This is a genomic window from Methylobacterium sp. Leaf108 (assembly GCF_001423265.1).
GTDB lineage: Bacteria > Pseudomonadota > Alphaproteobacteria > Rhizobiales > Beijerinckiaceae > Methylobacterium.
Genome location: NZ_LMND01000034.1, coordinates 111,628 through 167,509, shown reverse-complemented (window position 1 = coordinate 167,509; position 55,882 = coordinate 111,628). Strand labels below are relative to the sequence as shown.

Annotated in this window: 50 protein-coding genes (1 of these 50 cut by a window edge); 26 read left to right on the top strand and 24 right to left on the bottom strand. The window is 69.1% G+C overall.

What is annotated here, in order from left to right; genetic code table 11:
* Window positions 1-332 precede the first annotated feature (332 nt).
* From ASF39_RS18790 to ettA, 4 genes are all read left to right on the top strand, one after another.
* On the top strand, window positions 333-668 hold the full coding sequence (locus ASF39_RS18790; protein WP_210168684.1) for a hypothetical protein: 336 nt from the start codon (window positions 333-335) through the stop codon (window positions 666-668).
* Window positions 669-700: 32 nt separating this feature from the next.
* Entirely contained in the window at window positions 701-1,567 is an 867-nt protein-coding gene (locus ASF39_RS18785; protein WP_056286721.1) for a DNA/RNA non-specific endonuclease, read from the top strand.
* Between the two features lie 64 nt (window positions 1,568-1,631).
* Entirely contained in the window at window positions 1,632-1,910 is a 279-nt protein-coding gene (locus ASF39_RS18780) for a hypothetical protein (RefSeq protein WP_055889876.1), read from the top strand.
* 205 nt (window positions 1,911-2,115) lie between these two features.
* Window positions 2,116-3,768: an energy-dependent translational throttle protein EttA gene (gene ettA / locus ASF39_RS18775; protein WP_056286719.1), complete on the top strand. Its 1,653-nt coding sequence runs from the start codon at window positions 2,116-2,118 to the stop codon at window positions 3,766-3,768.
* A 46-nt stretch (window positions 3,769-3,814) separates the two neighbouring features.
* Here ettA and purQ read toward each other — a convergent pair whose 3' ends face one another.
* From purQ to ASF39_RS18750, 5 genes are all read right to left on the bottom strand, one after another.
* A complete protein-coding gene (purQ, locus tag ASF39_RS18770) occupies window positions 3,815-4,495 on the bottom strand; it encodes a phosphoribosylformylglycinamidine synthase subunit PurQ (protein WP_055889870.1) in 681 nt (226 codons plus the stop codon).
* Entirely contained in the window at window positions 4,495-4,734 is a 240-nt protein-coding gene (gene purS / locus ASF39_RS18765) for a phosphoribosylformylglycinamidine synthase subunit PurS (protein WP_055889866.1), read from the bottom strand. Before purS ends, purQ begins: the two co-directional genes overlap by 1 nt.
* A gap of 107 nt (window positions 4,735-4,841) precedes the next feature.
* Window positions 4,842-5,075, bottom strand: coding sequence for a hypothetical protein (locus tag ASF39_RS18760; protein ID WP_055889862.1), 234 nt, complete (start codon window positions 5,073-5,075; stop codon window positions 4,842-4,844).
* 113 nt (window positions 5,076-5,188) lie between these two features.
* Entirely contained in the window at window positions 5,189-5,785 is a 597-nt protein-coding gene (locus tag ASF39_RS18755; protein ID WP_055889860.1) for an ActR/PrrA/RegA family redox response regulator transcription factor, read from the bottom strand.
* A gap of 37 nt (window positions 5,786-5,822) precedes the next feature.
* Entirely contained in the window at window positions 5,823-7,223 is a 1,401-nt protein-coding gene (locus ASF39_RS18750; protein WP_055889857.1) for an ActS/PrrB/RegB family redox-sensitive histidine kinase, read from the bottom strand.
* Between the two features lie 244 nt (window positions 7,224-7,467).
* Between ASF39_RS18750 and ASF39_RS18745 the strand changes: the two genes are divergently transcribed.
* A complete protein-coding gene (locus tag ASF39_RS18745) occupies window positions 7,468-8,208 on the top strand; it encodes a SprT family zinc-dependent metalloprotease (RefSeq protein ID WP_056286716.1) in 741 nt (246 codons plus the stop codon).
* On the opposite strand, the gene ASF39_RS18740 is transcribed toward ASF39_RS18745, so the two are convergent.
* From ASF39_RS18740 to ASF39_RS18710, 7 genes are all read right to left on the bottom strand, one after another.
* Window positions 8,199-9,293, bottom strand: a complete 1,095-nt coding sequence (locus ASF39_RS18740; protein ID WP_056286713.1) for an SAM-dependent methyltransferase — start codon at window positions 9,291-9,293, stop codon at window positions 8,199-8,201. The two genes, ASF39_RS18745 and ASF39_RS18740, sit on opposite strands and share 10 nt — an antisense overlap.
* Entirely contained in the window at window positions 9,290-10,183 is an 894-nt protein-coding gene (gene lgt / locus ASF39_RS18735) for a prolipoprotein diacylglyceryl transferase (protein WP_056286711.1), read from the bottom strand. The genes ASF39_RS18740 and lgt overlap by 4 nt, the downstream gene beginning before the upstream one ends.
* Window positions 10,184-10,275: 92 nt before the next feature.
* Entirely contained in the window at window positions 10,276-12,426 is a 2,151-nt protein-coding gene (locus tag ASF39_RS18730) for a methyl-accepting chemotaxis protein (RefSeq protein WP_056286707.1), read from the bottom strand.
* Between the two features lie 212 nt (window positions 12,427-12,638).
* Complete coding sequence (ilvA, locus tag ASF39_RS18725) at window positions 12,639-14,210, bottom strand: threonine ammonia-lyase, biosynthetic (protein ID WP_082494673.1); 1,572 nt, start codon at window positions 14,208-14,210, stop codon at window positions 12,639-12,641.
* 69 nt (window positions 14,211-14,279) lie between these two features.
* Entirely contained in the window at window positions 14,280-14,627 is a 348-nt protein-coding gene (locus ASF39_RS18720; protein WP_055889841.1) for a diacylglycerol kinase, read from the bottom strand.
* Window positions 14,628-14,633: 6 nt separating this feature from the next.
* Entirely contained in the window at window positions 14,634-15,698 is a 1,065-nt protein-coding gene (locus tag ASF39_RS18715; protein ID WP_056286784.1) for an AbrB family transcriptional regulator, read from the bottom strand.
* Between the two features lie 51 nt (window positions 15,699-15,749).
* Entirely contained in the window at window positions 15,750-16,724 is a 975-nt protein-coding gene (locus tag ASF39_RS18710; protein WP_055889839.1) for a LysR substrate-binding domain-containing protein, read from the bottom strand.
* A gap of 339 nt (window positions 16,725-17,063) precedes the next feature.
* Here ASF39_RS18710 and katG point away from each other — a divergent pair, with 339 nt between their 5' ends.
* The 4 genes from katG (at window position 17,064) to ASF39_RS18690 (ending at window position 23,686) form a co-directional block, all read left to right on the top strand.
* Window positions 17,064-19,316: a catalase/peroxidase HPI gene (gene katG / locus ASF39_RS18705; RefSeq protein WP_156648551.1), complete on the top strand. Its 2,253-nt coding sequence runs from the start codon at window positions 17,064-17,066 to the stop codon at window positions 19,314-19,316.
* A gap of 394 nt (window positions 19,317-19,710) precedes the next feature.
* Window positions 19,711-20,172, top strand: coding sequence for a DUF4112 domain-containing protein (locus ASF39_RS18700; protein ID WP_244472473.1), 462 nt, complete (start codon window positions 19,711-19,713; stop codon window positions 20,170-20,172).
* A gap of 25 nt (window positions 20,173-20,197) precedes the next feature.
* Window positions 20,198-21,343: an ABC transporter permease gene (locus ASF39_RS18695; protein WP_056286782.1), complete on the top strand. Its 1,146-nt coding sequence runs from the start codon at window positions 20,198-20,200 to the stop codon at window positions 21,341-21,343.
* Between the two features lie 150 nt (window positions 21,344-21,493).
* Window positions 21,494-23,686: an EAL domain-containing protein gene (locus ASF39_RS18690; protein WP_082494672.1), complete on the top strand. Its 2,193-nt coding sequence runs from the start codon at window positions 21,494-21,496 to the stop codon at window positions 23,684-23,686.
* Window positions 23,687-23,732: 46 nt separating this feature from the next.
* Here ASF39_RS18690 and ASF39_RS18685 read toward each other — a convergent pair whose 3' ends face one another.
* Window positions 23,733-24,059, bottom strand: a complete 327-nt coding sequence (locus ASF39_RS18685) for a hypothetical protein (protein ID WP_055889955.1) — start codon at window positions 24,057-24,059, stop codon at window positions 23,733-23,735.
* Between the two features lie 216 nt (window positions 24,060-24,275).
* Window positions 24,276-24,950 carry a transglutaminase-like cysteine peptidase gene (locus tag ASF39_RS18680; protein ID WP_056286698.1) on the bottom strand — a complete coding sequence of 225 codons (675 nt, stop codon included), beginning with the start codon at window positions 24,948-24,950 and terminating at the stop codon, window positions 24,276-24,278.
* A gap of 226 nt (window positions 24,951-25,176) precedes the next feature.
* On the opposite strand from ASF39_RS18680, the gene ASF39_RS18675 reads away from it, so the two are divergent.
* The 3 genes from ASF39_RS18675 to ASF39_RS18665 all read left to right on the top strand — a co-directional run bounded on the left by ASF39_RS18675 (window position 25,177) and on the right by ASF39_RS18665 (window position 26,841).
* Entirely contained in the window at window positions 25,177-25,524 is a 348-nt protein-coding gene (locus ASF39_RS18675) for a hypothetical protein (protein WP_244472468.1), read from the top strand.
* Between the two features lie 77 nt (window positions 25,525-25,601).
* Window positions 25,602-26,111, top strand: a complete 510-nt coding sequence (locus ASF39_RS18670; RefSeq protein WP_056286695.1) for an NUDIX domain-containing protein — start codon at window positions 25,602-25,604, stop codon at window positions 26,109-26,111.
* Window positions 26,112-26,169: 58 nt separating this feature from the next.
* Complete coding sequence (locus tag ASF39_RS18665; RefSeq protein ID WP_055889828.1) at window positions 26,170-26,841, top strand: carbonic anhydrase; 672 nt, start codon at window positions 26,170-26,172, stop codon at window positions 26,839-26,841.
* Window positions 26,842-26,927: 86 nt separating this feature from the next.
* On the opposite strand, the gene ASF39_RS18660 is transcribed toward ASF39_RS18665, so the two are convergent.
* Complete coding sequence (locus ASF39_RS18660; RefSeq protein WP_055889949.1) at window positions 26,928-27,635, bottom strand: DUF4142 domain-containing protein; 708 nt, start codon at window positions 27,633-27,635, stop codon at window positions 26,928-26,930.
* Window positions 27,636-27,826: 191 nt separating this feature from the next.
* Here ASF39_RS18660 and ASF39_RS18655 point away from each other — a divergent pair, with 191 nt between their 5' ends.
* From ASF39_RS18655 to ASF39_RS18645, 3 genes are all read left to right on the top strand, one after another.
* On the top strand, window positions 27,827-28,915 hold the full coding sequence (locus ASF39_RS18655) for an acyltransferase (RefSeq protein WP_244472467.1): 1,089 nt from the start codon (window positions 27,827-27,829) through the stop codon (window positions 28,913-28,915).
* 126 nt (window positions 28,916-29,041) lie between these two features.
* A complete protein-coding gene (locus ASF39_RS18650) occupies window positions 29,042-29,902 on the top strand; it encodes a universal stress protein (RefSeq protein WP_055889824.1) in 861 nt (286 codons plus the stop codon).
* A gap of 120 nt (window positions 29,903-30,022) precedes the next feature.
* Complete coding sequence (locus ASF39_RS18645) at window positions 30,023-30,649, top strand: hypothetical protein (RefSeq protein WP_244472466.1); 627 nt, start codon at window positions 30,023-30,025, stop codon at window positions 30,647-30,649.
* Between the two features lie 19 nt (window positions 30,650-30,668).
* Here ASF39_RS18645 and ASF39_RS18640 read toward each other — a convergent pair whose 3' ends face one another.
* Entirely contained in the window at window positions 30,669-31,823 is a 1,155-nt protein-coding gene (locus ASF39_RS18640) for an aminotransferase (protein WP_055889820.1), read from the bottom strand.
* A 323-nt stretch (window positions 31,824-32,146) separates the two neighbouring features.
* Between ASF39_RS18640 and ASF39_RS21780 the strand changes: the two genes are divergently transcribed.
* From ASF39_RS21780 to zwf, 6 genes are all read left to right on the top strand, one after another.
* Window positions 32,147-32,293: a hypothetical protein gene (locus ASF39_RS21780; protein ID WP_165700243.1), complete on the top strand. Its 147-nt coding sequence runs from the start codon at window positions 32,147-32,149 to the stop codon at window positions 32,291-32,293.
* Between the two features lie 260 nt (window positions 32,294-32,553).
* Window positions 32,554-33,978, top strand: coding sequence for an MdtA/MuxA family multidrug efflux RND transporter periplasmic adaptor subunit (locus ASF39_RS18635; RefSeq protein ID WP_056286692.1), 1,425 nt, complete (start codon window positions 32,554-32,556; stop codon window positions 33,976-33,978).
* An 88-nt stretch (window positions 33,979-34,066) separates the two neighbouring features.
* Window positions 34,067-37,189: an MdtB/MuxB family multidrug efflux RND transporter permease subunit gene (locus ASF39_RS18630; RefSeq protein WP_055889813.1), complete on the top strand. Its 3,123-nt coding sequence runs from the start codon at window positions 34,067-34,069 to the stop codon at window positions 37,187-37,189.
* 85 nt (window positions 37,190-37,274) lie between these two features.
* Window positions 37,275-40,598, top strand: a complete 3,324-nt coding sequence (locus tag ASF39_RS18625; protein WP_055889810.1) for an efflux RND transporter permease subunit — start codon at window positions 37,275-37,277, stop codon at window positions 40,596-40,598.
* A 182-nt stretch (window positions 40,599-40,780) separates the two neighbouring features.
* Window positions 40,781-42,259 carry an efflux transporter outer membrane subunit gene (locus ASF39_RS18620; protein ID WP_056286689.1) on the top strand — a complete coding sequence of 493 codons (1,479 nt, stop codon included), beginning with the start codon at window positions 40,781-40,783 and terminating at the stop codon, window positions 42,257-42,259.
* 91 nt (window positions 42,260-42,350) lie between these two features.
* Entirely contained in the window at window positions 42,351-43,844 is a 1,494-nt protein-coding gene (gene zwf, locus ASF39_RS18615) for a glucose-6-phosphate dehydrogenase (protein WP_056286768.1), read from the top strand.
* On the opposite strand, the gene ASF39_RS18610 is transcribed toward zwf, so the two are convergent.
* From ASF39_RS18610 to ASF39_RS18600, 3 genes are all read right to left on the bottom strand, one after another.
* The gene (locus ASF39_RS18610) at window positions 43,845-44,621 is read right to left on the bottom strand and encodes a restriction endonuclease (protein ID WP_056286686.1); all 777 of its coding nucleotides are present in this window, start codon (window positions 44,619-44,621) and stop codon (window positions 43,845-43,847) included. It abuts the gene before it with no gap.
* A gap of 353 nt (window positions 44,622-44,974) precedes the next feature.
* Window positions 44,975-45,475, bottom strand: a complete 501-nt coding sequence (locus tag ASF39_RS18605; protein ID WP_056286683.1) for a MucR family transcriptional regulator — start codon at window positions 45,473-45,475, stop codon at window positions 44,975-44,977.
* 544 nt (window positions 45,476-46,019) lie between these two features.
* A complete protein-coding gene (locus ASF39_RS18600; RefSeq protein WP_055889800.1) occupies window positions 46,020-46,664 on the bottom strand; it encodes a class II aldolase/adducin family protein in 645 nt (214 codons plus the stop codon).
* 95 nt (window positions 46,665-46,759) lie between these two features.
* Here ASF39_RS18600 and ASF39_RS22155 point away from each other — a divergent pair, with 95 nt between their 5' ends.
* From ASF39_RS22155 to ASF39_RS18580, 5 genes are all read left to right on the top strand, one after another.
* On the top strand, window positions 46,760-46,909 hold the full coding sequence (locus ASF39_RS22155; protein WP_210168683.1) for a hypothetical protein: 150 nt from the start codon (window positions 46,760-46,762) through the stop codon (window positions 46,907-46,909).
* A 78-nt stretch (window positions 46,910-46,987) separates the two neighbouring features.
* Window positions 46,988-49,663 carry a bifunctional acetate--CoA ligase family protein/GNAT family N-acetyltransferase gene (locus ASF39_RS18595; protein ID WP_056286680.1) on the top strand — a complete coding sequence of 892 codons (2,676 nt, stop codon included), beginning with the start codon at window positions 46,988-46,990 and terminating at the stop codon, window positions 49,661-49,663.
* A 185-nt stretch (window positions 49,664-49,848) separates the two neighbouring features.
* Entirely contained in the window at window positions 49,849-50,058 is a 210-nt protein-coding gene (locus ASF39_RS18590; RefSeq protein WP_055889794.1) for a cold-shock protein, read from the top strand.
* A gap of 82 nt (window positions 50,059-50,140) precedes the next feature.
* Entirely contained in the window at window positions 50,141-50,542 is a 402-nt protein-coding gene (locus ASF39_RS18585; RefSeq protein WP_280137228.1) for a DUF6481 family protein, read from the top strand.
* A 182-nt stretch (window positions 50,543-50,724) separates the two neighbouring features.
* Window positions 50,725-50,922, top strand: a complete 198-nt coding sequence (locus ASF39_RS18580; protein ID WP_055889782.1) for a hypothetical protein — start codon at window positions 50,725-50,727, stop codon at window positions 50,920-50,922.
* Between the two features lie 99 nt (window positions 50,923-51,021).
* Here the strand turns inward: ASF39_RS18580 and ASF39_RS18575 are convergent, their stop codons facing one another.
* From ASF39_RS18575 to ASF39_RS18555, 5 genes are all read right to left on the bottom strand, one after another.
* Window positions 51,022-51,558, bottom strand: a complete 537-nt coding sequence (locus tag ASF39_RS18575; RefSeq protein WP_056286767.1) for a DNA starvation/stationary phase protection protein — start codon at window positions 51,556-51,558, stop codon at window positions 51,022-51,024.
* Between the two features lie 137 nt (window positions 51,559-51,695).
* Window positions 51,696-52,586: a L,D-transpeptidase gene (locus ASF39_RS18570; protein WP_056286679.1), complete on the bottom strand. Its 891-nt coding sequence runs from the start codon at window positions 52,584-52,586 to the stop codon at window positions 51,696-51,698.
* Window positions 52,587-52,818: 232 nt separating this feature from the next.
* Complete coding sequence (locus ASF39_RS18565) at window positions 52,819-53,301, bottom strand: response regulator (RefSeq protein ID WP_055889776.1); 483 nt, start codon at window positions 53,299-53,301, stop codon at window positions 52,819-52,821.
* Window positions 53,298-54,419: a histidine kinase dimerization/phosphoacceptor domain -containing protein gene (locus ASF39_RS18560; RefSeq protein ID WP_056286676.1), complete on the bottom strand. Its 1,122-nt coding sequence runs from the start codon at window positions 54,417-54,419 to the stop codon at window positions 53,298-53,300. Before ASF39_RS18560 ends, ASF39_RS18565 begins: the two co-directional genes overlap by 4 nt.
* 569 nt (window positions 54,420-54,988) lie before the next feature.
* On the bottom strand, window positions 54,989-55,882 hold the 3' portion of the coding sequence (locus ASF39_RS18555) for an MFS transporter (RefSeq protein WP_056286674.1). The gene runs 444 nt beyond the window's last position; 894 of the gene's 1,338 nt are visible here — the last part of the coding sequence; its start codon lies beyond the right edge, outside the window; the stop codon is at window positions 54,989-54,991.

Below are 55,882 nucleotides of genomic sequence, written 5' to 3'. Positions count from 1 at the left end.
GATCATCTCCCGCCGCACCGCATCGGCCACAGCCTGCAACTCGCCCTCGGGCAGGGCCCGCAGCGACGACGTCTCGACAAGACCGTCCAGAATCGAGGTATCCATCGCCACCAATGCTCTATCCGCTCGTTCGCTTGTCCCTCGCTCGTTCGCGAGGGGTCCAAGCCATAAAAACCATACCGCGCAAGCGTCGCCGCAGGGCACGATCGACTTTGCTTTGCGATATCCATACCGATATCGCCAGTGTTTGGCACGCGGGGCCCGCCACGGGCTCCCGCCGTACCCCATGCATCTGCCGTAACCCATGCATCCGGCGACGAAACGCGACCGACGTGGCCACTCTACCCGATCGCACGTCGAGGCGGCAGTTAAGGATGTGTGACGCGCCGATCAACGTCGACATGCACTTTTCCGCAACCTGTGCTTTCCGCACCGCGACGGGGCAGGCCATGATCCGCACGCTCGCCTTGGTCCTCCTCGCCGGCGCCTGGCTCGTCCCTTCGCCCGGCCGCGCCGCTTCTGACATCGTCATTCCGGCCATCCGCCTGACGCCGCCCCCGCCCGTCGATCGGCAGGTCGCCCCGTTCGAGGGATCGCTCGGGCGGCCCTGCGGCTATCGCTGGCGCGCCACGCCGTCGGGCACGCGCAAGGTGCGGGTCTGCTTCTGACGCCCCCGTCCTTCCCGAGCCGATGGGCCACGATGCTCAGGGCCGGCGTGGTGGCGGCGCTGCTCGCCTGCAGTCTGCCCGCCACGGCGGCCGAGACCTGCCCGGTATTCTTCCTCGACGGAACGCAGCCCGTCCTCTCAAACCCGAAACTGCGCGGCGAGACGGTCCCGTTGTGCTTCTCGGCTTTTGCCGTCCTGCATTCCGGCATCGCGCGGACGCCGCTCTACGCCGCCCAGAGCCTCACCCGCGCGAGCGTGGCCGCGGCCCGCACGATCGACCGGGTCGATGCCTTCCACGACGAGGACCGCCTCCCCGCGACCATGCGGGCGCGCCTCGACGACTACGTCCGCAGCGGCTTCGACCGCGGTCACCTGGCGCCGGCCGGCGACATGCCGACCGGGGCGGCACAGGCCGAATCCTTCAGCCTCGCCAATATCGTGCCCCAGGACCGCAGCGTGAACCGCAACCTGTGGGCGGGCATCGAGGAAGCCGTGCGGCGCCTGGCCACCGAGCGCGGCACCCTCTTCGTCGTCACCGGCCCGGTGTTCTCGGGCGCCACGGTGACGAGCATCAACGGCCGGGTGCTGGTTCCGACCGACCTGTTCAAGGCGGTCTACGATCCCCGGCGCCGGGAGGGGGCGGCCTATCTCGTTCCCAATCGCGCCGACGGCGAATGGCGCCAGGTCCCGCTCGTCGAGCTCGCCGCCCTGACCGGTGTCGATCCGTTTCCGAGCCTGTCGCCTACGGCCAAGGCGCAGGTCATGACGTTGCCCGAGCCACGGACCTACGACCGGTCGCGCGAGCGTCGCGGCGAGGATCCGCTCACCGCCTGGTTGGAGCGGCAGATCGAACGCCTGCTCAGGTCCCTGTGGCGGGAGTTGATGCGGGCGATCTTTTGACTTCGACGGCCTGGTCGCGGCCGTCGACATGGAAGCCGGTTTTGCTCGAGACAGGACAGCCCCGATGCAGGAACCCGATGGACACGACGCCTTCGTTCCCTTCGCCGACGATGCGACGGTCCGCCAGATCGCGGCGTTCTCCATCGAGAACGGCACGACAGCGATCGCCCTTCACGGTGGGCTCGACATCACCCGGGACCGCCACGGTCTCGCCCGGGCCAGGGAGCTGAAGGCGATCCTCGACGCGATCGTGGCGCATCTGTCCGAGCAGGATCTCCCCGAGGCCGTCGTCGAGGAGCGCCCGGCGAGCCGGACGGTTCCGAACCCCTTCGCGGGGACCTGACCGGGCGCGCACCCATGCCCTCGCCCCTGTGCCGTAGGCCCGCCTTGCCGCGGGCGGGGCGCCCTGATACTCGCTGGACCATATCATCAGCGCGAGCGGTGCGGGCACGGCGGGCACCGGTTTTGCGGACCGCCGATCGCGCCGCGCATCGCCGGATGTCGCATAAGCCTGCGACCGACGGCGAGCAACCGACAAGGACAGCCTCATGGCCCGCGAATTCATCTACCACATGAAGGGCCTGACCAAGTCCTACCTTGGTGGCAAGAAGGTCCTCGACAACGTCAACCTGTCCTTCTACCCGGATGCCAAGATCGGCGTGCTCGGGATCAACGGATCGGGCAAGTCGACGCTGCTCAAGATCATGGCCGGCCTCGACAAGGACTGGACCGGCGAGGGCTTCGTCGCGCAGGGCGCGCGCGTCGGCTACCTGCCGCAGGAGCCCCACCTCGACCCCGACAAGAGCGTGCGCGAGAACGTGATGGAGGGCGTCGCCGAGAAGCAGGCGCTGCTCGACCGCTACAACGATCTCGCGATGAACTACTCCGAGGAGACGGCGGACGAGATGACCGCCCTCCAGGACAAGATCGAGGCGGCCAACCTGTGGGAGCTCGACTCCAAGGTCGATCAGGCCATGGAGGCGCTGGGCTGTCCCGGCGACGAGCAGCCCGTGGCCACGCTCTCGGGTGGCGAGCGCCGCCGCGTCGCCCTGTGCAAGCTCCTGCTGTGGGAGCCCGAACTGCTGCTGCTGGACGAGCCCACCAACCACCTCGACGCCGAGACGGTGAATTGGCTGGAAGGGCACCTCAAGCAGTATCCCGGCGCGATCCTGATCGTGACCCACGATCGCTACTTCCTCGACAACGTCACCGGCTGGATCCTCGAGCTCGACCGGGCCCGCGGCTATCCCTACGAGGGCAACTACTCGGCCTGGCTGGTGCAGAAGCAGAAGCGCCTCGCCCAGGAGGGCCGCGAGGACATGGCCCGCCAGCGCGCGATCAACCGCGAGCAGGAGTGGATCTCGGCCTCGCCGAAGGCCCGCCAGTCGAAGTCCAAGGCCCGTATCACCCGCTACGACGAGCTGGTGGCCAAGCAGAACGACAAGATCGACGCCTCGGCCCAGATCGTGATCCCGATCGACGAGCGGCTGGGCAACAACGTCATCGAGTTCACCAACCTCAACAAGGCGTTCGGCGACCGGCTGCTGATCGAGGACCTGTCGTTCAAGCTGCCGCCCGGCGGCATCGTCGGGGTGATCGGCCCCAACGGCGCCGGCAAGACGACCCTGTTCAAGATGATCACCGGCCAGGAGAAGCCCGACGGCGGCACGATCTCGGTGGGTGAGACGGTCCACCTCGGCTACGTCGACCAGTCGCGCGATGCCCTCGATCCCAATGCCACCGTCTGGCAGGAGGTCTCGGGCGGCAACGACATCATTTATTTCAACAAGCGCGAGATCAATTCCCGCGCGTATTGCGCGGCCTTCGCCTTCAAGGGCGGCGATCAGCAGAAGAAGGTCGGCACGCTCTCGGGCGGCGAGCGCAACCGGGTGCACCTCGCCCGCACCCTCAAGGGTGGCGCCAACGTGCTGCTGCTGGACGAGCCCACCAACGACCTCGACATGGAGACCCTTCGGGCGCTCGAAGAGGCGCTGGAGGATTACGCGGGCTGCGCCGTCATCATCAGCCACGATCGCTGGTTCCTGAACCGCATCGCGACCCACATCCTCGCCTTCGAGGGCGACAGCCACGTCGAGTGGTTCGAGGGTAACTTCTCGGATTACGAGGAGGACAAGAAGCGCCGCCTCGGGCTCGATTCGATCATGCCGAAGAAGCTGAAGTACAAGAAGTTCTCGCGTTAGGGACAGTCGCGAGGCCTGGGCTCGACCCGGGCCTCGCGGTCGCCGGTCAGGCGGCGAGGCTCGCGAACAGGCCGCGCCCGTCGGTGCCGCCGACGAGATCCTCGACGAAGTTCTCCGGGTGCGGCATCAGCCCGAGCACGTTGAAATTCTCCGAGTAGATGCCGGCGATGGAGTTGAGCGAGCCGTTGCGGTTGGCATCGACGCTGAGCGCGCCCGTGGCGTCGCAATAGCGGAACGCAACCCGCCCCTCGCCCTCCACCCGCGCGATCGTCTCGGGGTCGGCGAAGTAGTTGCCTTCGCCGTGCGCGACGCAGACGTCGATCACCTGATCCTTGGCATAGGCCGAGGTGAAGCGGGTATCGGCCCGCTCGACGCGCAGCAGCTGGCGATGGCAGATGAAGCGCCGGTCGACGTTGCGCATCAGCACTCCCGGCAGCAGGCCGGATTCGCACAGGATCTGGAAGCCGTTGCAGATGCCGAGGACGAGGCCGCCGCGTGCCGCATGGTCGCGCACCGCGTCCATCGCCGCCGCGCGGCCGGCGATGGCGCCGCAACGCAGGTAGTCTCCATAGGAGAACCCGCCCGGGAGCACGGCGAGGTCGGTTCCTGGCGGAAGCGTCGTCTCGGTGTGCCAGACGGTGACGACATCGGCTCCGGCGAGGCGCAGGGCCCGCGCCACGTCCGCCTCGCGATTGGAGCCGGGAAAGACGACGATCGCGGCGCGCATCAAACGATCTCGATCGCGTAGTCTTCGACCACGGTGTTGGCCAAAAGCTTCTCGCACGCCTGCCGCAGGGTCGCCTCGGCGGCGGCGCGATCCGTCCCCGCGAGCTCGATATCGAAGACCTTGCCCTGGCGTACCCCGCCGATGCCTTCGAGTCCGAACGACGACAGGGCCGCCTCGATCGCCTTGCCCTGCGGATCGAGGACGCCGGTCTTCAGGGTGACGACGATGCGGGCTTTCATGGGCGGGCTTTCATGGGCAGGGGGTCGAGCCCCGTGAGGGAAGCTGCCCTGCCGATAGTCAAGAACCCTGCGCCTGGCAACGCGAGTGCCGCACCGGGGCGGCAGCGTCAGTGGGACGGGCGGGCTGTCCGGATCGGCTCGATCGAGGTGGCGCGGCGCCACAACTGGACCATGATCCAAACGGCCACCAGGCTAAACAGCACCATCAACACATGCCCGACGCGGTCACCGAGATCGAGGAGGCCCGCCAGCGCCCAGCCGGACGCGATCGCCACGGCGAAGACTTCGGTTCCGACCAGCACCATCATGCTGACGATCGTGATCAGATTGCGCGTGTTCACGGCTCAACGTTCCTCGGCAGACACTGACGAAGCCTCCCGAAGGGTTCTTCGCTCCGGGTCGGCTTATCGCACGGCACGGGCCCGGCGCAACGCCGGACCCGGTCGCCCTTGGGTCATCGCGGCGCGCGCTTGGCCAGGATGCGCTGGAGCGTACGCCGGTGCATGTTGAGACGCCGCGCGGTTTCCGACACGTTGCGGCCGCACAATTCGTAGACGCGCTGGATGTGTTCCCAGCGCACCCGGTCGGCCGACATCGGGTTCTCCGGAGGGTCGGCCCGCTCGCCGGGCTGCGCCATGAGCGTCCCATGGATCTCGTCCGCATCGGCCGGTTTGGCGAGATAATCGAACGCACCGAGTTTGACCGCAGTCACGGCGGTGGCGATGTTGCCGTAGCCGGTCAGGATCACGCCGCGTGCGTCGGGCCGTAGGTCCTTCAGCCGCGCGATCACGTCCAGGCCGTTACCGTCGCCGAGGCGCATGTCGATCACGGCGAAGGCCGGCGCCCGCGCGTCGACGGCGGCGACGCCCTCGGCCACGCTTTCGGCGACCTGGACATGGTAACCGCGCAACTCCATCGCCCGAGCGAGCCGGGTCGAGAAAGGCTTGTCGTCGTCTACGATGAGCAGGCTGCGATCGGAAAAAGCAGCCAAAGGATCGTTCTCGGCCAATGTCACCGGATCGGCGCTCGGCATTCCACCTTGCGTCAGCATCTGACGCTCCTCCACATTCCAACTGGTCACGAGACCTTTATATAGGCGCCGCTCCGCGTTCGATCAGGGGTGAATGCTGAACCGCGCCAAATTCATTGTGCGCAACCGTATCGCGCTCGAAGATATGGCGCGCCCAGGAAATCCGCACCATCGCCCCCGTCCTCGGTTGGCCGGCCGCATCGTGGCTCGACAGGTTCGACAGGAGAAGCTGGGCGCCGGATCGCTCGATCAGCGTCTTGGCGATGAACAGCCCGAGGCCGAGCCCGGCACCGGCCTCGCTGCCCTCGCGCGATTTGTCGCGGCTGCGGGTGGTCACGTAGGGTTCGCCCGCCCGGAGCAGGACTTCGCTCGAGAAGCCGGGTCCGTCGTCGCGGATCTCGAGGGAGACCTTGTCGTAGGTCCAGCGAGCCTCGATCGCGACCCGTGTCTGCGCAAAGTCGATGGCGTTGTCGACGATGTTGGCGAGCCCGAACATGATGCCGGGGTTGCGGCGGCAGACCGGCTCCGGCCCCTCGCCTTCGGTGGTCACGTCGAGGGCGATGCCCATGGCGCGCTGGGGTGCCACCAGCTCTTCGACGAGGTGGCGCAGGCTCACGGTCTGGAGGAAGCCGCCCTCGTCGCCGTCGAGGGACGTGAGCTTCGACAGGATGCCACGGCAGCGATCGACCTGATCGCGCAGGAGCGCCAAATCCTCCTGCACCGATGGCGAGGCGGAGGCGCCGAGCTGACGGGTCAGTTCGCGGGTGACGACCATGATGGTCCCCAGCGGCGTGCCGAGTTCGTGGGCCGCCGCCGCCGCCAGTCCGTCGAGCTGCGAGAGGTGCTGCTCGCGGGCGAGGACGAGTTCGGTAGCGGCCAGCGCCTGGGCGAGCTGGCGCGTCTCCTCGGAGACCTTCCAGGCGTAGACCCCGGTGAACGCCGTGCCGAGCAGGATCGCGGTCCAAACCCCCGAGACGTAGAGGAACGGCAGTTCGAGGCGGCCGTCGCTGAACCAGGGCAGGGGACGGTGGACCAGGGCGAGCAGGGTCGCCAGGCCCACCGCCAGCAGCCCGAGGGCCAAAGTGCGCTCGGGCGGCAGGGCGGTGGCCGAGATGAGCACCGGCGCCAGGAACAGCAGGGAGAACGGGTTTTGTAGGCCGCCCGTCAGGAACAGGAGGGCCGCGAGCTGGATGATGTCGAAGGCGAGCAGAAGCGCCGCCGAATCGTCGCTGAGGCGGTAGCTCGCCGGAAAGCGGATGCGCAGGGCGAGGTTGAGCCACGACGAGGCCGCGATGACGAGGAAGCACCACCCGAACGGCAGCGGAAGGCCCAGCCCGAATTGGGCCCCGACGACGGCGGCGCTCTGCCCGGTGATCGCCAGCCACCGCAGGCGCACGAAGGTGTCGAGCCGCAGGTGGCGCGCGTTGCGGGAAAAACCGCTGGAACTCATGTCCGTCATGTCGAAGAAGACGATAGCGCCGGCCGGTGTTCCGTAAAGCCTCGCGGTCGGTGTTTCGGTGAAGCAGGGCCGCGCCGCATGCGCCCCGGCGAGGCGGGAGAATGAGGCTTCCCTGTCGCCGGCGCGATGGAAGCGGCCTTTCCGGACGGTTAAGAGTCTCTCACGAGACTCCGGTCGCACCGTCGTGCACGGGGAGGAACCTCCCGGCGATCGGGAGATCTGTGAGGGACTCCAAGCCGGCCCCATGCGACTCCCGTTCCGACGCCCGCCGGCTCCCGACCCGGACCACATCGAGATCCAGCACGAGGATGCGGCCCTGCGCATCGCCCTGCGCCGGCGCGCCTCCGCTCGCCGGTTGACCCTGCGCGTCAGCCACGCCACCGGCGAGGTGGTGATGACGCTGCCGGCCAGGACCGCCATCGCTACGGCGCAGAAGTTCGCCGCCAGCCACCGCGACTGGATCGCGCTTCGGCTCGCCAAGGTTCCCGAACGCGTCGCCCTGGAGGCCGGTGCCATGCTGCCCCTGCGCGGCGTCCCGCACCGGATCGTGCATCGCGGCACCCGCAGTGCCGCCACCGCGGCCATCCTGATCGAGGACGAGCCGGCCATCGCCGTCTCGTGCGAGGCGCCGCATGTGGGTCGGCGGGTCCGCGACTTCCTCGACCGCGAGGTCCGCAAGGACCTGAACGTGGCGGTCGCGGCCTATGCGGCCGCCCTCGGCCAGGCGCCGCGCCGGCTCACCGTGCGCGACACCCGCAGCCGCTGGGGTTCCTGCACGGCGGCGGGCGACCTCAACTTCTCCTGGCGGCTGATCCTCGCGCCGCCCGTGGTGCTCGATTACCTCGTAGCCCACGAGATGGCGCACCTGCGCGAGATGAACCACTCGTCCCGGTTCTGGGCGCTGCTGAACGACCTCTGCCCTCACGTCGAGGAGGCCGAGGCCTGGCTCAAGCGCCACGGCACGGCGCTGCACCGCTACGGCTGAGCGGAATCCGGCGGAGAGGGAAAGCCAGGCAGGGGCCCGAGGGCCGGATGTCCGAACGCCATGGCCTTGAACAGGCGCCCCATGCCGGTGCGGCCGGCCTCGGTGAGGCGCATGACGGCCGCCTCGATCGCCTCGGCCTGCGCCGGGGTCGCCCGGAGCTTGAGGCGGTCGGCCCTCGCGCGGAGCCCGAGGGCGAAGAGGAAGTCGCGCTGGTCGATCGCCGCATGGACGGCGGCCCCCTCGCCGGCGGCCGCGGCCGCCAGGGCGGCGAAATCGACGTGGGTCGTCAGGTCGGCCTCTCCCGGATCTCGAAGCGGATCGACGAAGCGGTGCCCGGAGACCGCCTGGAACGAGTCGCCGAAGCCGGGGCGGGCATGGCCGTAGTCGATCACGAGCACCGCGCCGCCGCCCCGCACCCGCGCGGCGGACAGGTGCCGGACGACGTCGAGGGCGGCGCCGGGCAGGGTGAGGACGACACCGACGGGCGCGGCCGCGGTCAAGCGAGGGTCTGGCTCGGCGGCGAGCCCGAAGGCGAGCCCGGTGCCGGCCGCATCGAGACCCACGAGCCGCTCGCACCAGCCGCGCTCGGTCCGTTGGAACTGGCGCACCGGCAGGGCATCGAAGAACTCGTTGGCGACGACGATGGCCGGGCCTTCGGGCAGGGTCTCGACGCTCTCGTGCCAGGTCGGTGCATGGGCATGGAGGCATGTCGCCTGGATCGCCCTCAGGGTCGGGCTGGTCTCGACGAGGTGAAGGTCGACCGCCGCGTCGGGGGCGACCCGGCGCAACGCGCGCAGCGCATCGGCCATCAGGGTCCCGCGGCCGGGCCCGAGTTCGACGATCGCGAGGGGGGCGGTGGCCGCCGTCATCGCGCCGACGGACGCGATCCACAGCCCGATGAGCTCGCCGAACATCTGGCTGATCTCGGGCGCGGTGACGAAATCGCCCCGCGCCCCGAGGGGGTCGCGGGTGCGGTAGTAGCCGTGGACGGGGTGGGACAGGCAGAGCGCCATGTAGCGGTCGAGCCCGATCGGCCCGGCGGCGGCGATCTCGTCGCGCAGCTCGGCCAGGAGCGGCGTCGTCACCTGGCCACGCCGTCAGGCCGCATCGACCCCTCGCCGGTCTCGCGCGGGCGGGTGACGCCGCGCAGGGCCATGACGATGGCGACGATGCCGACGAGCGCCATCGGTATGCACAGCACCATGCCCATGGTGATGCCGCCGCCGAGGAACGAGACCTGCGATCCGAACAGATAGCCGAGCTGGCGGTCCGGCTCGCGGAAGAACTCGCACAGGGTGCGCGCCACGGCGTAGCCCAGGACGAAGATCCCGCTCTGGAGACCGGGCCGCCGGAACCCGAAGCGATAGGCGCAAAACGCCATCACGAGGAACAGCAGGGCGCCCTCGGTGGCGGCCTCGTAGAGCTGGCTCGGGTGTCGCGGCAGGGGGCCACCGGAGGGAAACACGACGGCATAGGCGAAATCCGGCGCGATCCGCCCCCACAGCTCCCCGTTCACGAAGTTGGCGATCCGCCCGAAGAACAGCCCGATCGGCACCACCACCGCGGCCAGGTCGAACAGGGCGAAGGCGCGAATGCCGCGGCGTCTGGCGAAGAGAAGCATTGCCAGCACCGCTCCGGCGAAGCCCCCGTGGAACGACATGCCGCCGTTGCGGATGGCGAAGATCTCCATCGGATCGTCGAGGTAGAGGGGCAGATTGTAGAACAGCACGTAGCCGAGGCGTCCGCCGAGAACGACGCCCAGTGCCACCCACACGATGAGGTCGTCGATGTCGGTCAGGCTCGGGCGGCTGAGGCCGCCCCAGAGGCCCCTCTTGGCAACGAGGCGACGGGCATAGAACCAGCCGCCCAGGAGGCCGACGATGTAGGCGAGGGCGTACCACTTGATGGTGATCGGCCCGATCGCCACCGCCACGGGGTCGATGGCCGGGAACGGCATGGCTAGCAACGGCGGCATCACGCGGGGCTCCCCGGGGGAGGGCGCATTGGACGTGGCGGGCGCCCCGCGTCAACCCTGAGGCGTCCTCCCCGTCGTGCCTGTTGCGGTGCTCAGGCGGCGCGGACCGTCGACAGGAACTGCCCGACCTCGGCGCGGAGCCGGTCGGACTGGCGCGAGAGGTCGTCGGAGGCCTGCATCACCTGGGCCGTGGAGGCGCCGGCATCGGCGGCGGCGCGCGCGACCTCCTCGATGTCTGCGCTCATCCCGGCGGTGCCGGAGGAGGCCTGGCCCATGTTGCGCACGATCTCCCGCGTGGTCAGGCCCTGCTCCTCCACCGCGGCGGCGATGCTGGTGGTGACCGCGCTCATGCTCTCGATCCGGGCGACGATACCCTGGATGGCGCCCGCCGCCCCGCCGGTGGCGGCCTGGATCGCATCGACCTGCTGTCCGATCTCGGCGGTGGCACGGGTGGTCTGCTCGGCGAGATTCTTGACCTCGGCGGCCACCACCGCGAAGCCGCGCCCGGCCTCGCCGGCGCGGGCCGCCTCGATGGTGGCGTTGAGGGCGAGCAGGTTGGTCTGCGAGGCGATCTGGGAGACCATGCCGACGACGTCGCCGATCCGGGTCGCCGCGGCCGAGAGGTCGCGCATGGTCTGGGCGGTCTGGTTCGCCTGCCCGACGCTGGTGCGCGACATCTCCGCGGCCTGCTCGACCTGACGGCCGATCTCCTGGACCGTGGCGCCGAGCTCCTCGGCGGCGGCCGCGACCGCATTGACGTTGCCCGCGGTCTCGTGGGCCGTGACCGCCACGGAGTTCGAGCGGCGGGCGGTATCCTCGACGGCGGCGTTCATCGTGCCCGAGGCGGCCTGGAGGCCGCCGGCCGCCTGCGAGACGCTGGTCACGATGGAGCCCACCGAATGCTCGAAGCGGTCGGCGAGGTCGGCCAGCATGGCGCGGCGCTCGCTCTCCTGCCGCATCCGCGAGGCCTCGGTCGTCTGGAGCTGCAGGGCGGCATCCTCCAGGGAGATGTCGCGGATGATGACGACGGAGCGGGCGATGTCGCCGATCTCGTCGGCCCGGCGGCTCCCGGCGACATCGGACAGGGGCTCGCGCCGGGCCAGCGCCTTGAGGGCGTCGTTGAGCGCGCCGAGCGGCCGCACGATGGTCCGGGCGAAGAACAGGCCCGCCAGCGCCGTGAGGAGGAGGACGGGCAGGGCCGACATCGCGAGGGTCTGCGTCAGGTTCGCGACCGCGTGGAGCGCCTCGTCCTCGGACTGCTCGGCGACCAGCGTCCAGGGTGCGCCGAGGAGCGACAGCCTGGAGGAGGCGGCCATGCGGGTCTCGGCCCCGGTCCCGTAGGAGAACGGCACCGGGCTCGCCAGGGCCGCGGTCGGCAAGCCGAGGGTGGCGACGGGCGAACCGGCCAGCCTGGAGGAGGCCAGCGGCGGGTCGCTGCGCAGGAGGCCGTCCTCGCCGACGGCCATGATCTGGCCCGTCCTGCCGAGCCCGGTCCGGTCGGACAGGGCGTCCTTGAACAGGGTGGGGTCGAGGCGCAGGACAAGGAAGCCGATGCGCGTGGCCTCCTGGCCGGTTCCCATGGCGACATTGGCCCGGCGCTGAACGGAGCGGCCGAGGAAGGCGGAAGGGCCCTTGTCGGCCGGGTAGGGTGCGAAGTCCTGGAACAGGGTCGCCTCCGGATCGGCCGTCCTGAGGCGCTCGACCAGCTTGGAAAGGCCCGTTCCCGTCATCTCGGGTTCGGCGAGCGAGCGGGAGAAGTCGGCGCCCTTCGTCGTGGTGTAGACGATGCGCCCGGCCTCATCGACGAAGAGAAGATCGGCGTAGCCCGGCCGTTTGAGCAGGCGCCGCCCGGCCTCCTGCACCTTGGCGTGGCGCCGGCCGTACATGGTGCCGGCGCCCTCCACGGCCATGCGCTCGCCGGCCGTGGCAGGGCCGGTGAAGGCCTTGACCAGTTCGGCATAGCCGGGCTTGCCGGGATCGAGGGCCTCGACGAGGTCCTGGACGTTGCCCGACACCTGCGGGTTCGCGGCCACCGTGGCGAGGTCGCCGACCGCGCGGTTGCCGATGAGTTCCAGGCTCGTCTTCTTCGTCGTGGCCGCGAACTCCAGCCGGTCGTTGGCGGCCGCCACGAGACCGGCCTTGGCCGAATACCAGCTCACCGTGCCCATGGTGGCCGCGCTGAGGAGCGCCAGGCCGACGGTGATGGCGGGAAGGCGGGCGTTGAGGCTGGAGAACATCGGCATCGGCTCGTCGCACAGGTCTGAAGCCAGCCGTGATACGCCGCCAAGGGTTAAGGTTTGGTCAGGGACAGGTCTCAGGTGCCGATCCCCGATCGTGGCCAGTATCGCCCGGCGGCGGGCAAATCGTTCGAGCGACGGTTCGACGCCGGGCGGCGGCGATGACGCCCGGCGGACTCAAGGTCGGAGGCGAGAATCTTGAGCCCCGGAACCGACGACTATGCGTGCGCCGGGGTCGAGGCGGCGGAGTCCAGGAACATGCGGTAGGCGGGGTTGTCGGTCTCGTCGGTGCAGGGATAGCCGAGGTCGGCGATCGCCGCGTCGAAGCGGCCGCGCTCGGCTTCCGGCACCGCGATGCCCGCCAGGACCCGGCCGTAGTCGGCGCCGTGGTTGCGATAGTGGAACAGGGTGATGTCGAACCCCTCGCCGAGACGGTCGAGGAACTTCATCAGGGCGCCCGGCCGCTCGGGGAACTGGAAGCGGTAGATGCGCTCGTCGGCGAGCCCGGTGGCGCGGCCGCCGACCATGTAGCGGATATGGACCTTGGCCATCTCGTTGTCGCTCATGTCGACGACGGGATATCCGGCCTCGCCGAGGGAGGCCACGAGGGCGTGTTTCTCCGCCACCCCGCCGGCGAGGTTGATGCCGACGAAGATCCGCGCTTCCGGGGTGCCGGCGTTGCGGTAGTTGAACTCGGTGATGGCGCGCGGGCCCAGGCTGTGGATGAAGGCCCGGTAGGCGCCGGGGCGCTCGGGGATCGTGACGCCGAGCAGCACCTCGCGCTGCTCGCCGATCTCGGCGCGCTCGGCGATGTGGCGCAGCCGGTCGAAGTTGAGGTTGGCGCCGCTCGAGATCGCGACCAGCGTGCCGGTCCCCTCCGGGTGCTGCTGCGCGTAGCGCTTGGCCCCCGCCAGGGCCAGGGCGCCGGAGGGCTCGGAGACGGCCCGGGTGTCGTCGAACACGTCCTTGACCGCCGCGCACATGGCGTCGGTGTCCACCGTGATGACCCCGTCGAGGTTGTCGCGACAGAGGCGGAAGGTCTCCGCCCCGGCCTGGCGCACGGCGACGCCGTCGGCGAAGAGGCCGACGGTGGGCAGCATCACGAGGTCGCCGGCGTCGAGGGCGGCCTTCATGCAGGCGGCGTCGTCGGGCTCGACGCCGATCACCTTGGTCTGCGGACGCAGGTACTTCACGAAGGTCGCGACCCCGGCGGCGAGACCGCCGCCGCCGACGGGAACGAAGATCGCCTCGATCGGCCCGGAGTGCTGGGTCAGGATCTCCATGCCGATGGTGCCCTGGCCGGCGATCACGTCGGGATCGTCGAAGGGGTGCAGGAAGGTCAGGCCCTCGGCCGCCTCCCGCTCGCGGGCGTGGCCCAGGGCCTCGTCGAAGGCGTCGCCGTGCAGCACGACCTCGGCGCCTCGCGCACGGCAGGCATCGACCTTGATCGCCGGGGTGGTGCGCGGCATCACGATCACCGCGCGCACGCCGAGTTTCTGCGCCGCCAGCGCCACCCCCTGGGCATGGTTGCCGGCCGAGGCGCAGATGACGCCGCGCGCCAGCACGGCGGGATCGAGCCCCGACATCTTGTTGTAGGCGCCGCGCAGCTTGAACGAGAACACCGGCTGCAGGTCCTCGCGCTTGAGGAGCACCGGCCGGCCGAGACGCTTGGACATGCGCGGCATCGGGTCGAGGGGGCTCTCGATCGCCACGTCGTAGACGCGGGCGGTGAGGATCTTGCGGATGTAGTCGGTCAAGGCTCTGGTATTCCGGGACGTGCGGAGGCCGATGCGGTCGCCGCGCCCACCGACATAGGCGCCGGGACGGCGAGAAGCGAGACGGCCGTGAGGTCGCGCTGCTCAGCCGATCCGCGTCGCCACGCCCGCGAGCCAGACCAGGGCGACGACGATCTGAGCGAGGAAGGCACCGGCGGAGGCCAGATCCTTGACCGTCCCGATCGCCGGATGGTGGGACGGATGCAGGTGGTCGCACAGCTTCTCGACGGCCGTGTTGAGGAATTCCGCCGCCAGCATGAGGAGCAGGCTCGCCACCAGGGCGAGCCGGGTCCACCAGGTCTCGCCGACGAGGCAGGCCAGGGGCAGCCCGGCGGCGAGCAGCGCCAGTTCGAGGCGGATCGCCCGTTCGGTACGGGCACCGTGACGCAGGCCGCGCCAGGAATTGAGGAAGGCGAGCCACAGCGCCGGCATCGCCGCTCAGGTCTCCGCGGCGTTGCCGCCGATCCAACGGGCGAGGATCGGCCCGGTGATCAGCACCACGAACAGCCGCAGGGTCTGGACGGCCAGGACGAAGGAGACGTCCACCTTCGAGCCCACCGCGATGATGGCCACGGAGTCGAGCCCGCCCGGGGAGGTGGCGAGGTAGGCGGTGAGGAAATCGATCGGCAGGAGGAAGGTGATCCCGTAGGCCCAGCCGCCGCACAGCAGGATCAGCCCGGTCGTCGCCACGAGGATGCCGGGCAGGGCCGACAGCGACTCGCGCACCGTCTCGCGCGTGAAGCGCAGGCCCACGTACCAGCCGATCGTGGCATAGGCGGCGTCGAGGAGCGTGGCCGGCAGGGACATGCTGGCCACGCCCGTGGCGTGCAGGACGGCCCCGAGGATCATCGGGCCGATCAGCGCCCCGCCGGGGAGCCCCAGCGCGAGGGAGAGCCCCGCCCCCGTCGCGGCGACGGCCAGGGTCGCGAGCACCGCGAGAAGGCGGGGATCCTCGGGCATGACCTCCCCCGCGCCACCGGGCGCGGCGACGTCCGTCAGCAGCCGCGCCACCACCGAGGCCGAGACCACCACGAGGGCGACGCGCACGTATTGCATGAAGGCGACGAGGCGCGGATCGGACCCGTAGTCCTCCGACATCGCCACCATGGCCGCGGCTCCGCCCGGCGACGAGCCCCAGGCCGCGGTCGCGCCCGGCAGGACCTTCAGACGCGTCAGCACCACCCCGACGATGGCGCCGGCCACCACCGTCACCAGGACGACGGCGAGGATCAGCACTCCGTCCCCGAGGATGGTGCCGACAATATCCGCCGTCACCGATTTCGCCACGAGGCAGCCGACGAGGGCTTGGGCCGTCAGGAAGCCGGGCTTAGGCATGCGGATGGACGCGCCCGAGACCCCGAAGGCGATCGCCGCCAGCATCGGCCCGAGCAGCAGGGCCGCCGGAAAATGCGCGAGGGTCAGGCCGTAGGCCAACGTCCCCGAAACGACGAGGAGGCCGGCCCAGAGTGAGACCGCGGTGAGGGGAGATGTGGCCTGGGGCACCGGCGCGCCGATCACGAGGGACGAGGGCGGCTCGCCCCGGTCGGCGCGGCGCTACACCGGATCGGCCACGCTGTCACGGCGCGCCGGCTTCGTCCGCGGCACCGCGTCGTCGCGGCAGGCGGTGGTGCCCGCGGGCGCATGCGCCCGGAAGAACGCCGCCAGGTGCGACAGGCCGGCCGCGCGCGGGTCGCTCGACCGCCAGGCCAGGGCGATGGTGCGGCCCGGGCCGTCGACGTCGAACCCCCGCGTCACCGTGAGCCCGCTCGGGTCGGGACCGGACGGGGCCGCCAGGGCCGGCAGCAGGGTGTAGCCGGCCCCGGCCGCCACCATCGAGCGCAGGGTCTCGAGGCTGGTGGCATGGCGCCCGGCGGCATTGCCGGCGCCGCAGGCGGCCACGGCCTGGTCCCGCAGGCAATTGCCCTCGTCGAGGAGCAGGAGGTCGGGGCCGGCGACATCGATGGCGCGCAGGGCGCCGCCGCGGGCCAGCGGGTGGTCGGCCGGGCAGGCGAGCAGGAACGGCTCGATGAACAGCGGCGAGACCGTGAGTCCCGAGGTCGGCAGCGGCAGCGAGACCAGCGCCGCGTCGATCCGGCCGTCACGCAGTCCCTCCAGGATCTCGGCGGTGCGCGCCTCGCTGAGGGCCAGCGACAGCAGCGGGAAATCCTGCCGGAGGCTGCGCAGGACCAGTGGAAAGAGGTAGGGCCCCAGCGTCTGGATCGCCGCCAGCACGAGGCGGCCGACGAGGGGGGCGCCGCGCCCCTCGCTCGCCAGGACGAGCAGGCGCTGCGCCTCGGCCAGCACGGTGCGCGCCTGGCGCACGATGCCCTGGCCGGCCAGCGTCGTCATCACCCGGCGGTTGCCGCGCTCGAACAGGGTGAGGCCCAGGCCCTCCTCGAGCTTGCGCACCTGCACGCTCAGGGTCGGCTGGCTGACGTTGCAGCGCTCCGCGGCCCGGCCGAAGTGATGCTCCTCGGCCAGGGCCACCACGTATTCGAGGTCACGCAGGGACAGGCCCGAGATGTTCATAGACAGCGCCTATCACACATTTCGTAACGATGCATTGGCCAAACGACACCAGAGCGAGCATAAGCCCCTCGGAACGATTCCAGGTCTGGGTCCCGAGGAACGCACCTTTCGCGACGGACCCCTGCTTGAAAGGACGGCGACGCGTGCGCACGGCATGTCGCCGTTCCATCCGACCGGCATCCATCCGCCTGCAGGGCGGGCAACAGAGCGGGTCGGAGACAAGTATCGTCGGCTCGCCGAGGTGCGACACGAGCCGAGCATCGGGACGACATCGCGCTATAAAAGGGATTTTACGTGAACGAGATCAAGAATATCGCACTCGATACCAGTACGTTCGTCATGGAGGGCAAGTGCCCGTTCGGCGGTGACCGGATCGGCGGCGCGGTCGGCACCACGCCGTCGCTGTCGGACTGGTACCCCAATCGCCTGAAGGTCGAGCTTCTCCACCAGAACGGTCCGCAGGCCAATCCGCTGGGCGAGGACTTCGACTACAAGGCCGCGTTCGAGACGCTCGATCTCGACGCGGTGAAACAGGACATCAAGTCCTTCCTCACGACGTCGGTGGCGTGGTGGCCGTCCGATTACGGCAACTACGGCCCGCAGATGATCCGCATGGCCTGGCACTCGGCCGGCAGCTACCGGATCTCCGACGGTCGCGGCGGTGCCGGAGAGGCGCTCCAGCGCTTCGCACCGATCAACAGCTGGTGGGACAACGGCAACATCGACAAGTCCCGTCGCCTGATCTGGCCGATCAAGCAGAAGTACGGCGACGCCCTGTCGTGGGGCGACCTGATGATCCTGACCGGCAACTGCGCCCTGGAGATCATGGGCTTCCCGACCTACGGCTTCGCCGGCGGACGTCAGGACGCGTGGGAGGCCGACAACGCGACCTACTGGGGTCCCGAGGTCTGGGACCCGTCGAACGTCACCTCGTTCGACAGCATGGTGACCCGCGACAAACGCTGGCGCGGCCAGAACGGCGACGCCGACTACGATCTCGAGAACCCGCTGGCCGCCTCGCACCAGGCGCTCATCTACGTGAACCCGGAAGGCCCGTACTCCAACGGCGACCCGATGGGTGCGGCGCGCGACATCCGCACCACCTTCACCCGCATGGCGATGAACGACGAGGAGACCGTGGCCCTGATCGCTGGCGGCCACGCCTTCGGCAAGAGCCACGGGATGGTTCCGGCCGATCAGATCGGGCCGCCGCCCGAGATCGCGCCGATCGAGGCGATGGGGCTCGGCTGGCATAACCCGAAGGGCACCGGCGCCGGGCCGAACACCATGACCAACGGCATCGAAGGCAGCTGGACGCCCGACCCGACGAAGTGGGACAACGCCTACCTCGAGAACCTCTTCAAGTTCGAATGGGTGCAGACCAAAAGCCCGGCCGGCGCGTCGCAGTGGACGCCGGCCGATCCGGACGCGCCTAAGACCCCCGACGCTCACATCCCGGGCCAGATGCACGGCCTGATGATGATGACCACCGACATCGCGTTGAAGGTCGACCCCGAGTACCGCAAGATCTGCGAGAAGTTCCTGAACGATTTCGACGCGTTCACGCTCGCCTTCTCGAAGGCGTGGTACAAGCTGACCCATCGCGACATGGGACCCAAGGAGCGCTACCTCGGTCCGGAGGTGAAGATCGAGGACGACCTGCTGTGGCAGGATCCGATCCCGCCGCGTGACTTCGCGCTCATCGACGAGGCCGATATCGCCGCCCTCAAGCGGGACATCCTGGCCACCGGCCTGTCGGTGTCGGACCTCTCGTTCACCGCCTTCTCCGCGGCCGCGACCTACCGCGACAGCGACAAGCGCGGTGGCGCCAACGGCGGCCGGCTCGCCCTGGCTCCGCAGAAGGACTGGGCGATCAACCAGCGGACGGTACCGGTGGTGGCCGCACTCAGGCAGGTCGCCGAGGCGTTCAACGGGAAGTCGGCCGGCAAGCGGGTGTCGCTGGCCGACCTCATCGTCCTCGGCGGATGCGCGGCGGTGGAAAAGGCGCTGGCCGACGGCGGCCATGCGGCGACCGTGCCGTTCACGCCCGGCCGGGTCGACACGACCCAGGATCGGACCGACATCGAGATGTTCGAGTGGCTGAAGCCCGTGGTCGACGGCTTCCGCAACTTCGTGGCCGACGACTTCGCGGCGATCACGGCAGGGCGGGTCTCGCCCGAGGAGCTCTTCCTCGATAAGGCCTACCTGCTCACGCTCACGGCCCCCGAATGGGTCGCACTGGTCGGCGGCCTGCGTGCGTTGGGTGCCAATCACGACGGGTCGAAGCACGGCCAGTTCACGGATCGGGTCGGCGTGCTGTCGAACGACTTCTTCGTCAACCTCACGAGCGTCGACCTCGACTGGCGCAAGGACGACGAGACCGGCATGACCTTCACCCTGGCCGATCGCGCCAGCGGCGAGGCCAGGTTCACCGCGACCCGCTGCGACCTGGTGTTCGGGTCGAACTCCCAACTCCGCTCCGTCGCCGAAGTCTATGCCAGCAAGGGTGGCGAGGCGCGCTTCGCCAAGGACTTCGTGAAGGTGTGGAACAAGGTGATGATGCTCGACCGCTACGACGTCAAAGCCCACTAAAGGCGAGCGGGACGCCGGGCGGCGACGGAACCGCCCGGCACCCTCTCACCCCGGTGAAGCCAGGGCCGTCTCTCTCGGATCGCGGGAGGCGGCCCTTTTGTGTTGCGACCGCCGTCGATCCTGCGCCGATGATGCCGACCTTATGCGGACCCGATCATCGCGCGCCCGATCATGCCAGTTCCGGTCGACCGCTGCGTGATGCGGAAACGGGCTTCTCTCGGGCGCCGCGCGGGCTTGCCGATACGGCCATCGGATCGGCCGGACGCCTCGTCGCGCCGCAATCCCTTGCGGAGATCCCGTGCCGCGATCCCTTGCGGAGCCTTGGGGCGTGGGCCACATCTGCCCGGTACGCGCTTAGCGCGATCGTCACGTCCGGAGCCCAGCCATGGCGATCATCGAGACCCTCGATCCGACTGCCGCGGATCGCTTCGCCGGTGCCGCACGCACCGGGGAGGCCGACCGGCGCGCGGCCGCGGAAGCGGCGATGCTGCGCTTGGAGCAGTTCGCCCACGTCATGGACGCGGCGTTCGTCATCCCCGGCATCAACCGACGGGTCGGCGTCGACGCGGTGCTCGGCTTGGTGCCCGGCCTGGGCGATCTCGCCGGCGTGTGCCTGTCGTCCTATGTCGTCTACGAGGCCCGGCGGCTCGGCGCGCCGCGCTGGCTTCTGGCCCGCATGGCGATGAACGTCGCCTTCGACGGCGCCGTGGGCATCGTTCCGTTGGCTGGCGACATCTTCGACGCCGCCTTCAAGGCGAACCTGCGCAACGTTCGCCTTCTGCGCCGCCACCTCGAGCGCAGCGGCAAGATCCGGCCCAGCGTGATCGAGGGCACGGCATACCGCATCGACGGCTGAGCCCGACGCTGGTAGGGCGGTGGTCGTGAACGAGATCGCCCACCCGCCCGCCAACCTGCCCGTCGCTCCGCCGGTGAAGGGTGGCCTCTCGCCCTTGAATCGCCGCCGGCTCGCGAATTTTCGCGGCAACCGACTCGGGTTCTGGTCGTTCGTGGTCTTCCTCGTCCTGTTCGGGCTCAGCCTGTTCGCCGAGTTCATCGCCAACGACAAGCCGATCGTCGTGTCCTACAAGGGCGAGATCCTGTTCCCGGTTCTCGTCGACTATCCCGACGAGAAGTTCGGCGGCTTCTATGCCCGGCCCGACTATCGCTCGGCCGAGACCCGCAAGGAGATCGCCGACAACGGCTGGGCGATGTGGCCGCCCATCCCCTATTCCTACGACACCATCATCAACGGCCTGCCCACCCCCTCGCCGTCGCCCCCGACCTGGATGCTCACCGAGGACCAGTGCCGGCCGGTGGCCGAGCGGACCGGCGGCACCGGTTGCCGCGACATCGAGTGGAATTGGCTCGGCACCGACAACACCGCCCGCGATGTCCTCGCGCGGATCATCTACGGCTTTCGCATCTCGGTTCTGTTCGGGCTCATCCTGGCCGCGATCTCCTCGGTGATCGGCGTGATCGCCGGGGCGGTGCAGGGCTACTTCGGGGGGTGGGTCGACCTCGCGCTGCAGCGGTTCATCGAGGTCTGGAGCGCGATCCCGACGCTCTATCTCATCATCATCATCTCGGCCTTCATCGCGCCGGGCTTCTTCGTCCTCCTCGGCATCCTGCTCCTGTTCTCCTGGGTCGCGCTGGTGGGCGTCGTACGGGCCGAGTTCCTGCGCGCGCGCAACTTCGAGTACGTCCGCGCCGCCCGTGCCCTCGGCCTGTCGAACGTCCGCATCATGAGCCGCCACCTCCTGCCCAACGCCATGGTGGCGACGCTGACCTTCCTGCCGTTCATCCTCAACGGATCGATCTCGACGCTGACCTCCCTCGACTTCCTCGGCTTCGGCCTGCCCCCCGGCTCGGCTTCGCTCGGAGAGCTGCTGGCGCAGGGCAAGGACAACATCCAGGCGCCGTGGCTCGGGCTTACCGGTTTCATCGTCGTCGCGGTGATGCTGAGTCTGCTCATCTTCGCCGGTGAGGCGGTGCGCGACGCTTTCGATCCGCGGAAGACGTTCGCGTGAGCTTATCGGGGCGCCGCTGCCGGAGCGAACACAGAAACGATTGTCAACCCGATCGGACGAAAACGGCTACGTTGTCCGATCACGCTTAGAGGATGTTAGCTTTTTGGGCTATCATTTGCTGGCTTACCGCGTCCTGACGGTGCCCATCAAATGACTCCCTCGTTATCAGGATCGGCCGCGGCCATCGAGGCCCGTCGCCTTACCGCACTGCGCTCCTACCGCGTCATCGACACCGTGGCGACGCCCGAGTTGGGCCGCCTGACCGCCCTCGCCGCCGCGAGCCTCGGGGTTCCGATGGCATGGGTCGCGCTGCTGGACCACGATACCTGCCGCCGCCATGCCTGTGTCGGGACCACGACGACCCAGGTTCCACGCCACGGCGCGCCGTGCGCCGCAGCGATGGCCGCCGACGAGGTCTTCGTCGTTCCCGACGTCACCTGCGATCCGCGTCTGTCCGCAGGATCGTCGGCCGATTGGCCGGAGAACCTACGGTTCTTCGCCGGTGCCGCCCTCGTCACCGCAGCCGGCGATCGGCTGGGGGCGCTGTGCATCGGGGATACCGAGGCCAACGCCACCTTCTCGGTCGAAGCCCGGCAGATGCTGGCGAGTTTCGCGGCCCTGGCGATGGCGCACCTCGACCTGCGCCGGTCCGACGTCCTCAACGCCGCCTCGGCCGGGTTCGCCAAGGCGTCCGAATACTCGTTCATCGCCATCGACGAGAGCGGCACGATCACCTTCGTCAACCCGGCCGGCGAGGCGCTGTTCGGCTACGAGCCCGGCGAGATGATCGGGCAGGACATCGAGATCATCATCCCCGAGCCGTTCCGGAAGGCGCACAAGGTCGGCCTCGCCCGCATCGCCTCGGGCTGTCCCACCAAGCTCGCCGGCCGCACCATCGAGCTCCCCGGCCAGCGCCGCGACGGCAGCGTCTTCCCGATGGAATTCTCGATGTCGATCTGGGAGGACCGGGTCGGCATCGGCATCGGCGCGATCATGCGCGACATCAGCGAATGGCGGGCGCGGGACGCCAAGCTCATCCAGATGGCCCACCACGACAAGCTCACCGGCCTCATCAACCGGGCCTCGTTCGACGAGGACCTTCAGACCGTTCTGGCGGGGGGGCGCCACGCCACGGTCATGCTGCTCGACCTCGACGGCTTCAAGGAGGTGAACGACAGCCTCGGCCATGCCATCGGCGACGCTTTGCTCCAGGCGGTTGCGATCCGGCTGCCGACCTGCGTCGGCGGAACGGTGACGGTGGCCCGGTTCGCGGGCGATACCTTCGCCCTCCTGTTTCCCGGGTCCGGCGATCCGCTGGCGGCCGGAACCTGCGCCGCCACGATCCTCGATACCTTCCAGGCACCGTTCGAGATCAGCGGCCACACCTTCCATGTGAGCATCAGCATCGGCGTGGCGATCGGCACCGGCCCGGAGATCACCGGCGACGAGCTGGTGGCGGATGCGGACCTCGCCCTCTACCGGGCCAAGCGCGACGGCCGGCACTGCATGCGCCTGTTCGATCCCACCCTGCGCAGCGCCATCGTCGCCCGGCGCGCCCTGCACGACGAGGTCACGCGCGGCCTCGAAGCGTCGGAATTCGTCCTGCATTACCAGCCGCAGGTCTGCCTGGTGAACGGACGCATGATCGGCGTCGAGGCGCTGCTGCGCTGGCAGCATCCCCAGCGGGGCCTGCTGCTGCCCGGCGCCTTCATCGAGACTCTGGAAGCCCATCCCCTGGCCGCCACCCTCGGCCGCTGGATCGTCGCGGAGGCGTGCCGCCAGTCGGCGGCCTGGCGCGCCGCCGGCCTGCCGCCGATCCGTGTGGCGGTGAACCTGTTCGGATCGCACCTTCAGGAGGGCTCGCTCGCCCGCGAGGTGATGAGCGGGCTCGCCCAGCACGGCCTGCCGGCCGACGCCCTCGAGATCGAGGTGACCGAGCGCATCGCCCTCCAGGCCGACAGCACCGTCCTCGATCCCATCCGGGAGTTGCATCGCCTGGGCGTCGCCATCGCCTTCGACGATTTCGGCACCGGCTACGCCTCGCTCAGCTCCCTCAAGCGGTTTCCGCTGAACCGCCTCAAGATCGACCGCAGCTTCGTGCGCGACATCCTCACCGACGTGCACGACGCCGAGATCGTGCGCGCGATCCTCGGAATGGCCCACAGCTTCGGCCTCGACGTCATCGCCGAAGGCATCGAGACCTTCGAGCAGCAGGAGATCCTGCGCCGTATGGGCTGCCGCGAGGGCCAGGGCTATCTCTACGGCAAGGCGATGGCGCCGGGTGCCATCGCGGCTCTGCTCGAACGCAAGCCCCCTTGGCAGACCGTCGCCAGCGCCGCCTGAAGTCCCGATGCGGGCCCGCCCCGTGTGGCGGTCCCGCCGGCTGTGATCAGAGCGGCTGGGTGGTCTGCACGCCGAGAAGCCAGCCACGGGCGCGCTGGAGGAGGGCGGGCCGCACCCGTGCCACGTCGTCGTCGTCCACGAGGGGGGATGTCGACAGGGCCGCCAGGTAGGCGGTCTCGCTCTCGCGGCAGGTCCGCACGGCGGTGTCGGCCGCCAGCGTCCGGCTCGTCAGAACGGCCTGCAGGCTAAAGCTGCGCTCGAGGCAGCCGCGCCATGTGGCATGGAGGGTCGCCACGTCGCCGGCGCTCGCGGGGATCGCCGATCCCGCCAGACCGACCGCCAGGATCATGCCGCGCAGGGTCGCGTTTCGCATCGTCCAGGTCCGGTCCGTCATGGGCTCGAGCCCTCCGTCACAGGCCGACGATGCCCTTGCGACGCCTAATATTTCCTTACCGTTAAGGACGTGTCTTCGTCCCGATGTGGGACGCTCCTCGAAGGTTCGGCGTCCTCCCGGTCCACGTTCCGCTGGCCGAACGTCGGTTCGCCGCGGGCCTCCGTCGTGGAGTCGTGGGGCGATGACCGCTCTGCCTCAGCGGTTGGCCGTGGTCACCGGCGAGGCTGCGCGGCCGAGGGAAACCCAGCCGATGCCGGCCTGGCTCTCGCGCTTGATGAAGGTGTAGCCGGTCTGACGCCAGGGCAGGACGCTGCTGGTCTTGTTGTCGAGGATGATGTCGCCCCGGTCGGTGATCAGGGTCAGGACGGCGTGTCCCTCGCCCTTCTCGTCGATCACGACCGTCATCCGCATCGCGCGGCGCGAAAGGCCGGCCTCGGCCAGCATCCGACGCTTGACGAGCTGGAAGTCCTCGCAATCGCCGGCGCCGTCCTCGGCGAGGTCCCAACGGTCGGCCGAACCCCAATGGTCGAGGTCGGTGATCGCCCGCAGGGACTTGTTCACCTTGCGGTTGACGGAGACGATGGTGTTCCAGACCGCGGGGCTGAGCGTGATGACGGCCGCCTCGGCGGTCGAAACCGCGCATTCGGCGGCATAGCTCTGGCAGAACTCCGTCCAGGCCGCGATGGGGCGGGCGTCGGCTCCGGCGACGATGGCGCTGGGTGCGGCCGGCAGCGACGCGAACGTCTGGGCCTCCGCAGCCGAGCCGGCGATCAGGCCGGCGAGGATCGGCAGACCGATGCCGCAAAGGGCACGGGCAGCCTTGACGAAGCGCGACGGGGTGTTCTGAAGAGTGGAACTCGCGACCCGCATGACCCTGCCCGTCTCGTTAATCTGCCGTTAACGAACGGTCTCATGGCGGCGGTTTCTCGGCAATCGGCGAGTTAATAAAAGGTTAACACGACCGGTCGCATTGCGCGCAGCTCCTTTGCCGGCGACCGATCCTCCGCCGGGTCCCCCCGGCGGGCCCGCCTCTTGCCGATCGGACGCCGTTCGCCATGTTGTGGCGTAAGGGGACGCCGATCGACGAGGATCGACCGTGATACGCTCTACCGCCTTCGTACCGTTCGCCCTGCTGCTCTCGTGCCTTTCCGCCGGAGCGCAGGACGGGCTCGTGATCGATTCCTCCCGCAAGGCCGTGCTCATCCACGGCAACTACTGCGGTCCCGGCAACAGGGCGCCGCGTCCGCCGGTCGACGCCCTCGATACGGCCTGCATGCACCACGACGCCTGCTCGCCGCCCCGCGGGCAGATCGCCACCTGCGCCTGCAACGATCAGCTCAACCGCGAGGCGGCCGCGGTCGCCGACGATCCGTCCGAGCCGGACAGGGTGCGCGACACCGCCGAGCTGGTCGCCGCGACGGCGCTGGCGCTCCCCTGCCGCTGACCGGTGCCCGCTCGGGGACGGCGACCGGGTCGAGCACCCGCGCTTGCCAAAGCGGAGGCCCTTGCTAAAGCGTGGGCATGACCGAGCCTCCGCATCGCCAGATCGCCCGTGCCCTGGTCTTCGATCCCCGCGAGCGCCTTCTGCTCATCGAGTACGAGGCGGTCCGGCCGTTCGATCCGGTGGACCCGGAGCGTCGCGGGTTCTGGTTCATGCCCGGCGGTGGGATCGAGTTTGGCGAGACGCCCGAACAGGCCTGTCGCCGCGAACTCGCAGAGGAAATCGGGCGGCCCGATGTCGATCTCGGTCCGTGCGTGGCGACCTGCGACGGACCGTTCCATCTCTTCCGGACATCGCGCATCGCGCACGAACGCTACTTCGTCGTGCGCCTGCCCGACGATCGGATCGACACGGCACGACTTGCCGAGACCGAGGACAATCCCGTCCGCGGCGTGCGCTGGTGGAGCTCGAGCGACCTCGACGCCACCTCGGAACGGATCGAACCTCGTGGCCTGGCCGCGCTCGCGCGGCGTATCCTCAACGGCGATGTGCCGGGCTCCCCCGTCACCCTGTCGTGGCACGACTCTTGACGGTCGCCCTACCCGTCCCACGTTTATCCCCGCCCGTCCACACCTTGGAGATGTCCGTATGTTTCCCGAAGCCCTGACCTCCGGCTACCGCCATTTTCTCGACGATCGCCTGCCCAAGGAGGTCAGCCGTTACGCCACCGTGGCCGAGGGCCAGAGTCCCGAGGTGCTGCTCATCGGCTGTTGCGACAGCCGCGTCTCGCCCGAGGTGATCTTCGACACGGGGCCGGGCGAACTCTTCATCGTGCGCAACGTCGCCAACATCGTGCCGCCGTTCGAGGCCGGGGGCCAGTATCACGGAACGTCGGCGGCCATCGAGTTCGCGGTGCAGGCGCTGGAGGTCAAGCATATCGTCGTGCTCGGGCATGCCACCTGCGGCGGCATCAAGGCCTATGCGACGCAGCCGAAGCCCCTGTCGGAGGGCAACTTCATCGGCAAGTGGGTCTCCCTCGTCGGTCCGGCCGCCGAGAAGGCGGAGACCCAGAGCGGGCCCGACTACATGACCCGCCTCGAGTACGCGATGGTCGCCCAGAGCCTCGAGAACCTGATGACCTTCGCCTTCGTGCGCGAGCGGGTCGAGGATGGCCGACTGCAGCTGCACGGCGCTCACTTCGGCATCGCCAAGGGTGAACTCCTGGTCCGCGATCCGACCACGGGCGATTTCGCTCCGGCGATCGACCAGAATGGGCAGAAGGTGTCGCCGACCTCGCTGATCAACTGCGTGGAGCCTTGAGCCCAGCTGCCGACCGCGCAAACGAAAATGGCGGGCCATCGGCCCGCCATTCCATATGGTCGCTGTCGGGCGTCGCGACGCACCGTTCAGCGAGCGCCGGGAAGAGCCTGGGCCATCCGGTAATGCCCCTCGAGCACCGGCAGAGCCTGCTCGGCGTGGGCGCGAAGCGCGGGGTTGGTGCCGGTGGCGGCATAGGACCGGTACATCCCGATCGTCATCTCGTGCGACTGGACCTGCATGCTCCCGTAGAGGCGGTCGAAACGCTGGCCCGAGGGGGCGGCGGCGAGTTCGGCCAGCATCTGCTGCTGCTGCGGGTTCAGGGGAACCATGGTGGTGCCGGCGGTGGTGTCGACGTCACGGGTCATCATCCGGCTGCCGGTGGAGGCGCCGCGCGCCGCTCCGCTACCGAGACCCTCGACAGCCCCGACCGGACCACCGCTGAGCGTACCGCCGACGACGCCCGCCGCTGCACCGGTCGCGGCACCGACCGCGCCACCGGCCACAGCCAACGGGGCCTCGATCAGACCGCCGATGGGACCGCCGTTGGAGGCCATCACGTTACGCTCGCCGCCCGCGAGAGCGACGTTGGCGGCGCGGTGGTCGCGCACGGCATCGCGGGCGAAGCGCAGGACGGCCGGGTTGCGGCTCTTGTCGAGGGCGATCTGGCTCGACTGGATCTCGAAGGCGTTCGCCTGCATCGCCGCCATACGGAAATCGCCCTGCATGGTCTGCGCGGCAGCGGGGGCCGAGATCACGGCGACGGCGGCGGTGAACGCTGCGTAAGTCTTGTTCATGGTCATCCTCGAATATGGTTTCGACGAACGATGGATGCGACCGTCGTCGGTCGGCCGCATCGCAATCGTCGGTGCGACCCGTCAACGGGGCCTGCTTCTATTGGTTCCTGCCCGATGGGTCAGGCTATTGCTGCGTCGCCCGAGAATACTATAGCCACGCTTGATCGGTCGGATACGGATCGTCGACGCTGATGCTGCGGGCGATCCAGGTCTTGCGGGCGATGGCGGCCCTGATGGTCGTCATGCACCACGCCACGGTGGAAGCGGTCATCCTGGCCGACCGGGGCGGCGTGGCGTTCGCTGCGATCGGAGTGCTCCCGTGGGCCGCCGGGGTCGACGTGTTCTTCGTCATCTCGGGCTTCATCATCGTTCATGCCGCCGCCCCGCTGTACGGGGTGAGGGGTGGTTGGCGGCGCTTCCTCGCCCACCGCGTTGCCCGTCTGGTTCCCCTCTACTGGCTGGCGAGCGGCCTGTACCTCGCCGTCGTGCTGGCCCTGCCGGGGCTGCTCTCCAACGGCGGGCGCGGGCTCGCCGAGCCCGGCTTCGTGATCGCATCGCTGCTGTTCTGGCCGGTGCTCGACCCCGACGGCCGGGCCCAGCCGCTCTATTCCCTGGGCTGGACGCTCCAGTGCGAGATGGCGTTCTACCTGCTGTTCGCGGTCGCTCTGGGCTGGGGGCGCCGTGCCGCCGTCGCCTGGGTCGCCGGCGTCCTCGGCCTTCTGGCCGGATTGCACGTGCTGGTGCCGGACCTGGCGATGCCCCTGGCGTTCTGGAGCGCTCCGATCGGCCTCGAATTCGCCCTCGGCGCCGCGGTCGGCCTGGCACGGGCGGAGGGCCTGCGGCTGTCGCTGGCGTCTCGGCTCGCCTTGGCGCTCGTCGGCCTCGCGCTGCTGTCGGTCGCGCCCGAGCCCGATGCCGTGGCGCGGCCGCTCGCCTACGGCCTGCCGGCGATGCTGCTGGTGGCGGCCGCCGGGCTCGGTGCGTCCGCCGGGCGGGCGACGTCGTCGTCCCTGCCGTGGCGGTTCGGCATCCACCTGGGGGACGCCTCCTACGCCCTCTACCTCGTTCATCCCTTCGTGCTGCGCGGCCTGCGCGGCGCGATCACCGGTCTCGCCCTGCCGATCTCGCCCTCGGCGTCCATGGCCGCGATGATCATGATGGCGGCGGCGATCGCCCTCGCGGTCCACCGCTACGTCGAGCGCCCGATGGTCGCCCGCGCCCGCCGCTGGCTCGATCCGGCCGGCACCGGAACCCGGCCGAAGCCGGTCGACGGACCCTGAAGAGGCCCATCGAGCGACCGGCGGGGCGTTTTCCCTCGACCCGTTCCGAATACCGGGCTCCCCTTTTCGAGCCGATGCGCTAGCCTCCGCCATCGTCGCGATCCGACAGGCCGAGGTGCCGCATCCATGAAGACGCTTCTCGTCCCCGTGGCCCTTCACGATTCCCTCGACTCGGTGTTCGAGACCACGCGCATCGTGGCGACCCTGTTCGGTAGCCTGGTGGAGGGGGTCTCCCTCCGGCCGGCCCTGGCGGAATACGTCCCCGTCGACATGGTGGGCGGCATGACGTGGCTGCGCGACGAGGAGGCCGACAAGGCGGAGGCCGAAGCCGCAGGCCGCCGGTTCGTCGACTTCATGTCCAACGCCGGCCTGCCGCTGGCGCAGGAGGGACCCTGCACCCCGGAGGCCGTCGCCAAGGCAGGACCCCGCTACCGCTGGCGTCCCGACGTCCCGGCCGGCGACGCCTTCCTCGGCCATTACGCGCGGCTGTTCACCGCCACCGTGGTCGGCCGGCCCGGCGCGGACGACGGCAGTCCGCGCATGACCACTTTCGAGACGGCCCTGTTCGAAGGAGGGCGCCCGATCCTGCTGGCGCCGCCCAAGCCCCCCGCGAGCCTGGGCACCGCCGTCATGATCGCCTGGAACGGCTCGACCGAGACCGCGCGGGCGGTGGCCTTCGCGATGCCGTTCCTGCGCAAGGCCGCCCGCATCCGGGTCATCAGCGTCGAGGGCGGGACGGTCCCGGGTCCGAGTGCGGAAGACCTGGCGCGGGCGCTGGCCTGTGAGGGGATCGAGGCCGACCACAGCGCCCTTCCGGCCGGGCGGCGCACCCCCGGCGAGGTCTTTCTCACCGAGGCGCAGGCCTATGGCTGCGATCTCCTGATCAAGGGCGCCTATACCCAGAGCCGCCTGCGCCAGATGATCTTCGGCGGCCCCACCAGCCATCTGCTCGCGCATGCCGAGATCCCGATGCTGCTGGCCCACTGAGCGCAGCGCACGAAATCGACCGGCGCCGAGGGCACCATCCGCCGAATGGCGGGTTTTCCGGTGCCGGCCCTCGCACCGTTGGGCGACGGCCTGCAGCCCCCGAAGGATCGAGACCCGGTCATGACGTCTGCCACTCTCACGTTCGCCAGGACGGGCGTCGCGATCGCCGCCCTCATGGGCGCTCTCACCGCCGGCGCTTCGGCGCTCCGGGCCGAGACCTTGAAGGTGTACCGCGGGACGATCGAGGACGCCGACAGCGAGAAGGCGACGATCAGGACCCGATCCGGCCAGAGCGTCGTCCTGACCTTTCCCGAGCGGCCGAAGATCTTCTCGGCGCTGACGGGGCGTCTCTCGGACGTGAAGCCGGAGAGCTACATCGGCGCGACCGCGATGCCGCAGCCCGACGGCACGCAGAAGGCGCTGCAGCTGACGGTCTTTTCCTCCAGCCTCAGGGGAACGTCGGACGGACATGCGCCCTCCGATCTCGTGGACGGCGCCGCCACCACGAACGGCGCGGTCCAGACCCTCGAGGGGACGAAGGGTCGCGTCATCACCGTCCGCTACCGCGACGGCGAGAAGACCATCGTCGCCGACGACGGTACGCCGGTGAACCTCGTCGATCCCGGCGACAAGAGCCTTCTGATCTCCGGTGCGCCGATCGTCGCCTTCACCCAGCCCGCACCAGGCGGCAAGATCCGGGCTGTCATCGTGGTCGTCGGCCGTAACGGCACCGTTCCGGCCATGTGAGGCGTATACGCGGTCGTTCTCAGGCCAGCGTCCGGCCGAAGTCGCCGATGCGGTCGAGGGCCGCGTCGAGGGTGTGATCCGCCTTGGCGAAGCAGAACCGCACGATGTGGCGCACCGGGTCCGCGGTGTAGAAGGCGCTGACCGGGATCGCGGCGACCCCGTAGTCCGACACGAGCGTGCGGCAGAAGGCGACGTCGTCGGCGATGCCCAAGTCCGCGATGTCGATGTTGAGGAACCACGTCGCCTGCGCCGGAAGAACCGTGAACCCCCGCTCCGCCAAACCGCGCGCCAGCCGGTCGCGCGATCGCGCGAACCCGGCGCGCATCTCCTCGAAATAAGCCCTGTCCTTGGCCAGCCCGTAGGCGACGGCTTCCTGGAGGTTGGGCGGCGTCGTGAAGGTCAAGAACTGATGGGCCTTCGACAGGCCCTTCATGAGGGTCGGTGCCGCCATGACGAAGCCGACCTTCCAGCCGGTGAGGCTGAAGATCTTTCCGGCCGAGCCGATCTTCACCGTCCGCTCGCGCATGCCGGGGACGGCCATGAGCGGGAGGTGTCGGCGCCCGTCGAAGACGAGGTGCTCCCAGACCTCGTCGCAGACCGCGACGACGTCGAAACGCTCGCAGAACCCCGCCAGCATGGTGAGATCGTCCTCGGCCAGGACCGTCGCGCTCGGATTGAGCGGATCGTTGAGGACGACGACCCTCGTCCTCTCGCTGAACGCAGCGGCGAGGGCCGCCTCGTCGAGGCCGAAGTGCGGGGGCCGCAGCGTCACGACCCGCGGGATGCCGCCCGCCCTCAGGACCAACGGCCGGTAGGCGTCGTAGGCGGGTTCGAACAGCACGACCTCGTCGCCCGGCTCGATCAGGGCCAGAAGCGAGGCGGCCAGGGCCTCCGTCGCCCCCGAGGTCACCATCACCTCCGTCTCCGGGTCGAGCGTCAGCCCCTGGTGCCGGCCGTAATGGGCGGCGATGGCCTCGCGCAGGATCGGCAGGCCCATCATCGGCGGGTACTGATTGTAGCCTTCCAGCAGCGCGCGGGCCGCCGTCTCGCGGATGTCCGCCGGGCCGGGATCGTCGGGAAAGCCCTGGCCGAGGTTGATCGCGCCGTGATGGCGGGCCAGGCCCGACATCACTTCGAAGATGGTGGTCGGAAGATCAGCGAAGACGGGGTTCATGAGACGAAACCGCGGAAAGAAGACGAGGGCGCCGGCTTCACCGCGCCTAGCATGGTGGAAGAGCGGTACATATCCCGACGTCGCGTGCGCAGGCGCACCCTCGACAACGGTCGATCTCTGACGATTGTTGACATTCATCAGCCGTGATTTAGCTTTCGCTCACGGCTGGAGCGGCGCTCGCTTCGGTGGAACTCCGCCCCCTCGTTTCGTCGGGGCCGATGTGCCGCTCCGGTCGTTTCTCGCCGCGAACGCCCCCTCACGGGGCAGGCAAACGTTCGATGAAGTGATACCGGGCGGTATCCCGAACCAGCCCTGCGAACGCGATGTCGAGCCGGACCTGCATCATTCTCGCCTGCCTCGTCGCCGTCACCGGCGCGGGGCTGCGCCTCGCCGTTCCGGTGACCCCCGCCGACGACGCGTTCCGGGAGATGCTGAGGCTCTACCGGACCCTCGAGGACAGGCCCCGGTGACGGCGGACGGCAATACCCGGAAACACTGACGCCGCACTGGCGACGCATTGGCGGCCCAGTTGGTATGCCATGCTCGACGTGTCGCTGCTTCACGATGCCGGTTTCCCCCGGCGCGGCTGTTCCGCCCGGCCGGGATGTCAAACCGCGTGGCCGGCCCCATCTTGGGCGAGCACCAGGTCGGGGTCGACGTCGGGCGCCGGATCGGCTGCCGACCATTCGCTTCGCATGGTGCTCCGCGCCGGGCGATCGGGCTTGTATCGATGAACGACAGCACCCCTATCCGCACCGAGACGGCGCGCGACTATTCCGAGCCCAACCCCACCGTGACGCGTCGCTCCAGGAGCGGCTGGATCTGGTTCCTGCTCCTCCTCGCGGCGGCGGGCGGCGGCTACTACGCCTACCGGACCTACTCTATCCCCAAGGGCGAGCAGGCCAAGACGGAGGCCGCGGCCGAGCCGGGCCGCGGCAGGGGGCGCGGCGGCCGGACCGGCGACCCGGCCCAGGCGGTGGGCATCGCCCGGATCACAGCCGGCGACATTCCCGTGGTGCTGTCGGGGCTCGGGACCGTGACACCGCTGGCCACCGTCACCGTGCGCTCGCAGATCAGCGGCTACCTCACCCAGATCGGCTATCGCGAGGGCCAGATGGTGAAGCGCGGCGACTTCCTCGCTCAGATCGACCCGCGCATCTACGAGGCGCAGCTCGCCCAGTTCGAGGGGCAGCTGCAGCGCGACCAGGCGCTCCTGCAGAACTCCAAGCTCGACCTCGCCCGCTTCCAGCGGTTGTCGCAGCAGGATTCGATTTCGAAGCAGAACGTCGACACGCAGGCGGCCCTCGTCAAGCAGAACGAGGGCACGGTGGCCGCCGACCAGGCTCTCGTCGATCAGCAGAAGCTCAACATCGCCTACTGCCGGATCACATCGCCGGTGGAGGGCCGGGTCGGCCTGCGTCAGGTCGATCAGGGCAACTACGTCACCGCCGCCTCCACCGCCCTCGTGGTGGTGACGCAGCTGCATCCGATCTCGGTCTTGTTCACGCTGCCCGAGGACGATGTCGCGCGCGTGATGAAGCGCATCCGCGCCGGAGCCAAGCTCACGGTGAAAGCCTACGACCGCGGCGACACCGTCGAGGTCGCCAGCGGGTCGCTGGACACGGTCGACAACCAGATCGACACGAGCACCGGCACGGTCAAGCTGCGCGCCATCTTCGACAACAAGGACGACGCGTTGTTTCCCAACCAGTTCGTCAACGCCAAGCTCACCGTGGACACCCTGGCCGACGTCCCCATCGTGCCCACCGCCGCGATCCTGCGCGGTACGCCCGGCACCTACGTCTATCTCCTCGACGGCGACAGCAAGGTGGTGGTGCGTCCGATCAAGCTCGGCGAGAGCGACGGGCCGCGCACCGCCGTGATCTCGGGGCTGCAGGTCGGCGACCGGGTCGTGGTCGACGGGACCGACCGGCTTCGCGACGGCGCGCCGGTGCGGGTCATCGAGGACAAGGCGGCTGACGGCAAGACGGCTGACGGCAAGATATCGGACGGCAAGCCCGCCGACGCTCAGCCCGGTACGCCCACTGCCGAAGGGGCGGCGGCCGCCACCGGCGCGTCGATGCCGGCCGCTCAAGGCCAGCCCGGCGCGGAAGCGCCCAAGCGCGAGCGCCGCCGCCGCGAGCAGGCGCCGTGATGGCGCACCGCGTTTCGATGTTCGGCCGCGGTCCGGGCCCGGTCCGGGGGGAGGGGCGTCACGGCGTGCCAGCCGCGGCGCGCACCCGATGAACCCGTCGCGCCTCTTCATCCTGCGACCCGTCGCGACGACGCTCCTGATGCTGGCGATCCTCATCGTCGGCATGGTGTCCTACGTGAACCTGCCGGTCTCGGCCCTTCCCGCCGTCGACTATCCGACCATCCAGGTTCAGACCTTCTATCCGGGCGCCAGCCCGGAGGTGATGACCTCGGCGGTGACCGCGCCGCTGGAGCGGCAGTTCGGCCAGCTCGCCAACCTCAACCAGATGTCCTCGCAGAGCTCGGCGGGCGCGTCCGTCGTCACCCTGCAGTTCAACCTCGACCTGCCCCTCGACATCGCCGAACAGCAGGTCCAGGCGGCCATCAACGCCGCCGGCAACCTGCTGCCGAGCGACCTGCCGGCGCCACCGATCTACGCCAAGGTCAACCCGGCGGATGCGCCGGTGCTGACCCTGGCCCTGACCTCGGCGACGCTGCCGCTCACGCAGGTGCGCGATCTCGCCGAGACGCGCCTGGCGCAGAAGATCTCGCAGGTCCCCGGCGTCGGCCTCGTCAGCGTCGGCGGCGGCCAGCGCCCGGCGGTGCGGGTGCAGTTCAACGCGCGGGCCCTGGCCGCCTACGGGCTCAACATCGACGACCTGCGCACCACGATCGCCAACCTCAACGTCAACACGCCCAAGGGGACCATCGACGGGCCGACGCAGTCCTACGCCATCAACGCCAACGACCAGATCCGCGACCCGGCCGCCTACAAGGATGCGATCATCGCCTACAAGGCCGGCTCGCCGGTGCGGATGTCGGACGTGGCCGACGTCGTCGACGGCGCGGAGAACACCAAGCTCGGCGCCTGGATGGACGAGACGCCGGCCGTCATCCTCAATATCCAGCGCCAGCCCGGCGCCAACGTCATCAGCACCGTCGACAAGATCAAGGCGCTGCTGCCGCAGCTGCAGGCGACGCTGCCGGGCGCCATCACGGTGACGCTGCTCACCGACCGCACCGTCACCATCCGCGCTTCCGTCCACGACGTGCAGGTCGAACTGGCGCTGGCCATCGGCCTCGTCGTCCTGGTGATCTTCCTGTTCCTGCGCAGCGTCGCCGCCACCCTGATCCCGAGCCTGTCGGTGCCGCTGTCGCTGATCGGCGCCCTCTCGATCATGGACCTCTACGGGTTCTCCCTCGACAACCTCTCCCTGATGGCGCTCACCATCGCCACGGGTTTCGTGGTCGACGACGCCATCGTGGTGATCGAGAACATCTCCCGGCACGTGGAGGAGGGCGATCCGCCGTTCGAGGCGGCGCTCAAGGGTAGCCGGGAGATCGGCTTCACCATCATCTCGCTCACCGTGTCGCTGCTCGCGGTGCTGATCCCGCTCCTGTTCATGGGCGACGTGATCGGCCGGTTGTTCCACGAATTCGCGATCACGCTGGCGGCGACCATCGTCATCTCGGGCGTGGTCTCGCTGACCCTCGTGCCGATGCTGTGCGCCCGCCTCCTCAAGCACGTGCCGGAGCGGGTGGCGCGGCGCGAAGGGTTCCTGTCCCGGCTCGGACGCCGGCTCAGCGAAGGCACCATCGCCGCCTACGGCCGCGCCCTGCGCGTGGTCCTGGCCCACCAGGGCCTCACGCTGATCGTGACGGTGGGCACGGTGATCCTCACCGGCTACCTGTTCGTGGTGATCCCCAAGGGGTTCTTCCCCGTGCAGGACACGGGCGTGATCCAGGGCATCACCCAGGCCGACCAGACCGTGTCCTACGCCGCCATGGCCGAGCGCCAGCAGCAGCTCGCGGCCATCGTGCTCAAGGATCCCGACGTGGTCAGCCTGTCGTCCTTCATCGGCGTCGACGGCCAGAACGTGACGCTCAATTCCGGGCGCTTCCTCATCAACTTGAAGCCGCACGCCGAGCGTAAGGACGCGGCCTCGGCGATCATCCGGCGCATTCGCGAGGCCACGGCCAGCGTGCCGGGCATCCGCCTGTACATGCAGCCGATCCAGGACCTCACCATCGATACTGCGGTCAGCCCGACGCAGTACCAGGTGATCCTCGAGAACCCGAACCTCGACGCCTTCACCGTCTGGGTGCCGCGCTTCATCCAGGCGCTGCAACGCTCGCCCCTGCTGGCGGACGTGGCGAGCGACCTCCAGAACGCGGGGCTGGCCGCCTACATCACCATCGACCGCTCCACGGCCGGCCGCTACGGCATCACGCCGGCCACCGTCGACAATGCGCTCTACGACGCCTTCGGGCAGCGCATCGTCTCGACGATCTTCACCCAGTCGAACCAGTACAGGGTGATTCTCGAGGCCGATCCGGAGCAGCACAAGACGCTGGAGAGCCTCAACACCATCTACCTGCCGTCCTCCACGGTCGCCTCCGGCCAGGTGCCGCTCTCGGCGATCGCCCGTGTCGACGAGCGCCGCGCGCCGCTCCTGATCAGCCATCTCGGCCAGTTTCCCGCCAGCACCGTCTCGTTCAACCTCGCCCCCGGGGCGGCGCTGGGCGACGCGGTGGGCGAGTTCGAGCGGGTCCGCAAGGAGATCGACCTGCCGCCGAGCTTCCGCATCGTGCCGCAGGGCTCCGTCCTGGCCTTCGAATCGGCGCTCTCCAACCAGCTCTTCCTGGTGCTGGCCGCGATCGTGACGGTCTACATCGTGCTGGGCGTCCTCTACGAGAGCTTCATCCACCCGATCACGATCCTCTCGACGCTGCCCTCGGCGGGCATCGGCGCCCTGATCGGCCTGATGCTGTTCGGCCTGTCGCTCGACGTCATCGCCATCATCGGCATCGTGCTCCTCATCGGCATCGTGAAGAAGAACGCGATCATGATGATCGACTTTGCGCTCCAGGCCGAGCGCGAGGAGGGCAGGAGCCCGCGTGACGCGATCTACGAGGCCTGCCTCCTGCGCTTCCGCCCGATCCTCATGACGACGCTGGCCGCCCTGTTCGCGGCGGTGCCGATGATCGTCGGCACCGGCGTCGGCTCCGAGCTGCGCCAGCCGCTCGGCATCGTCATCGCCGGCGGCCTCATCGTCAGCCAGGTGCTGACGCTGTTCACGACGCCGGTGATCTACCTCGCCTTCGACCGGCTCGAACGACGCATCACCGGTCGGCGCGAGGGCGGGGCCAAGACCGCCGGGGCCTCGACGTGAGGGACGATCGCACGGGTTCGCGCTGTCACGCGACGCGGATCCCTTCCCCCTCCGCGGGGGAGGGGGACCTGGCGGGTGTTCGTCCGTGAACATCTCCGCGCCCTTCATCCGCCGTCCCATCGCGACCACGCTGCTCACCCTCGGGGTGCTGCTGGCGGGCATCTTCGCGTTCACGAAACTGCCGGTGGCGCCGCTGCCGCAGGTGGATTTCCCCGTCATCCTGGTCCAGGCGACGATGTCGGGCGCCTCGCCGGAGACCATGGCGACCACCGTGGCCTCGCCCCTCGAGCGGCGGCTGGGCATCATCGCCGACGTCACCGAGATGACCTCGACGAGTTCCACCGGCTCGGTGCGGATCGTCCTGATGTTCGGCCTCGACCGCGATATCGACGGGGCCGCCCGCGACGTCCAGGCGGCGATCAACGCGGCGCGCGCGGACCTGCCGACGGCGCTGCGGCAGAACCCGACCTATCGCAAGTTCAACCCGGCCGATTCCCCGATCCTCATCCTGGGGCTCACCTCGGACACGCTCTCGCCGGGCCAGCTCTACGATTCGGCTGCCACCATCGTGCAGCAGAAGATGTCCCAGCTCCCCGGTGTCGGGAACGTCGACATCGGCGGCTCGTCGCTGCCGGCGGTGCGGGTGGAACTCGATCCCACCGCGCTGTTCAACTACGGGATCGGCCTCGAGGGTATCCGTGCCGCGCTCGCCTCCGCCAACGCCAACTCGCCCAAGGGGGCAATCGAGACCGAGAGCCGCCACTACCAGCTCTATGCCAACGACCAGGGCCGGGTGGCGGCGGACTACCGCGACATCGTCGTGGCCTACCGCAACGGCGCCGGGGTGCGCCTCTCGGACGTCGGGCAGGTGCTCGATTCGGTGGAGGACAAGCGCAATCTCGGCCTCATCAACGGCAAGCCGGGCGTCATCCTGTTCATCTACAAGCAGCCGGGCTCGAACGTCGTCGAGACCATCGACGGGTTGAAGGCGGCGCTGCCGCAGGTCCGGGCGGCCCTGCCGGGCGACATCGACCTCACCATCACCGGCGACCGCAGCGCGACGATCCGGGCCTCGCTGGCCGAGACCGAGCACACGCTGATCATCGCCGTCGTCCTCGTCATCGGCGTGGTGTTCGTCTTCCTGCGCTCGGGGCGTGCGACGCTGATCCCCGCCGTCGCCGTGCCGATCTCGATCATCGGCACCTTCTCGGCGATGTACCTGCTGAACTACAGCCTCGACATCCTGTCCCTGATGGCGCTGATCATCGCCACCGGCTTCGTCGTCGACGACGCCATCGTGGTGCTGGAGAACATCCAGCGCCATATCGAGGAGGGCAAGCCGCGGGTCGAGGCGGCGCTGCTCGGCTCGCGCGAGGTCGGCTTCACCGTCATTTCCATGAGCCTGTCGCTGGTGGCGGTGTTTCTGCCGATCCTGCTCATGGGCGGTATCGTCGGGCGATTGTTCGAGGAGTTCGCGGTGACGCTGTCACTCGCGATCCTGATCTCGCTGGTGCTGTCGCTCACGACGACGCCGATGATGTGCGCCGTCTTCCTCAAGCCCGAAGGCCACCGCGCCGACGGGACGCCACTCAAGCGCCCCACCCTGCTCCTGCGCATCCTCGAGGGCGGGTTCGAGGCCATGCTGCGCGGCTATGGGCGCACCCTGCGGATCGCCCTGCGCCATCCGCGCCTCGTGCTGCTCGTGCTGCTCGCGACCGTCGGGCTCAACGTCTACCTCTACATCATCGTGCCCAAGGGGTTCTTTCCCGAGCAGGACACCGGCCAGATGATGGGCGGCATCCAGGCCGACCAGCGCATCTCGTTCCAGGCGATGAAGCAGAAGCTCGAACAGGCCAGCGCCATCGTCCAGGCCGATCCGGCCGTGGACAGCGTGGTCGGGTTCACGGGCGGGCGCGGCACCAATTCGGCCAACGTCTTCGTCGGCCTCAAGCCCCTCGGACAGCGTGCGCCGATCGGCGAGGTCATCAATCGACTGCGGCCCAAGCTCGCCCGCGTGCCCGGCGCGCGCCTCTATCTCACCCCCCGGCAGGACCTGCGGATGGGCGGGCGCCAGAGCTTCGCCACCTACCAGTACACGCTCCAGGGCGACACCCCCGACGAGCTCTATGCGGTGGCGCCCAAGCTGGTCCAGGCGCTTCAGCGTGACCCGACCTTCGCCGACGTGACCTCCGACCAGCAGGAGGGCGGCCTCGAGAGCCGCCTCGTGATCGATCGCGCGACGGCGTTCCGCTACGGCCTGACCCCCGACAAGATCGACAACACGCTCTACGACGCCTTCGGCCAGCGCGCCGTCTCCACGATCTACAACCCGCTCAACCAGTACCGTGTCGTGATGGAGATCGCCTCGCGCTACCTGCAGTCGCCCGAGACCCTCAAGACGATCTACGTCTCGACCTCGGGCGGCAACGCGCGCGGTTCGGCCCGCACCAATGCGGTGGCCGGTACGGTGGCCGGCGACACGGCCGGGCCGGCGGCGGCCGCCGCCGGGACCAGTGCCACCGGGTCGGCCGGAACCGACGCGGCCGCGATCGCGGCCGATCCGGCCAGGAACGCGGCCTCCAACGCCATCGCCGGTGGCCGCAGCGGCGCTTCGTCGAGCGCACCGGTGTCGAGTGCCCGCGAGACCATGATCCCGCTCTCGGCCTTCGCCCGGCTCGAGACCGGCAATGCCCCGGTCCAGGTCAGCCACCAGGGCCTGTTCGTGGCCACCACCATCTCGTTCAACCTGGCGGCCGGTAAGAGCCTCTCGGACGCCACGGTCGGCATCGATCGGGCGATGGCGGAAATCAGGGCCCCGGCCACGATCCACGGGGAATTCGCCGGCACCGCCAAGACCTTCCAGGCCTCCTCCTCGCGCCAGCCGCTCCTCATCCTGGCCGCGATCCTGGCGGTCTACGCGATCCTGGGCATCCTCTACGAAAGCTACATCCACCCGATCACGATCCTCTCGACGCTGCCCTCGGCCGGGATCGGCGCCCTGCTGGCGCTCCTCGTCTCGGGCACCGAGTTCACGGTGATCGCGCTCATCGCGGTGTTCCTGCTGATCGGCATCGTCAAGAAGAACGCCATCATGATGATCGACGTCGCCCTCGATGCGGAGCGGACGCGGGCGGTCCCGCCCCGCGACGCGATCGTCGAGGCCTGCCTCTTGCGCTTCCGCCCGATCATGATGACAACGCTGGCCGCTCTCCTCGGCGCGCTGCCGCTGATCGTCGCCGGCGGCGAGGGCTCGGAACTGCGTCGCCCGCTGGGGATCGCCATCGTCGGCGGATTGATCGTGAGCCAGATCCTGACCCTCTACACCACGCCCGTCGTCTACCTCTATCTCGACCGGTTGCGCCGGCGCCCGAAGGCTGCGGGCGGCGTCCAGGCGGTACCGGCGGAATGACGGTTCGGTCGATGACCCGGTTCGCGACCCTCCCCCTGCTGCGGGGCAGGAGCCCCGGCGCATGCCGGGCGGGAGGAGGGGCGGTGATCGATCCCAAGAGGGCGGTTTCGCGCGCTCCCGATCCGTGTCACGGCCCATCCTCCCCGGCAGGGGGGACAGGTCGGCGCGCCCGGCTGGTGCGGATGGCCGCCGTCCTCGCGCTGGCCCTCGCGACCTCCGGCTGCCTCGTCGGCCCCGATTATTCCCGTCCCTCCGTGGAGACGCCGCTGGCGTTCAAGCAGGGTGGGGCCCGGGAGGACAGCGTTGCCCATGTCGCGAGCCGCAAGGGCTGGCGCGCCGCGCGCCCGAACGACGGGGCCGAGCGCGGCGATTGGTGGCGGGTGTTTCGCGATCCCGCCCTCGACCGGCTGATCCGCCTCGTGGACGTGGACAACCAGAACCTGCGCGTCTCGGTGGCGACCTACGATCAGGCCCGCGGCTTCGTCGCCCAGGCCCGCGCCGCCCTGTTCCCGACGGTGATCGGCGCGCCGAGCATCGCCCGGTCCCGATCTTTGGGCTCCGAGCGCACCTCCGTATCGCTCCAGGGCCAGGCTTCTTGGGAGCTCGACCTGTTCGGCCGCATCCGCCGCACCATCGCCAGCGAGGTCGCCACCGCTCAGGCCACCGCCGCCGATCTCGCCGCCGTGCGCCTGGCGATCCAGTCGGAGATCGCCACGAACTACCTGACATTGCGGTACCAGGATTCGCTGCAGCGCCTGTTGAACGAGACGGTGGAGGCCTACCGCAAGAGCCTCGCCATCGCGGAGAACCAGTACAACGTCGGCGTTGCGGCCCGTTCGGACGTGATCACGGCCCAGACCCAGCTCCAGACCACCCAGGCCCAGGCCATCGCGGTGGGGCTTCAGCGGGCCATCTTCGAGCACGCCATCGCCACCCTGGTCGGCCGCCCGCCCTCGGAGTTGTCGTTGCCGGTCGGATCGCTGCCGACGAGGCCGCCGGCGGTTCCGGTCGGCATTCCGTCCGACCTTCTGGAGCGGCGCCCCGACATCGCCCAGGCCGAGCGGAACGTTCAGGCCCAGAGCGAGCAGATCGGCGTCGCGGTGGCGGCCTTCTATCCCACCGTGACCCTGTCGGCGTCGGGCGGGTTCTCCGGGGTCACCAGCAATGGCGTGTTCTCGGCCGTGAACCAGGTCTGGTCCATCGCCGCCAACGGAAGCCAGGTCTTCTTCGACGGCGGCGCGCGGTCGGCCGTCGTCCAGGTCGCCCGCGCCGCCTACGAGGCCAGCGTCGCCACCTACCGACAGACCGTCCTGACCGCCTTCGGAGAGGTCGAGAACGGGCTTGCCGGCGTGCGCATCCTCGCGCGCCAGCAGGCGGCGCAGGACCAGGCGGTGGTGCTGGCTCGCCGGGCGGTGGAGATCACCCTGAACGAATACCGCGCCGGCACCCAGAACTTCACCACCGTCGTCACCGCCCAGGCCATCGCCCTCAACAACGAGGTCTCCGCGCTCCAGGTACGGCTGAACCGGTTCACCACGGCGGTGTCGCTGATCCGCGCCCTCGGTGGCGGCTGGGACGTGCGCAGCCTGCCGACGCAGGATGCGCTGATCCTAGTCCAACTGCCGATCGACGGCGGTTCGGCGGTGCGGACCGACGAATAGGCACCGGTCCGCGCCTTCGGGAACGGGGCCGGGCCGCAACCGTTTGACCGGCGACGGTGCCCGTCGCGGCATTCAGCGGATGATCGTCTCCATGCAGGACAGCGAAACCCCAGCCACCCCAGGCACGGGGCCGAGCGTGGCCCCGGCCTGCACCCTCGTCGTCTTCGGAGCCAAGGGCGACCTGACGCAGCGCTTGCTGATGCCGGCCCTCTACAACCTCGCCGGTGCCGGTCACCTGCCCGCCGGCTTCCGGGTGGTCGGCGTCGATCACAACGAGAACACCGACGCCGGCTGGCGCGAGGCCCTGACCGAGACGATGCAGGGGTTCACCAGGGACGACACGGCGGAATTCCATCCCGACCGCATCGACGAGGCCACTTGGCGCTTCGTGTGCGAGAGACTGCGGTATCACACCGGCGACTTCGATGCGCCCGAGACCTACCGGGCGTTGGACGGGATCCTCGACGGCAGCGCGATCTTCTATCTCGCCGTCTCGGCACGCTTCTTCGGCCCGGTGATCGACCATCTCGGGGCGGCCGGTCTCCTCGACGAAACGGATGGCCGCTTTCGCCGCGTGGTGGTGGAGAAGCCCTTCGGCAGCGACCTCGCCTCGGCACGGGCCCTCAACGCCCGCATCCTGAAAAGCGCGCGCGAGGAGCAGATCTTTCGCATCGATCATTTCCTCGGCAAGGAGACCGTGCAGGGCATCCTCGCCCTTCGTTTCGCCAATCGGCTGATCGAGCCGGCCTGGACCGGCGAGCACATCGATTTCATCGAGATCACGGCCGCCGAGACCATCGGCGTCGAGGGACGCGCCCGCTTCTACGAGACCACCGGGGCCCTGCGCGACATGGTGCCCAACCACCTGTTCCAGCTGCTTTGCATGATCGCCATGGAGGCGCCCGCCTCCCTCGATGCCGAGGCGGTACGGGACGCCAAGGCCGCGTTGATCGCCGCGATCCGGCCACCGGTCGGTGACGCGGTCCGCGGACAATACGGTGCCGGCCGCGAGGACGGCCGACCGGTGCCGGGCTATCGCGACGAGGCCGATGTCGCGGCCGGCTCGCTCACCGAAACCTACGTCGCCCTTTCGCTCGCCATCGATACCCCGCGCTGGCAGGGCGTCCCGTTCTACCTTCGCACCGGCAAGCGGCTCGCCCGGCGCCGGACCGAGATCGCGATCCACTTCAAGCGGCCCCATGCGGAACTGTTCGGGGTGGGAGCGGCGCCCAACGTTCTCCGGCTCTTCGTCGACCCGGGATCGGGGCTTGCCGGATCCCTCAACGTGAAGCGCCCGGGACCCGCGATGGCCCTCGATCCGGCCGTCGCCACCCTGAATGGGTCGGCCGACGCCTTGCCGGGGGTCGGCTACGAATCGTTGCTGTTCGATGCCATGAAAGGGGATGGCAGCCTGTTCCAGCGAGCCGACATGATCGAGGGCGCCTGGGCGGTGGTCGATTCGCTGATCGCCGCATGGAAGGACGCTCCGGTGGCGGATTATCCCGCCGGCAGCGACGGACCCGTCGCTGCGGATACGCTTCTGAACCGTCGGGGCCACGCCTGGACACCCTTGCCGGCGGAGTGATCAACGATCCTGCGCCACCGCGCGGCGGATCGCCGACAGGTCGAGGTCGGTCAGGTCGTCGTGGTGCAGGAGGAGCACGTCGGTGGCCGCGGCGAGCTTGCGCGCCGCGGGCGTGAAGCCCGCGTTCGTGACGACCGCGGCGAGGTCGCCCGACCAGTACCGCGCCGCGCAAGCCGCCTCCTGCACCGCCGCGTTGCCGATGGGCCGGCCATGGCGCTTGCATTGCACCACGAGGCGAAGCCCGTCCCTTTCCGCCACGATATCGGCGCCCTGGTCGCCGCTGGCCGCGGTCGTGCGCGCCTGCCAGCCCGCCGCGCGCAGGCGCCCCGCGCAGTGGCGCTCGTAGGCGATTCCCTCCTCGGGGACGTCGGTCTCGTCGGGCAGGTCGACCCGTTCGGCCACCGCCTCGACGACCTCGAGGATCTCGGCCCAGCGCGCCTCGCCCTCCTCGCCGAGCCCGCGCGCCTCCAGGCGCGGCAGGATCGTGCGCTCGGCGAAATACGCGCGCTCACGCTGCCAGCCGTCGCGGATCGTGTTGCCGTAGGCGTCGACGAAGCACTCCTGCCGTCGGCGAAGGGCCAGGGTGCGGGCATGGGGCGAGGCGATCCGCCGGACGAGGCGGCGCAGGCGTCGCGGCCGGTCGAGATGGCGAAGCAGGACCAGCACAAGGCCCATTCCGGTCACGGCGACGGCCGGCATTCCCCAGACGAACGCGGCGGCGGCTCCGATGAGAATGGTCCAGAACAGACGGGTGACGAGGGACGATCCGCCTGACATGACACTCCCGCAGCAAGCCTGTCGGCTTCCCCCGCGGGTTGCCCGACGACGCGTACCTGTCGAAGGGGATCTCATGCGCAGCGTTGCATCGGCGCTAACGCAAGACGACCGCGTCTGGGGACAACGGGCCGACGATCGGCGCGCCGGGAAGCCCGTCATCGCGGCGGGATCGTGAAAACGCCAATTCGTTCAAAGGGGATATGCCGGCGCCGCCGAGCGCGGACGACCGCTCGGCAAGGGGCGCCTTTCCTGTGGACATCGTCCGGAGCCGCTTCTGTGGCGATGCTCTGGACCGGCCCCGCTCACCCCCTTGGGGAGGTGTCTGCAGCCGCCGAGCCGAGGTGCGTGGATGGTCAGGCCGAGGCCGTTGGCTTCGCGCGTCGCGCACGCACCGGCGCATCGGGTGCCACCGGTGTACCTTCCGTGGCGACGGGGGCGCGGGATTTCCGGCGCTGCTGGCCGAGCCCCATGTTCTTGGCGAGCTCCGACCGAGCCGCGGCGTAGTTCGGAGCCACCATCGGATAGTCGCTCGCGAGGTTCCACTTCGCGCGATACTCGTCCGGGGTCATTCCGTAGCGTGTCCGCAGATGCCGCTTGAGGGATTTGAACTTCTTCCCGTCCTCCAGGCACACGATGTGATCCGCCGTCACCGAGCGCTTGACCGACACCGCGGGGGTGAGCGGCTCGGGCTTCTCCTCGACGATGTCGCCCGCCAGGCGTGCGAGCGTCCCGTGGACCAGCGCGATCAGGGCGGGCAGCTCGACGATCGGAACCGAATTGTTGCTGACGAAGGCCGAGACGACGCCGGCTGCAAGCTCGATGTAATCCGCTCCCGTATCGATCTCGGCCTTCATTCTCAACTCCCGATAGTATTTTGTATACAATCTTTGGCCCGTATACGGCATCGAAATACGATGCGATGGCAAGCCTAGCGACAGCGTCTGTTCGATGCTCCTAAGATGTTCCAATTCAGAGCGCAAGAGGCGTAATATGAGGAATTGCGACTGTATTCTCTTTGTAAATGGAGGGCGGATCCTGTCGTGAGGCATCGTCATCGCCACACCATGCGGTCTGTGTCGATTTGCTGCATCGACGTGAACAACCCTCGGTGCCGATCACCGTGTAGCCATATCCCCACCTGGGCACTGCCTGATTTTCAAAGGTGGAGCGCCGGCTATCCATGGTCGTTGTTTGACAACTTGAGGTAGAATTTACCCGCCCGCAGATGTCGGGTCGGCGCGACGTGCCGCAACGTCCCGGCACCGCAAGCCTCGGGGCGAGGCCGGGGATCGCCCGGTGCATGCAAGGTCGAGGACCGCAACTCTGGCGTCCGGGGAACCGTATCCCGGTGCGGTCGGTCCTGATGGCCGTCGACGCGACCGGGCCTGTGGCGCCCGCCTATGCCGGGTCGCGGTGACGCGGTCCGTAGGACCTGAAGCGGTCGACCGTGCGGGCGATCTCTTCGTCGGGCAGAACGACCGGAGCCCCGACCTGCAGGGCCACCGCATACTGGCGGCACAGGGCCTCCATCTCGACGGCGAGCCAGAGCGCCTTGGCCAGCGTCGGGCCGGCCGCGATCATGCCGTGGTTGGCCAGGAGGCAGCCGTTGCGCGCCTCCATCGCCGCCACGGCGTGGTCGGACAGCGCCTGGGTGCCGTAGGGCGCATAGGGCGCGCAGCGGATCGTCGGGCCGCCGGCCGCGGCGATCATGTAGTGCACGGCCGGGATTGACCGACCGCAGATGGCGAAGGCGGTGCAATAGGTCGGGTGGGCGTGGACGATCGCTTCGAATTCCGGGCGCGCCGCCAGGATGTCGCGATGGAACCGCCATTCCGAAGACGGCGCCAGGGCATGGTCGTGGGTGCCCGCCATCGTCATCGGCACGATATCCTCCGGCCGCAGGGCGTCCGCGGCGATGCCGGAGGGTGTCACCAGGAAGCCGTCGCCGTGCCGCACGCTGATGTTGCCGGCGGTGCCTTGGCTGAGGCCGCACGCGATCATCTCGCGCATCGCGCAGACGATGGATTCCCGGACCTCGACCATGGCTGCTCCGGCGCGGGCCCGGGCTGACGATCCACCCGGAACCCGACGCGCATCCGCGCCTTAACGCACCGAACGCACGAAGGGGAGGGTCTGCGATGGCAGCCGGATGGATCAGTCTCGATGAAGTTGCGCGCCAACGCGCGATCAGCCTGGAAGAGGCGCAGGATCTCGCGATCCGGATGAGGTGGCCCTGCATCTTCCGGCTTCACGAGACCCTCGTTCTGCCCGGTCTCTCGGCGTCCTGACCGACCCGACTCCCCGGAGCCCTTGCCTGCCCGGTGCAGGCGGGCGAGGGTCCGGCCCGGGCACGGGCTGACGAATCGATGAGTACATCCAGGTTCGACGCCCTGCTCGCGCCGCGATCCGTGGTCGTGGCGGTCGCCGATGAGACATCGGCCGCGCTCGGCCGGGGCATGGTCGCCAATCTACGGGCGAGCCAGTTTCGCGGCACGATCTCGATGGTGGGGGGAATTGTCGGCGACACGCAGAGCGTCGCGTCCTTCGCCGAGCTCCAACCTCCCGATCTCGTCCTGATTGCCGCTCCGCCCACGGCCGTGCCTCGTCTGGTCGAGGAAGCCGGAGCGTGCGGCGCCAGGGTCGCGGTGGTGCTGACCGCAGACCGCGACGACGTCTTGTGCCGGGACGTCTGGGCTGCGGCCAAACCCTACGGGCTGCGGATCGTCGGCCCTGGCAGCATCGGCTTGTCCTCGCCGGGGGCGTGCCTCGATGCCAGCCTGTTCTCGAGAGCGCCCTCCGCGGGCGACCTGGCCCTGATATCGCAATCGGGAACGGTCGCGGCCGGCATCGTGGCTTGGGCCGCCAAGCGTGCGGTGGGTTTCTCGGCGGCGATCACTCTCGGCCAAGCCTGCGATATCGACGTCGCCGATTGCCTCGATTATTTCGCCGGCGACATTCACACCCGCGCGATCCTGCTGTCCATCGACGTGGTGCGGGACGCGGGCAAGTTCATGTCGGCGGCCCGCGCCGCGGCGCGGGCCAAGCCCGTGGTGGTCCTGCGCACCGGCCGGCATCCCGCCGCGATCACCGCCGCCGGGAGCCTCACCCACACCGGTGCCCTCGCGCGGCCGGACGCGGTCTACGAGGCGGCCTTTCGCCGGGCCGGCCTGCTCAGCGTCGGCAATCTCGATGCGATGTTCTCGGCTGTGGAGACGTTGGGCCGGCAACGCCCGTTTCCGGGACGTCGCCTGGCCATCCTCGCCAACGGCTACGGCATCGGGGCGCTCGCCGCCGATCAGCTCGCCGATGGTGGTGGCACCTTGGCGCCGCTGGAGGCCAATCCGGTCGATCTCGGGATCGGGGCGAACGCGCCCCACTACGAGACCGCCCTGTCGCCTCTGCTGGCCGACCCGGCCGTCGACGCGATCCTCGCGATCCATGTCCCCACTGCCCGTTCCGACAGCGCAGCCGTGGCCGAGGCCATCGCGGCGACGGTGACGACGGCGCGAAGCCGCGAGGGCCGCAGGAAGCCGGTGTTCGCAGTCTCCCTCGGCGAAGACGAGGCGGCGCTGGCGGCCTTCGCCAAGGCGGGCATCCCCCGCTTCTCGACCGATTCGGATGCGGTGCAGGGTTTCCTGCATCTCGTCCGCTACCGGGAGGCGCAGGACGACCTCATGCGCACGCCCGACTCGCTGCCGCGGGACTTCCTGCCCGACAGGGCGCGGGCTCGCACCCTGGTGGAAGCGGCTCTGACGGAGGGCTGCACCTGGCTCGATCCCGTCTCGGTGGCGGGTCTCCTTGCCGCCTACGGCATCCCAAGCCTGCCCGTGACGCTGGCGCCGGACGCGGAGGCCGCCGCCGCCGCCGGCTGGGCGATCATCGCAGCCGGCGGCACCGTCGCCCTGAAGCTCGTCTCGCCCGATATCGTCCACAAGTCCGACGTCGGCGGCGTGCGACTCGACCTGACCAGCGAGGCCGACATCCGCGAGGCCGCCGCCGCCATCGTGGCCGGCGTCAGACTCTCGCGCCCCGACGCGCGGATCACCGGCTTCGCCGTCCAGCCGATGGTGAGGGCGGGCAAGCAGCGCGAGTTGATCGCGGGCCTCGCCGAAGACCCCGTCTTCGGCCCGGTCGTCGTGTTCGGCCGCGGCGGCACCGCGGTGGAGGTCATCGACGACAGGGCGCTCGGCCTGCCGCCCCTCGATCTGCGTCTGGCGCAGGATCTCATCGACCGCACCCGTGTCGCCCGGCGCCTGGCCGCATACCGCGACGTGCCGGCGGTCGACCGCCATGCGCTGGCCCTCGTCCTCGTCAAGCTCGCCCAGCTCGCCGCCGACCTGCCGGAGGTGCGCGAACTCGACATCAACCCGTTGCTGTCGGATGCCGATGGGGTCGTCGCCCTCGACGGCCGGGTCATGATCGCGCCGCAGGTCGTCCGGGCCGGAGAGCGCCCGCGCGGGGCCCATCATCCGCGTTTCGCCATCCGCCCCTATCCGGTGGAGTGGGAGCGATCGATCGCCCTGAAGGGCCGCGCGATCCGGGTGCGCCCGGTGCGGCCGGAGGACGAGGCGCTGTTCCACGACTTCTTCGCGCAGGTCAGCGCCGAGGATCTGCGGCTGCGCTTCTTCGCGCCGGTGCGCGACTTCAACCACGCCTTCCTGGCCCGCCTGACCCAGCTCGATTACGCCCGCGCCATCGCCTTCGTGGCGCAGGAGGCGCAGACCGGGACGATGCTGGGTGCCGTGCGGCTCCACGCCGACGCCAACCATGTCGCGGGCGAGTACGCGATCCTCGTGCGCAGCGACACGAAGGGGCTCGGCCTCGGCCATGCTCTCATGAGGATGATGATCGACTGGGCTAGGACCGAGGGGCTCGAGCGGATCGAAGGGTCGGTGCTGCGCGAGAACCGCCCGATGCTGGCGGTCTGCCGCCGCCTCGGGTTCACGACCAAGGCCGACCCCGACGATGCCGGGGTGATGAAAGTCGAGCTTGTTCTTAAGGCATTCGTCAATAAATCCGCCGTCTCCGATCCTCGGCCGTAAAAGGTTTGCAAAATCGATCCCGAGAGGCTATGTCTGTCAGACTGATTTGCGCCAGGTTTTCGGTTGTGCGGCCCCAAAAGGCCGGTTGTCCGTCTCTCTCTCTCAACATCGGTAAAGCGGACGAAGCCTGCGCAGATCCCGCGCGGGTTGTCCGAGAACTATGCCCGCAAGGGCGAAGGATGATTATGGCTGTCGGTACTGTTAAGTGGTTCAACGAGCAAAAGGGTTTCGGGTTCATCCAGCCGGATGGCGGCGGAAACGATGTTTTCGTGCACATCTCGGCTGTCGAGCGCGCCGGCATGCGTGGCCTCGCTGAGGGCCAGAAGGTTTCCTACGAGATGGAGACCGACAAGCGCAGCGGAAAGCAGTCCGCCGGAAACCTCCAGTCCGCTTGAGCCCATCGGGCCTCCGGGCCTGACGTCTCGAAGGCCGCTCTCCCCACGGGAGAGCGGCCTCCTTCGTTTTCCAGGGCAGGCCATGTGCCGGCTCTCCAAACCAGGACCCTGTGTGAGCCAATTCAACGAAAACTCGATGACCGATCGCCTCAAGGCTCAGGCCGAGGCCCGTGAGGCTGCGCTTGCGCGCTTTCGTGCCCGCCCGCCGGCGGACGATCCCGAGGTCGTGGCCCGGAAGGCCGAGCGCGCCGCTGTGGTCCGTGAGCGCGAGATCCGCGTCGCCGCCCGCGAGGCTGCCCGCCTCGAGATGGAAGCCCAGCGTGTGGCCGAGGCCGATGCCGAGCGCGAGCGTCTTGCCGCCGCCGCCGTGCAGGAAGCCGCCGACAAGATCGAGCGCGCCAACGCCGCCCGCCTCGAGCAGAAGGCCCAACGCGACGCGCGCTACGCTGCCCGGAAGGCGAAGGCCGGCAAGACCCGCAAGTAGGACCAATTCCCTGGAGGGTCGACCCGCCGCTTGCGTGGCGCGTCGGCCTCGAAGGGCGGGACCCGCGTCCCGGTGGTCCAAGGGCAGGGGATGGCGCGACCTCTGCCAAATCAGGGCGGCGCTGGCTGTCCCGCCCAAGGGATCGGCCAGAGCCGTATCCTCACGATAAGGAAGAGATCGACATGTCCCATAAATTCAAGCTCGGCCAGCGTGTCCGCCGTTCGCGGATCGGCTATGCCGACGCCAAGACCGACACGGGGGACGTGTTCGAGATCGTCCGGCTCGTGCCGGAAGACCAGACCGGCGAGCCGTTCTATCGGATCAAGTCCGGCACCGGCGAGCGGGCGGTACGCGAAGGCGAGATCACCCCCGCCGCGTGAGCGGCCGGGGCACTCACCGTGTCCCGTGAAAAAGGCCCCGCGTTCCATCCGGACGCGGGGCCTTTTTCGTGTCGAAAGCGATCGGTCACTCGCGTCCGATCAGTGGCCCGACTGCGTCGCCGTGCGGGTGATCTCGTAGAGGAACCAAGTGCGACGCTCGGCCTGGTCGATCCATTCCTCGAGGAGGCTGGTGGTCGACACGTCCTTGTGCTCGTCCGTCACCTCGTGAAACTCCCGCATGTTGGCGGCGAGCGTCTTGTTGTCGTCGCGCAGTTCCGCCAGCATGTCGAGCGGCGAGACGTACTCCGCATCGTTGTCGGCCAAGCGCGACTTCGCCTTGGCCTCGCCGAGCGAGCGCAGGGTGGTGCCGCCGATCTTGCGGGCACGCTCGGCGACATCGTCGGTGATCGCGAAGATCTCGTCCGACTGTTCGTCGAGGAGCAGATGGTAGTCGCGGAAATGCGGCCCGCTCATGTGCCAGTGAAAATTCTTGGTCTTCAGATAGAGGGCGAAGAGGTCCGACAGCAGAACCGTCAGCCCTTCGGAAATCACCTTCGTCGCCTCTGGCGACAGGTCGGTGGGAGTGTTGAGGCGATCGGATTCGACGCGCGACCGCGCAGGATTGCTCTTTGCCATGATGCCTGGATCTCCGTGACGGGCGAGCACCATCCGGCGACGCCCCTTCGTGTCAGGGGAAATCCGGTCGGCCGGTCCTAGGTTCCGCTTCCGGACAGTACGCCTCAGGGCCCGGCCCAGCTCCGACCCGCCGGCCGTCAGCCCAAGACCACCACACGAGTCCCGATCTCGACCCGGCCGTAGAGATCGATGACGTCCTGGTTGATCATGCGGATACATCCGGACGAGACGCTACGGCCGATCGATTCCGGCTCCAGCGTCCCATGGATGCGGTAGAGCGTATCCTTGTTGTCCTGCCAGAGGTAATGGGCTCGCGCACCCAGCGGATTGCGCGAGCCGCCCGGCACGCCGAGCCCGCTCTGCAGCTGCGAGACCTGGCGCGCCAGTTTCGGGGTGCGGGCGATCATCTCCTTGGGCGGATACCAATCCGGCCAAGCCTGCTTGGAATTGACCGTCGAAATGCCCGACCAGGAAAAGCCCTGCTTGCCTACGCCGACGCCGTAGCGGCGGGCGCGACCGTTGCCCTGGACGAGGGTGAGATGATGCGCGCGCGGATCGACCAGGATGGTGCCCGCCGGTTCGCGGCCGGTGTAGGCGATGTCCTGGCGCAGGAAGGCCGGGTTCATGCGCTTGTAGTTGAAGGCCAGGACCGGGAACGGCTCGTCCGGGATCGCGGCATAGGCGCGGGCATAGTCGATCGGCCCGTTGTCGAGGGGCCGTGCAGCCGCGATCTTGTCCGCCGGCCTCGGCTCGGCGACCCTCCGCCGGGGGGCTGCCTCGGGCTCGAACTCCGGCGCCGAGGGAGCCGGCGCGGCGGTGCGCTCGCCGTAGGGAACGTAGGTGCCGCCGCGGCGGCGATACAGCCGTCCGGCTTCGTCGCGGTAGAGGCGGTCGTCGTCGAAGGGCGGGTAGCCGTCGATGCCATCGGGGCCGACCGGACCGCCCTGCCCGAAGGCGGGGAGGGCCGCCATGGTCAGGAAGCTGGTGGCGGCACCGGAAAGGAGTGCACGGCGACTGGGATCTGTCATCGGAAATTCGTCATCGGTCAAGGGGTGGTCCGCGAGCGCCGCTCGGCGAACACATGCTCCTGCGGGGCGTAGCAAGGCGAGGCGACCTCGTCACGCCGGAACGGACCAAAAGCCGGGCTCCTCGGTATCCGCCGGCGCTTTTCGAAGAACACCGTGACCGAAAGGGCAACGCATCGACGTTCGCGATGTCCGATGTGCGAACGGTATCTCGGAACGGCAGGCCGCAACGGCTTCAGAACTGTGCGCCGCGGTCGCTTCCAGATTGCGGTCGCCGGAACGACTCGAGGTGGGCGTCGTACGAGGGCGCGACCCGAAGTCCGAGGGGCCGTTTCGCTTCGGGCGGCGGGCGATGCACGCATTCCTCGATATAGCGCAGGCTCTCCTCGATCACGCCGACGGAAAAGGGCTTCGCGATGACGGCGGCCGCCCCGTCGCACTCCTCGTCGAGATCGGCGGCGTTGGCGGTGACGAACACGATGATCGTCCCTTCGATCGCTCTGATCGCGTCCACCACGTCGAGCCCCGACGAGCGCCCCCGCAACCGCATGTCGACGAACACGACGTCCGGACGTGTCCTGTGGGCGTCGGCGATGGCCTCCTCGGCGGAGAAGGCGGTCGCCACCACGATATGCCCGGCATCTTCCAGCAACATCTCGAGCTGCATCTGGATGACGGCCTCGTCCTCGACGATCATGACGCGCAGGGGAGTGCTCACGCGGTGTTCCTGCTGTCCGCCGCCTCACGCGGCAGGCGGATGTTGATCCGGGTCCCGGGATCCGCGGGCTGCCAGGCGATACTGGCGTTCAGTTGACGGGCCAGGGTCTCGATCAGCCGCTTGCCGAAGGTCCTGCGAACGGGCGCCTGCGTCGACATGCCGACACCGTCGTCAATGATGGTAATCCCGAAATAGTTTCCGTCCGGTCTCACGGCCACCGACAGCCGGCCGGGGCGCTGTTCCGGGAAGGCATGCTTGAGGGCGTTGGTGATGAGTTCGTTCATCATCAGGGCCACCGGCGGCGCCTTCTCCACCGGCACTTCCACCGGTTCCAGGTCGAGATGGAGCGACAGGTCCGGGCGTCCGGACCCGTTGATGAGGTCGGTCACCAGCTCGCGCGCGAATTCCGCCACGTCGAAACGCTCGACATTGTGCGACTGGTACAAGCGCTTATGGACGGTACCGAGGGCTTCGACGCGGCTGAGCATCTGCTCCATGGCCGCCCGCGCCGTCGGATCGGTGATGGTGCGGGTCTGCATGGTGAGAAGCGAAGCGACCATCTGGAGGTTGTTCTTGACCCTGTGATCGACCTCGTGGACCAGCATCGTCTTGGCGGCGAGAGCCTCCGTGAGGTCGGCGGTCCTCCGGGCGACCTCGCGCTCGAAGCGCTCTTTCTCGGCCTGGATCCGGGCCTGCGCTTCGACCCGGTCCGTCACGTCGAGCTGCGAGGCGAAGAAATAATGCAGGTCGCCGGCCTCGGTGACGACGGGGCTCAGATAGAGCGCATTCCAGAACGGGGTGCCGTCCTTGCGGTAGTTCAGGAGGTCGATGGCGATATCGCGGTTGTCCTGCACCGCGTCGCGGACGAGGGCGACGGCACCCATGTCCGTCTCCTCTCCCTGGAGGAAGCGACAGTTACGGCCCATGACCTCGTCCCGCCCATAGCCTGTCAGGTTCAGGAACGCGTCGTTGACGAAGACGATGGGATTGTCGTCCTGGCGCGGATCGGTGATGATCATCGCCATCCGGGTGGCCCGGACTGCCGCCGCAAAGGGATCTGCTTTGCCGTGCTCGGTCGCGAGCCGATCAGTCAGGTGCCAAGCCTCTGCGGATTCCATGTGATCGATCCTTTCTCCGTCCCGCTGTGGAAACCTCCAAGACGCACGGGGATAATGCCGAGCTTAACTGGCAATCCTGAGAAAGGTTCAACGTCGTTTTCGTGAGCCTTTGCGCAACGGGACCGTGATTCAGGCCAAGGATTACGGCCGACAGGTATGGTCGATTTGCGCAACTGCAACCCCTGTCGTCCGGCCGTTTGCCGACTGACGAGCGATGAATTCGGTCCGCATGCGCGGATGATCTGGAAGCGACCGGCCATTCATCGCGAGAAGGGAAAGCGGAGATCGCCACCGTCGCTACGAAGGCGATGTTCGTCGAATGCGGAAGGCTATTGGACGAGGCGCCGCGTCGACCCCCGAGACGGGATGGCCTCGACCATGGGGCGAGGTCTGCGGAGGGTCGATGCAAGACCCGCGTAGCGAAACCATCCGCAGGCCAACGCCGAAGACCGCGAACGAACGATTGCGGAAAGATGATGCAATAGCGTCGTTCGTGTCCCAGAGTCTTCAGACGTGAGCACCACGACTCGAAAGGGGTGACGCTCAGCACGGCATCAGGCAATCCGCCGTCAGCGCGCACGCATCTCCGGCGTGTTGAAGCGGACCGCCGCCAAGGTGCAGATCGCGCCCGAGAGCAGGTAGAGGCCGATGCAGGCGAGGCCGAACCTGCTCGACAGGCTCAGTGCCACCAGGGGTGCGAATCCGGCGCCGACGAGCCAGGCGAGGTCCGATGTGAGGGCCGCGCCGGTGTAGCGGTAGCGGGCCGGAAAGTTCGAGGTCGCCGCACCGGTGCTCTGCCCGTAGGAGAGGCCGAGCAGGGCAAAGCCGACGATCACGTAGATCGTCTGGCCGATGGCGCTCTCCTCGAACAGGAGCGGCGCCACGATGCTGGCGAGCGCGAAAAGGCCGACGAGGCCGGCGGCGAATTCCAGCAGCCGCCGGCGGCCGATCTGGTCGGCGATGATCCCGGAAGCGACGACCGCCCCGGCGCAGACCATGGCGCCCACGAACTGCACCATCAGGAACTCGCCGGCCGAGCGCTGGGTGTAGAGCACGATCCAGCTGATCGGGAACACGGTCACGAGGTGGAACAGCGCGAAGCTCGCCAGCGGCACGAAGGCGCCGATGAGGATGACGCGGCCGTTGACCCGCACGACCTCCGCCACCGGTGTCGGCAGCAGTTCGCTCTGGTCGAGGAGCATCGTGAACTCCTCGGTCGCGATGAGGCGCAGGCGCGCGAACAGGGCGACCACGTTGACCGCGAAGGCCACGTAGAACGGGTAGCGCCAGCCCCAGTCGACGAAGTCTTCGGTGGAGATGTTCATGAGGAAGAACGCGAACAGCAGGCTCGCCAGCATGAAGCCCAGCGGTGCCCCGAGCTGCGGGATCATCGCGTACCAGCCGCGCCGCTCCTTGGGGGCGTTGAGCGCCAGGAGCGAGGCGAGGCCGTCCCAGGCGCCGCC

Bases quoted from the DNA above. Each gene is read 5' to 3' on its own strand.
- ASF39_RS18560 (WP_056286676.1), bottom strand. From the start codon at position 54,419: ATGGAATCCGCAGAGGCTTGGCACCTGACTGATCGGCTCGCGACCGAG.
- ASF39_RS18755 (WP_055889860.1), bottom strand. From the start codon at position 5,785: ATGCTGACGCAAGGTGGAATGCCGAGCGCCGATCCGGTGACATTGGCC.
- ASF39_RS18720 (WP_055889841.1), bottom strand. From the start codon at position 14,627: ATGCCGGCGCTGTGGCTCGCCTTCCTCAATTCCTGGCGCGGCCTGCGT.
- ASF39_RS22155 (WP_210168683.1), top strand. From the start codon at position 46,760: ATGGCAGCCGGATGGATCAGTCTCGATGAAGTTGCGCGCCAACGCGCG.
- purS (WP_055889866.1), bottom strand. From the start codon at position 4,734: ATGAAAGCCCGCATCGTCGTCACCCTGAAGACCGGCGTCCTCGATCCG.
- ASF39_RS18660 (WP_055889949.1), bottom strand. From the start codon at position 27,635: ATGAACAAGACTTACGCAGCGTTCACCGCCGCCGTCGCCGTGATCTCG.
- ASF39_RS18730 (WP_056286707.1), bottom strand. From the start codon at position 12,426: ATGCCGATGTTCTCCAGCCTCAACGCCCGCCTTCCCGCCATCACCGTC.
- ASF39_RS21780 (WP_165700243.1), top strand. From the start codon at position 32,147: ATGTCGAGCCGGACCTGCATCATTCTCGCCTGCCTCGTCGCCGTCACC.
- ASF39_RS18595 (WP_056286680.1), top strand. From the start codon at position 46,988: ATGAGTACATCCAGGTTCGACGCCCTGCTCGCGCCGCGATCCGTGGTC.
- ASF39_RS18645 (WP_244472466.1), top strand. From the start codon at position 30,023: ATGACGTCTGCCACTCTCACGTTCGCCAGGACGGGCGTCGCGATCGCC.
- ASF39_RS18655 (WP_244472467.1), top strand. From the start codon at position 27,827: ATGCTGCGGGCGATCCAGGTCTTGCGGGCGATGGCGGCCCTGATGGTC.
- ASF39_RS18685 (WP_055889955.1), bottom strand. From the start codon at position 24,059: ATGCGAAACGCGACCCTGCGCGGCATGATCCTGGCGGTCGGTCTGGCG.
- ASF39_RS18710 (WP_055889839.1), bottom strand. From the start codon at position 16,724: ATGAACATCTCGGGCCTGTCCCTGCGTGACCTCGAATACGTGGTGGCC.
- ASF39_RS18600 (WP_055889800.1), bottom strand. From the start codon at position 46,664: ATGGTCGAGGTCCGGGAATCCATCGTCTGCGCGATGCGCGAGATGATC.
- ASF39_RS18670 (WP_056286695.1), top strand. From the start codon at position 25,602: ATGACCGAGCCTCCGCATCGCCAGATCGCCCGTGCCCTGGTCTTCGAT.
- ASF39_RS18680 (WP_056286698.1), bottom strand. From the start codon at position 24,950: ATGCGGGTCGCGAGTTCCACTCTTCAGAACACCCCGTCGCGCTTCGTC.
- ASF39_RS18630 (WP_055889813.1), top strand. From the start codon at position 34,067: ATGAACCCGTCGCGCCTCTTCATCCTGCGACCCGTCGCGACGACGCTC.
- ASF39_RS18640 (WP_055889820.1), bottom strand. From the start codon at position 31,823: ATGAACCCCGTCTTCGCTGATCTTCCGACCACCATCTTCGAAGTGATG.
- ASF39_RS18610 (WP_056286686.1), bottom strand. From the start codon at position 44,621: ATGTCAGGCGGATCGTCCCTCGTCACCCGTCTGTTCTGGACCATTCTC.
- zwf (WP_056286768.1), top strand. From the start codon at position 42,351: ATGCAGGACAGCGAAACCCCAGCCACCCCAGGCACGGGGCCGAGCGTG.
- purQ (WP_055889870.1), bottom strand. From the start codon at position 4,495: ATGCGCGCCGCGATCGTCGTCTTTCCCGGCTCCAATCGCGAGGCGGAC.
- ASF39_RS18650 (WP_055889824.1), top strand. From the start codon at position 29,042: ATGAAGACGCTTCTCGTCCCCGTGGCCCTTCACGATTCCCTCGACTCG.
- ASF39_RS18745 (WP_056286716.1), top strand. From the start codon at position 7,468: ATGCGACTCCCGTTCCGACGCCCGCCGGCTCCCGACCCGGACCACATC.
- ASF39_RS18665 (WP_055889828.1), top strand. From the start codon at position 26,170: ATGTTTCCCGAAGCCCTGACCTCCGGCTACCGCCATTTTCTCGACGAT.
- ASF39_RS18750 (WP_055889857.1), bottom strand. From the start codon at position 7,223: ATGACGGACATGAGTTCCAGCGGTTTTTCCCGCAACGCGCGCCACCTG.
- ASF39_RS18605 (WP_056286683.1), bottom strand. From the start codon at position 45,475: ATGAAGGCCGAGATCGATACGGGAGCGGATTACATCGAGCTTGCAGCC.
- ASF39_RS18620 (WP_056286689.1), top strand. From the start codon at position 40,781: ATGGCCGCCGTCCTCGCGCTGGCCCTCGCGACCTCCGGCTGCCTCGTC.
- ASF39_RS18585 (WP_280137228.1), top strand. From the start codon at position 50,141: ATGTGCCGGCTCTCCAAACCAGGACCCTGTGTGAGCCAATTCAACGAA.
- katG (WP_156648551.1), top strand. From the start codon at position 17,064: ATGGAGGGCAAGTGCCCGTTCGGCGGTGACCGGATCGGCGGCGCGGTC.
- ASF39_RS18580 (WP_055889782.1), top strand. From the start codon at position 50,725: ATGTCCCATAAATTCAAGCTCGGCCAGCGTGTCCGCCGTTCGCGGATC.
- ASF39_RS18690 (WP_082494672.1), top strand. From the start codon at position 21,494: ATGACTCCCTCGTTATCAGGATCGGCCGCGGCCATCGAGGCCCGTCGC.
- ASF39_RS18635 (WP_056286692.1), top strand. From the start codon at position 32,554: ATGAACGACAGCACCCCTATCCGCACCGAGACGGCGCGCGACTATTCC.
- ASF39_RS18570 (WP_056286679.1), bottom strand. From the start codon at position 52,586: ATGACAGATCCCAGTCGCCGTGCACTCCTTTCCGGTGCCGCCACCAGC.
- ettA (WP_056286719.1), top strand. From the start codon at position 2,116: ATGGCCCGCGAATTCATCTACCACATGAAGGGCCTGACCAAGTCCTAC.
- ASF39_RS18780 (WP_055889876.1), top strand. From the start codon at position 1,632: ATGCAGGAACCCGATGGACACGACGCCTTCGTTCCCTTCGCCGACGAT.
- ASF39_RS18575 (WP_056286767.1), bottom strand. From the start codon at position 51,558: ATGGCAAAGAGCAATCCTGCGCGGTCGCGCGTCGAATCCGATCGCCTC.
- ASF39_RS18590 (WP_055889794.1), top strand. From the start codon at position 49,849: ATGGCTGTCGGTACTGTTAAGTGGTTCAACGAGCAAAAGGGTTTCGGG.
- lgt (WP_056286711.1), bottom strand. From the start codon at position 10,183: ATGCCGCCGTTGCTAGCCATGCCGTTCCCGGCCATCGACCCCGTGGCG.
- ASF39_RS18785 (WP_056286721.1), top strand. From the start codon at position 701: ATGCTCAGGGCCGGCGTGGTGGCGGCGCTGCTCGCCTGCAGTCTGCCC.